The sequence below is a fragment of the Polaribacter sejongensis genome (assembly GCF_038024065.1).
GTDB lineage: Bacteria > Bacteroidota > Bacteroidia > Flavobacteriales > Flavobacteriaceae > Polaribacter > Polaribacter sejongensis.
The window spans coordinates 4,095,045-4,152,715 of the sequence record NZ_CP150667.1 but is presented as its reverse complement, the minus strand read 5'-3'; the positions used below and the strand labels follow the sequence as shown (position 1 = coordinate 4,152,715).

The 57,671-nt window shown below is 31.9% G+C and carries 33 protein-coding genes (2 of these 33 cut by a window edge); 1 reads left to right on the top strand and 32 read right to left on the bottom strand.

Going from position 1 to position 57,671, the window contains the following annotated elements; all coding sequences use genetic code 11:
• The 10 genes from WHD08_RS17005 to WHD08_RS16960 form a co-directional block, all read right to left on the bottom strand.
• Positions 1–1,296, bottom strand: partial view of a SusC/RagA family TonB-linked outer membrane protein gene (locus tag WHD08_RS17005; RefSeq protein WP_165732684.1) — the start only. It extends 1,791 nt beyond the left edge of the window; only the first 1,296 of its 3,087 coding nucleotides appear in the window; it begins with the start codon at positions 1,294–1,296; its stop codon lies off the left edge, out of view.
• A 235-nt stretch (positions 1,297–1,531) separates the two neighbouring features.
• Positions 1,532–2,983, bottom strand: coding sequence for a hypothetical protein (locus tag WHD08_RS17000; RefSeq protein WP_208889940.1), 1,452 nt, complete (start codon positions 2,981–2,983; stop codon positions 1,532–1,534).
• Positions 2,984–3,064: 81 nt separating this feature from the next.
• Positions 3,065–4,978 (bottom strand): CRTAC1 family protein, encoded by a 1,914-nt coding sequence (locus WHD08_RS16995; RefSeq protein ID WP_208889941.1) that lies wholly within the window; start codon positions 4,976–4,978, stop codon positions 3,065–3,067.
• An 11-nt stretch (positions 4,979–4,989) separates the two neighbouring features.
• A complete protein-coding gene (locus WHD08_RS16990; RefSeq protein ID WP_208889942.1) occupies positions 4,990–6,642 on the bottom strand; it encodes a sulfatase in 1,653 nt (550 codons plus the stop codon).
• Between the two features lie 133 nt (positions 6,643–6,775).
• Entirely contained in the window at positions 6,776–7,891 is a 1,116-nt protein-coding gene (locus tag WHD08_RS16985) for a hypothetical protein (protein ID WP_208889943.1), read from the bottom strand.
• Between the two features lie 67 nt (positions 7,892–7,958).
• Positions 7,959–9,881 (bottom strand): FAD-dependent oxidoreductase, encoded by a 1,923-nt coding sequence (locus WHD08_RS16980; RefSeq protein ID WP_208889944.1) that lies wholly within the window; start codon positions 9,879–9,881, stop codon positions 7,959–7,961.
• Positions 9,882–10,015: 134 nt separating this feature from the next.
• Positions 10,016–11,662, bottom strand: coding sequence for a sulfatase (locus WHD08_RS16975; RefSeq protein ID WP_208889945.1), 1,647 nt, complete (start codon positions 11,660–11,662; stop codon positions 10,016–10,018).
• 20 nt (positions 11,663–11,682) lie between these two features.
• The gene (locus WHD08_RS16970) at positions 11,683–12,582 is read right to left on the bottom strand and encodes a GDSL-type esterase/lipase family protein (protein ID WP_208889946.1); all 900 of its coding nucleotides are present in this window, start codon (positions 12,580–12,582) and stop codon (positions 11,683–11,685) included.
• A 181-nt stretch (positions 12,583–12,763) separates the two neighbouring features.
• Positions 12,764–14,836 carry a glycoside hydrolase family 127 protein gene (locus WHD08_RS16965; RefSeq protein ID WP_208889947.1) on the bottom strand — a complete coding sequence of 691 codons (2,073 nt, stop codon included), beginning with the start codon at positions 14,834–14,836 and terminating at the stop codon, positions 12,764–12,766.
• 20 nt (positions 14,837–14,856) lie between these two features.
• Positions 14,857–16,425 carry a sulfatase gene (locus WHD08_RS16960; RefSeq protein WP_208889948.1) on the bottom strand — a complete coding sequence of 523 codons (1,569 nt, stop codon included), beginning with the start codon at positions 16,423–16,425 and terminating at the stop codon, positions 14,857–14,859.
• A 153-nt stretch (positions 16,426–16,578) separates the two neighbouring features.
• Between WHD08_RS16960 and WHD08_RS16955 the strand changes: the two genes are divergently transcribed.
• On the top strand, positions 16,579–18,186 hold the full coding sequence (locus WHD08_RS16955; RefSeq protein WP_208889949.1) for a helix-turn-helix transcriptional regulator: 1,608 nt from the start codon (positions 16,579–16,581) through the stop codon (positions 18,184–18,186).
• Positions 18,187–18,209: 23 nt separating this feature from the next.
• Here WHD08_RS16955 and WHD08_RS16950 read toward each other — a convergent pair whose 3' ends face one another.
• The 22 genes from WHD08_RS16950 to WHD08_RS16845 form a co-directional block, all read right to left on the bottom strand.
• A complete protein-coding gene (locus WHD08_RS16950) occupies positions 18,210–19,688 on the bottom strand; it encodes a sulfatase-like hydrolase/transferase (protein ID WP_208889950.1) in 1,479 nt (492 codons plus the stop codon).
• A gap of 71 nt (positions 19,689–19,759) precedes the next feature.
• Positions 19,760–21,631: a CRTAC1 family protein gene (locus tag WHD08_RS16945; protein WP_208889951.1), complete on the bottom strand. Its 1,872-nt coding sequence runs from the start codon at positions 21,629–21,631 to the stop codon at positions 19,760–19,762.
• 228 nt (positions 21,632–21,859) lie between these two features.
• Positions 21,860–23,851 carry a glycoside hydrolase family 127 protein gene (locus WHD08_RS16940; RefSeq protein ID WP_208889952.1) on the bottom strand — a complete coding sequence of 664 codons (1,992 nt, stop codon included), beginning with the start codon at positions 23,849–23,851 and terminating at the stop codon, positions 21,860–21,862.
• 44 nt (positions 23,852–23,895) lie between these two features.
• Positions 23,896–25,380 (bottom strand): family 16 glycosylhydrolase, encoded by a 1,485-nt coding sequence (locus WHD08_RS16935; RefSeq protein ID WP_208889953.1) that lies wholly within the window; start codon positions 25,378–25,380, stop codon positions 23,896–23,898.
• An 18-nt stretch (positions 25,381–25,398) separates the two neighbouring features.
• The gene (locus tag WHD08_RS16930; RefSeq protein ID WP_208889954.1) at positions 25,399–26,814 is read right to left on the bottom strand and encodes a sulfatase-like hydrolase/transferase; all 1,416 of its coding nucleotides are present in this window, start codon (positions 26,812–26,814) and stop codon (positions 25,399–25,401) included.
• Positions 26,815–26,851: 37 nt separating this feature from the next.
• Positions 26,852–28,345: a family 16 glycosylhydrolase gene (locus WHD08_RS16925; protein ID WP_208889955.1), complete on the bottom strand. Its 1,494-nt coding sequence runs from the start codon at positions 28,343–28,345 to the stop codon at positions 26,852–26,854.
• Positions 28,346–28,379: 34 nt separating this feature from the next.
• Positions 28,380–29,945, bottom strand: coding sequence for an MFS transporter (locus WHD08_RS16920; RefSeq protein ID WP_208889956.1), 1,566 nt, complete (start codon positions 29,943–29,945; stop codon positions 28,380–28,382).
• A 246-nt stretch (positions 29,946–30,191) separates the two neighbouring features.
• Complete coding sequence (locus WHD08_RS16915) at positions 30,192–31,922, bottom strand: RagB/SusD family nutrient uptake outer membrane protein (protein WP_165732667.1); 1,731 nt, start codon at positions 31,920–31,922, stop codon at positions 30,192–30,194.
• Positions 31,923–31,938: 16 nt separating this feature from the next.
• Positions 31,939–35,139 (bottom strand): SusC/RagA family TonB-linked outer membrane protein, encoded by a 3,201-nt coding sequence (locus WHD08_RS16910; protein ID WP_208889957.1) that lies wholly within the window; start codon positions 35,137–35,139, stop codon positions 31,939–31,941.
• Between the two features lie 256 nt (positions 35,140–35,395).
• Positions 35,396–38,362, bottom strand: a complete 2,967-nt coding sequence (locus WHD08_RS16905) for a sulfatase-like hydrolase/transferase (protein ID WP_208889958.1) — start codon at positions 38,360–38,362, stop codon at positions 35,396–35,398.
• A gap of 11 nt (positions 38,363–38,373) precedes the next feature.
• Positions 38,374–40,566 (bottom strand): T9SS type A sorting domain-containing protein, encoded by a 2,193-nt coding sequence (locus WHD08_RS16900; protein ID WP_208889959.1) that lies wholly within the window; start codon positions 40,564–40,566, stop codon positions 38,374–38,376.
• Between the two features lie 229 nt (positions 40,567–40,795).
• On the bottom strand, positions 40,796–41,662 hold the full coding sequence (locus WHD08_RS16895; RefSeq protein WP_208889960.1) for an AraC family transcriptional regulator: 867 nt from the start codon (positions 41,660–41,662) through the stop codon (positions 40,796–40,798).
• A 93-nt stretch (positions 41,663–41,755) separates the two neighbouring features.
• Positions 41,756–43,246: a sulfatase-like hydrolase/transferase gene (locus WHD08_RS16890; protein ID WP_165732662.1), complete on the bottom strand. Its 1,491-nt coding sequence runs from the start codon at positions 43,244–43,246 to the stop codon at positions 41,756–41,758.
• A gap of 99 nt (positions 43,247–43,345) precedes the next feature.
• A complete protein-coding gene (locus WHD08_RS16885; RefSeq protein ID WP_165732661.1) occupies positions 43,346–43,702 on the bottom strand; it encodes a hypothetical protein in 357 nt (118 codons plus the stop codon).
• 35 nt (positions 43,703–43,737) lie between these two features.
• On the bottom strand, positions 43,738–44,745 hold the full coding sequence (locus WHD08_RS16880; RefSeq protein WP_208889961.1) for a family 16 glycosylhydrolase: 1,008 nt from the start codon (positions 44,743–44,745) through the stop codon (positions 43,738–43,740).
• A 232-nt stretch (positions 44,746–44,977) separates the two neighbouring features.
• Positions 44,978–47,329 (bottom strand): glycoside hydrolase family 2 TIM barrel-domain containing protein, encoded by a 2,352-nt coding sequence (locus WHD08_RS16875; protein WP_208889962.1) that lies wholly within the window; start codon positions 47,327–47,329, stop codon positions 44,978–44,980.
• Between the two features lie 67 nt (positions 47,330–47,396).
• Complete coding sequence (locus tag WHD08_RS16870) at positions 47,397–48,914, bottom strand: sulfatase family protein (protein WP_208889963.1); 1,518 nt, start codon at positions 48,912–48,914, stop codon at positions 47,397–47,399.
• Between the two features lie 89 nt (positions 48,915–49,003).
• On the bottom strand, positions 49,004–50,425 hold the full coding sequence (locus WHD08_RS16865) for a sulfatase-like hydrolase/transferase (protein ID WP_208889964.1): 1,422 nt from the start codon (positions 50,423–50,425) through the stop codon (positions 49,004–49,006).
• 121 nt (positions 50,426–50,546) lie between these two features.
• Entirely contained in the window at positions 50,547–53,294 is a 2,748-nt protein-coding gene (locus WHD08_RS16860) for an outer membrane beta-barrel protein (protein WP_208889965.1), read from the bottom strand.
• Positions 53,295–53,492: 198 nt separating this feature from the next.
• Positions 53,493–54,947 carry an arylsulfatase gene (locus tag WHD08_RS16855; protein WP_208889966.1) on the bottom strand — a complete coding sequence of 485 codons (1,455 nt, stop codon included), beginning with the start codon at positions 54,945–54,947 and terminating at the stop codon, positions 53,493–53,495.
• A 357-nt stretch (positions 54,948–55,304) separates the two neighbouring features.
• Positions 55,305–56,864, bottom strand: coding sequence for a sulfatase family protein (locus WHD08_RS16850; RefSeq protein WP_208889967.1), 1,560 nt, complete (start codon positions 56,862–56,864; stop codon positions 55,305–55,307).
• A 99-nt stretch (positions 56,865–56,963) separates the two neighbouring features.
• Positions 56,964–57,671, bottom strand: partial view of a SwmB domain-containing protein gene (locus tag WHD08_RS16845; protein WP_208889968.1) — the final stretch only. The gene runs 957 nt beyond the window's last position; the window shows 708 of its 1,665 coding nt (coding positions 958–1,665); its start codon lies off the right edge, out of view; the stop codon is at positions 56,964–56,966.

Sequence of the window (57,671 nt, the reverse complement as noted above, 5' to 3'; positions counted from 1 at the left end):
TGTAGTTTTATATACATTGGTTGTTCTTAAACTCTCAATAACCCAACCTAATCTATTTACATCATCTCCACCTTGAGACAATTCATCTAAATTATCTAAATTAAGTCCGTTTTGAGTTGGTCTATACACAATAGATTGTGATAAAAGATTTCCCTGAGGAATATCTCTAGTATCTTTATTCATAGAAACACTAGACTGAATTCTTAGTTTATTTTTTTCGTAAACTGTACTTGCTCTAATATTAAAACGGTTATATGCTGAATTAATTTGTAATCCTTCTTGACTAAAAAATCCTGTAGAAACATTATACGTAATATCTTCTGTACCTCCAGAAACATTTATATTATAGTCTTGTGTTGGTACATTATTCGTAAAGATTAAATCGCTTAAATTCGTTTCATTTAAAAAGGATCTTGGCTGCTGTAAAATCTGTAAACTAACCTGGTCATCATAACTCCCGTTTACATTTCTACTCTGTACAACATCAAAATAAGTTTGTTCTACAGAATTCATTAAAGGCACAGCTGCTCTTCTATGCTGAATAGCATAACTAGCATTAACTCTAACTTGTAAAGAACCTGGTTTACCTTGTTTAGTAGTAATTAAAATTACACCAGTAGCTCCACGAACCCCATAAATTGCAGTAGAAGCAGCATCTTTTAATACGTTAATAGTTTCTACATCTGAAGGTGGAATTCCTGGATCTCCATCTTGTATTACACCATCAACAACATATAAAGGTGTATTGTCTCCAGATAATGAAGTAACACCTCTAATTAATATTTCTGATGTTCCTCCTGGTTCTGAAGAAGAAACAATGTTTACCCCAGATACTTGCCCTTGTAAAGCAGCTCCTAAATCTGAACTAACAATACTCTCTAGATCTTCTGCTTTTACTTGAACAACTGCCCCAGTAATTTCTTTCTTTTTTACTGTACCATAACCAATTACTACTATTTCTTCTAAGCTTTCTACAGAAGGGTCTAAAACAACACTCATGGTTGCATTTTTAACCTTAAGATTTTTCTGTATCATACCAATGTAACTAAACTCTAAAATATCTCCAACATTAGCTTTGATAGAGAAAAGTCCATCAAAATCTGTTGAAACCCCATTTTGAGTTCCCTTAACAATTACACTTACACCAGGAATTGGCCCCTGATCCTCTGAACTAGTTACAGTTCCAGATACCTTAATTGATTGTGCATTAGTGCTAAACTGACACAACAAGGCGAAGAGTAAAAGCAAGAAACTACCTGCTTTAGCTTTCCTCAATAATAAATTTAAAATTTTCATCTATTTAATTTTTGAACTTAATTGAACTTGATTGATTCTGTAATCTTATGGCAAAAAACAATTGCTAATTTATAGTCTTTCTTTTTTTAACATAAAATTACAGCTACAAAGTAACAGTATAATCGGAATTATGTATATGTGGCAATTATCTTATCATTACTGTATTTTATCCTTAATGTATGTTAAATTAATATAAAAAGGTAATTTTATACTAATGGTAAAATACTATTGAAAATTATATTTTTAAGGAATCTAAAACATGGTTCTCTGATTTAGAACCTCTTACTACAATATCGATTACCTTTACTGATTTATCTACCGATATTTTTTGACGAAGCTGTAGCACTTTTAATGGATTAACTTCTTCTAATATTACCTCTTCTACAATTTTACCATTACTGTTTTTAAGAATCAATACAGCTTGTCCTTCTATAAAAACACCATAAGAGCCTTCTAAACTTTTCGTTTCTTTATTAAAATGTAATTTTTTAGTAATAACGCCAGTAAGGTTTACATCTAAAACAGGTGAAGTTTCAATTTTTGCAGCTCCTTGTATTTCTTTATATGTAAAACTTTCTTTTGATTGAAGTGTATATAAAGGTGTTTTCACTTCCGTTTCTATATATCCTGTTTCTAAACCGCTACAAAAAATAGCCATATTTATTCCGTGATCATATTCTTTAGCAGCATCATAAGGTTCCATAATTTTCACAAAAGCGGTGTTTGTAATTTTGTTTACATAGCAAATCCAAGATTTGGATGATATAATATGTAAACCAGCCATAGTGTTATATTCATACTCAACTTCATAAATTCCAGGTGCTACTTCTCCTTTCCAATTATCTCCTATATTAAAGTATTTTTTAATGTGTTCCGGATTGTTTTTATCAATCTTAAAACGATTTCTGTCAATGTAATTCCAACGTTGTTGTGGTGTTGCAGAAATTTCAAATTGTTCTCCACTTGGTAATTTTAAATCTTCAGAAAAAGGAATAAAAGCACTAAAATTATGTCCGTCTTGTAGTTTAGAATCGCTCCAAGAAACATGCTGACTAGAAATCATCAACCCTTTTTTTATGGTTTCTTCTCCAACATTTTTTAAGGTATGATTGATATACACCAAACTAGAATTGGGTTCTATATACAAACTTCTAGCATATTGAATTTCCTCTTCTATTTTATCTGGATATAAAAATTTCTTTTCTTTTCCGTAATAAAAAGGAACTGGTAATTCTTGCACTCCAGATTGTACTTCTATGGTTTTCTTTCCTTCGGAGTTCTCTCCGACAGAAACCTGATAAGGAGCATCACCAATTACAACCGGTGGCGGCCAACGATTGCTTTTATTTCCATTTTTATCGATGGATGAGTTTTCGATAGGCAAAGGCACTAATCGATAACCACCAAAGTTTCTCCACTCGTTCATTTTTACCTCATCTGAAGTTCCAAAAGACTTCCCTAATAATTTTGGATTTACCCATAAAGACGGAACATCTCCTAAATTATACTCTAAAATTCTACCAGCCGCTTCTGGCACAACTACCAAACTGATGTATTTGTTTTTAGCAACATATACATTTTCCCATCCCCAATTGTTGTAATTTTTTTCTATGGATATTGTTTTTTCTTGCTGAGAAAAACTAGAGATACTTACCAGTACCAATAAGTACAGTGTTATTTTTTTCATAGTATTTTTTTTTAAAGTTTAATGATTATAAAAAAAGCCTCAAAAAATGAGGCTTCCTAAATTGAAGTTTTATGAAAAATATTATCTTGTAGGACTTTTACTTCCTACTTCATAAATTGTATTTAAGTCTTTTATAGAAACAGTAGCTTTCTCACCGTTTGTCCAAACAACTTCGGCAGCATCAATTTTATTACAAGTTCCTAAACCTACATGTAAATAGGTATTAAAAGGATGCGAAAAAGAAGAAGACGTTTCACCAACAACTCTTTTGTAGACCTTTCCACAAGATTTAATGGTTAAAACGGCACTTGTTGCTGTTGCGGTACCAGAAGGAGAATACCCAACTTTAACCGTTACAAATTTATTTGAAGAAGATTTAAAATTATTTGTAAATAAATGCCATTTTCCTCTTTCATTAGAAACTATAAGATCTAAATCGCCATCATTATCATAATCAAAAGCATCTGCTCCCATACCAGTAGATCCTAATTCTTTGGTGATAATTCCGTGATTTTCATCACGTTTAAATGATTTTCCTTCTTGATTTAAATATAAAATCTGTTTTGTTTCTTTTGATGATTCTCCATAACGCAACACAAAAATATCTGACCAACCATCATTATTAAAATCAGCAATTGCAGTACTGCTTGTTTGTTCCGTAATATTAATTCCTAAAATTTTGGTTACTTCTGTAAATTTACCATCCTTATTTTCTAACAATTTTACAGGTAAATCTTTTAGCTTGATTATTTCTGGTGAAGTTAAAACATTGTGCAAAACAGCAGAAGTTGGTGAATTTATATGTCCGCCAATTCTCCACATTCCATCACCTAAATAGCCTATATACAAGGCTTTCTTTTTGGTATCTGTTGGGTATCCTGCAGCCTCTTTTCTTGTCACTGTTAAATCTTGATGTCCGTGATTATCTTTCGTACGTTTCCAAAGTTTCTTATTTTCGCCTAAAAAAACATCAAAATTAGGAAACGCCATTTGCAGGTTTTCTATTTTTAAATCTCCTTCAACTTTAATATTAGTATAATCAAACTTTGTTCTTCTTGCAAAAAAATAAAAACGTTTGTTTAAAGCATCATAATCGCTTTCTGCATCAAAAGGATGTTTAGAACGAGTTAGAAATAAATCGAAATCACCATCATTATCATAATCTATTTGCGAAACACTGTTTACTAAATTTGTATTAGCTAAACTTCCCAAAACCTCTTTGGTTACTTCTACAAAACCATCAACTAAACCTTTAACCAACACCAATTCTCGTCCTCCGTGAAAAAGTATGTCTGTAATACCATCATTATTATAATCTAATAAAGTAGTGCGCATCCCCATTCTGTCTGCGTTGGCTATGTAACTGTTAAATTTAAAGGTTGATTTAGCATCATTTGTATATAAAATATTTCCTTTCTTTAAGGCCTTCAACGTAGGAAAAGCAGAAGTTACTAAATCTAATTTCCCATCTTTTTTAAGATCTACAAATTTTGCAGCTCTTCCTCTTCCTTTTTCAAAATGTTTAAACTCCCCACCTTCTTCTATACTTCTATCTTTATTGACATGATAATATCTTGGTTTTCTCGGATTTTTGCCATCTCCTCCACCAGGTTGCACAATAATATCTACGCGTCCGTCAAAATCATAATCACTAATAGCTATTCCATGCGTATCCCCAAAAATAAAAGGATCTCCTAATTCAAAAACACCTTTATTATTCCAATATATTTCTACTCTTCTAGAATGTTCTGTCAATAATAAATCTAAAAACCCATCTTGGTCTAAGTCTGCAATTACTGCATTGTCAAACTTTCTTCTATTTCTATCTTCTAAAGGAATAATCCCACTCTTTTCAGAAAAAGTAAGTGCATTATTTTCTTTTGAAGTTGAAGACACTGTATTATTTACAGTAGATTTTGACTGTGTAACACATCCAACTGCAAAAACACTTAAAGCTAGTATTAATACTTGAAATATCTTTTTTTTATTGATCATTTACGTTTCCTTTAATTTTTTGCTAAATTACCTTTCCAACCTTTGTTAAACTGTACTAATAATTGCTTTATCAATTCTGGATTTTCATCCGCAACATTTTTAGTTTCTGTAGGGTCTTTAACATGGTCATATAATTCTACAAACAAAGGCTCACTTTCTGGTTTTGTATAATCTTTCCAAACAATCAATCTATAATTTGCTGTTCTCATTCCATAACCCATTAAGTTATTTTCAAACATTTGTCTGTCCCACTTAGAACCTACTTGCTTTTTAATTTTTGCTTCTTGTTCTTCAATTAAAGGACCAAAATAGGTTTCACGCATTCCTTTAGACAACGGATTTGCAGCCCATTCTCTTAAAGCTGGATTTGGAAATTGACTAAAAACAGCCGTTTTCCATTCTTGTTTTGGATCTGATAATAAAGGCACAAAACTTTGTCCTTCTAAATGTTCTGGCAATTCTAAACCTGCCAATTCTGATAATGTAGGATACATATCTACCAACTCTACCAAGGCATCAGTACTAGAACCTCTTACTTCTTTTTTCATATCTGGAGTCCAAATAATTAAAGGCACTCTTGTACCAATTTCATAATTGGTTGCTTTACCCCAAATACCCATTTCACCTAAATGCCAACCATGATCAGACCAAACAATAATAATGGTATTATCTCTTAAACCAGCTTCATCTAAAGCGTTAATCATTTTACCAATTTGAGCATCTACATAACTAACACACGCTAAATATGCATGCTTTAGAACTCTTGCTTGTTCATCACTAATAGGCCCTTTTTTAGGGATTCCGTATCTAGCACGCAACTCAAACGAAGGGTGTAATCCCATTGCTGCACCACCTTCTGGCGCATTTTTTTGATCCGTTAATTTAATATCTTCAGGGTTGTATAAATCCCAATACTTTTTAGGAGCTAACCAATCTAAATGTGGCTTTTTCATTCCCATTCCTAAGAAAAAAGGCTTGTCAGGATTTTTCTCCAACATATCTTTCATCGTTACAATTGCCAATTCTGCATTGTAACCATCCTCGTAAAAAGTATCTGGCACATCTGCATTTTCATAAGCAGGTCCTTTTCCTAAACCATTTCTTGGCGCATCTTTACCATACTTAGCAATCATATCTGCCTGGTTCTTTTTAAACATGGCCTGACTTTCTGGATTTGCGAAACCACCCGGAGTATTGCTTTTTTTAATGGTCATTTTATCATAAGCAGGTTCTCTACTCCAAGACATTCCTAAATCTGCAAATGCTGTTTTATGATAAATTTTACCAGTATACGTAGTTTCGTATCCGTTATTTTTAAAATGCTGCGGAATGGTAATAATATCTGGATTTGCATCTCTAAAATACGTGAAATTTTCGATTACCTTAATCGTTTCTGGTCTTGCTCCAGTCATTAAACTTGCTCTAGAAGGACTACAAATTGCTTGCTGACAATATGCTTTATTAAACATTAAGCCATCTCCTGCCAATGCATCTAAGTTTGGCGTAATTGAAATTTCTGATCCGTAAACACCCAATTCTGGACGTAAATCATCAATAGCTAAAAAAAGAATATTTGGTTTCTTTTTAATTTCGGTTTTTTCTTCGGCCTTAGACTTGCAACCAAATGCAATAGCTAGCACTAAAAATAGTTGAATGAATCTCATTATATAATTTTTTGATGTATCAATTAATAATATAGCGCAAATTACAGCGCTATTTTCATATGAAATTGCTGAATTGTATCTTTTAACATATCAAAATTACCATACTTATAAAAAATAAAGAGATAAATGAGGATTACAACAAAGATTTATTACTTCTCTTGAAACTATTTAAAATTTCGTTTTGTTCTGCTGATAAATTTTGATTCTTCAAAAACCAATACCCTCTTCTAGCTTTGATAAAATCTGCTTTCAATAAAGGAAAAACGTTTTCTACCACTTTTTTAGAATTCGGATTTTTAGATTGCATTAAATCCAGCATAAAGGAAACCTCTTGATAGGTTTTTAACTTAGAAAATTCATTACTTAAAATATCTAAATAAGAATTATCTGTCTTATAACTTATTGATTTTAAAGATCTAATTGCCGCTAATTTATGAGCCGTTTCTCCCTTTACAAACACCTCTTTGGTGGCAGAAAAATAAATGCTTGAAGGAGACTTTTCTAAATAATCAAAAGTTGATTTTAATAAAGACTTTTCTTCTAAAACTCTTTCGGTTATCCTATTGATAAAAGGTGTTTTGTAATTTTTTCTTCGTTCTAAATCACCTAAAGCAATATTAAAATAAGCCTGATTTTCATCACCTAAAAAAACCTTTAATTGTTGCTCAGAAACGGACTTTCCTGTAATCTCTTTAATTTTCTGAACAATTTCTCCGTTTGCCCAATGCCATAAAGTATAACATGTTAAAGCGGCTCCAGGAACGGTATCTTCTTCATCTAACTCAAGAGCTGTTGCTCCAGAAATAGCATCAGATTCATCATCAACAACCGTTAATATTTCATCAATATAAACATCTTTAAAAGGAGATGCTATATTTGCTAGAATGCTATGTAATTTCGGATAATCTTCCGGATCAAATATAGCATCTTCATATTTTTCTAGTGTTGCTCCATTTTCTAATTTATAACGTTGGTATTCACCTAAATTATTCCAAAATATTCTTACGGGAATAACTTTGCAAACTTGCTCTAAACAAATTACAGATTGTACATCCATATAATATTCTGTGGGAAGTCCGTTTTCATCAACATTCTGATTCAGAATAATAGTTAAAGACTCCTTTTCCCCAGGATGATTTACAACGATTTTATGCTGAATGGGTTTAGTTGAATTTAAAGGAACCTCAGCGCCACTAATCAAAAAAAGTGGAAGCAATATCCATAAATATGTTTTTACAAAGTTTATCATCAAATACTAAAAAAAGTTAGTGTTTTTAGACCTCACAGGTTTTAAAAACCTGTGAGGTCTTTAATTATTATGCATAACAACGCAATTCGAACAACTTCACGTTTTCTGCACCATAAGTTTCTGTCATTTTTACTCTAATAGCGGTCGTTTTTACGCTGCTAAACTTCATTTTAATCAAACGTGTTCGATTGTCCGTAATAGCACCTAATGCTACCCATCCCCCGTTAACTCTTGCTTCAAAACTTAAAGCTTTCAACATTTCTTTAGGAACTGTATTTCCATATAAATCGTCGTTTTTACTGTCTTTACGCATCATAATATTGCGTTTTACATTGGTATCACACTTAATTTCTATAGATGATAATGTAATTGGAGATTCCCATTCAGCCTGAATTTCAGCTGAAAGTCCATCTGATTGCCAGTGATTAATTTCTCCGTAAATATCTCTCGAAATTCCGTTTGTTAAATTTTTAGCATCACCAGAAGAAGTAGATGAACCAAAAATGGTACTTGCTTTTTTAGCCAAATCTTTTGGGTCGTTTGCATTTCTCTTCGGAATAAAAACATCATCTCTCATTAATTGCTCTTGTAATTCATTAATATGCTTTTGACCAACTTCTCTTGGCAAAACATCATATTTATTACAAATTGTAGCTGCGGTACCAACCGCCTGACCCTGCAAAGCACAGGTAGCCATAATTCTACTAGAAGAAAGTGCAATATGCGTCTGACTTACATTTCTACCAGCAAACATTAAATTAGACACATTTTTAGAATACAAACTTCTAAATGGAAATTGATATACTTCTTTAAAATGATAATGAAAATAACTTGGTGGCTCGGAAATATTCTCAATTCCACCAGGATTGTGCTCATCTAAAGACCAACCTCCAAAAGCAACCGCATCTTCAAAATGTTTGTGCTCTGTCATGTCTTTTTCAGACAAAATATGATCTCCTACAAAACGACGAGATTCTCTTCTTCCGGGTAAAGAACCTACCCAATCTAAGGCTAAATTTTCCGCTTCCGGAAATTTTCCTGAATTTTTAATATAATCCCAAACCCCATGTAAATAGCCCATTAATTTATGTCTATTCACTTCTGCTTCCGCAATAATATCATCTTCACTCCCAACTTCTATCCACCAAATTCCTTCATGAAAACCTGCAAATTTCCTCCTTTCACTTGCACCTTCATGCGTGTATTTAATAGCATAAGAAGGAGGAGAATATTTCATCGGTTTCCCCATATCTTTAGAAGACATTAATAAAGTTGCCCCCATTTGCCAACCATCTGGCTCGTCTGGTGCATATTTTTCATTAAACTCTGCCTTTCCTTCTCTACCTGTTCTATATTCCGCGCCAGAAGTTGCAGCTAACAATCCATCACCAGAACAATCTATAAAAATAGGAGCATTTATAGTAAACATTATTTCTGTAGTTGCTTGCCAACACATTGCAGATTTTATTTGATCTCCATCCATCACTGCATCTACCGCTTGGGTATTTAACATCAACGTTAAGTTGGGTTCTCTCACTACAAAATCATATAAAACATGATCGAAAACAGGAAAAGCCTCTTGCTCATTATCAAAACGATTGTGTAATAAAATTTCTTCAATGATGCCTGTTTCTCGTTCTGCTTTTCCTTTTATATTGTTTACTCCGTTTAAATGCACGCGCATTTCACTTGAAGCATTTCCTCCTAAAACAGGTCTGTCTTGAATTAATACTGTTTTATCGCCATTTCTTGCAGATGCAACAGCTGCGCAAATTCCTGCTGCTCCTCCACCAATTACGGCAACATCATATCCATCTGTTTTTTTTCTTGAATTCACACCTGATTTACCGGTTCCTAAATGATACCATTTATCATTTTCTCTATCATACACCATATCATTTGTACTTGCACATGATGTTGCTATCATAGGTATGGCTCCAACTGCTATTGCTGCTGTTGCTCCTTTTTTAAAAAAATCTCTTCTTCTCATTATAATGATGTTTTATATGTTATTTCTTACAAATATATTTTTAACTTTTCAACAGAAATCTGTGAAATCCGCGGGACATTTTTTACACGATTATTAAATCTCCCAAAGATTTCGCTGATTAGCGCAGATATTTTTTATATGGCTTTCTTTGGAGTATTTCCTTCCCAACCTTTATTAAATTGTATCATAAGCTCATCTACTAATTCGGAGTTTTCATTCGCGATATTCTTCGTTTCTAATGGATCTTTTTGATGATCATACAACTCAATAAAAACGGGTGCTTTTTGTTTATTTTCTCTGTCTTTCCATACGATAAATCGGTATTGAGCTGTTCTCATTGCATAGCCCATTAAGTTGTTTTCAAACAAATCTCTGTCCCATTTATCTTTTTGTTGAAGTTTTATTTTCTCTTCAACTTCCTTTAACAATGGACCAAAATAGGTTTCTCTCATAGCTTGTCGTATTGGAAAAGCGCCCCATTCTCTTAAAGCTGATGATGGAAACTGACTAAAAGCAGCTGTTTTCCATGGTGTTTCAGGATTAGACAATAAAGGTTTAAAACTTGTGCCTTCCACATGTTTTGGAATTTCTAAACCTGCTAGTTCTGCTAACGTAGGGTACATATCTACCAGTTCTACCAAGGCATCTGTTGTTTTTCCTTGACTTCCTTTTGGCATGTCTGGAGTCCAAATTAATAATGGAACTCTTGTAGCAATCTCATAATTCGTTGCTTTTCCCCAAATGCCCATATCTCCTAAATGCCAACCGTGATCACTCCAAACAATTATAATTGTGTTTTCTCTTAGACCTTCTTTTTCTAAAGCCGTAATCATTTTACCAATTTGAGCATCCACATAACTTACACACGCTAAATATGCATGTTTTAAGGTAATTGCTAACTCTTTATCAATAGGGCCTTTTTTAGGAATTCCACTTCTAACTCTTAGCTCAAAAGAAGGATGTAAACCCATGGTTGCTCCGTTTTTTGGACTTTCCACTTGGGTTGATAGTTCAATGTTGTCTCTGTCGTATAAATCCCAATATTTCTTTGGTGCTACCCAGTTTAAATGTGGCTTGTTAAATCCTAATCCTAAGAAAAAAGGCTTGTCACTTTTAGCATTCATTTCTTTCATTGTTGCAATTGCCAATTCAGTATTATAACCATCAGAATAGACATTATCAGAAACATCCGCAGATTCATAAGCAACACCAGAAGCTAAACCATACTTGGCTACAGCACCATATTTAGCAACCATTTCTTTTTTTGTTTTTACACGATCTTCATTGTTCTTTTTTAATGCAAATCCTACTGGTTTTTTAACACCTTTCATACTATCTAAAGCGGGTAATCTACTCCATGATTTTTCGTCGTCTAAATCGCCATGATGAAAAATTTTACCGGTATACACAGTTTCATATCCGTTATTTTTAAAATGTTGTGGAAGTGTAACCACATCTGGATTTACTTCTCTAAATTTGATATAATTATGAAAAACCCCACTTGTTTCTGGACGAATCCCTGTTAACAAGCTTGCTCTTGATGGTCCGCAAATGGCTTGCTGACAATACGCGTTTTCAAACAACAATCCTTGTGTTGCTAGTTTATCTAAATTAGGACTTACAGCAATATCAGATCCGTAACACCCTAATTCTGGACGTAAATCATCAATACCTATAAAGAGGATATTAGGTCTTTTCTTAATTTTTTCTTGTTGATTTTCAACTTTCGATTTACAACCAAAAGCAAGTGTTAAAATCAAAATTAATTGAACTATTTTCATGTGCTAAAAAATTACTTTTATTATTTATTTGTTAACTCTAAAATCTTTTTTCTCATTATTGGATTCCAGATTTCATATCCCAATTTATTTAAATGCATCCCATCCTGAATAAAAATATCCGTTTTCAATGTTCCATCTGCATGCAACATCAGAGTGGCTAAATCAATAAAATAAACATTTTTTTCTTTTTTACTAAAATCCAAAAGCTCTTTATTGGCAATCGCTTTGTTCTTGCGGATATCTTTCCCTATAAAATCATCTACCATTACAGGTTTCATAGAAAGTAGTAAAATAGGTGTTTTAGGAAAATCAGCTTTAATCTTCTCTACCAGTTTCTTAAACACAACTACAGCTTCTTCTGGCGCTTTTCCTTGCTCAATATCAATATCACAATAAATGGCGATAATTGAAGGATTGTATTTTTTTATAAGTGCGTTGTAATGAAATATAATTTCATGCATATTCATACCTCCAATTCCTCTATTAATAACAGAAAAATTTGGAAATGAAATAGATGTTTTCCAACCAGCAATACTAGAACTTCCAACAAATAAAATTGAATTTTCTGGAAATGAATTCTTATCATCAAAATTCTGAAAATTAGCAACTGCTTTTTCAATTCTATCGTTCCTTTTTATGCTGATAGTATTACTAGTTTTTCTAAATTTATCTTGATTCTTATGAAACAAAGACATCGCCTTTTTATACTTTTCTGGATGTAAATTATAATCTAATTTATGATCCTTCCAATATGTTCTAGATTCTTTATAAAAAGAATTTCTAACGGCATCAGTTACCACCTCTTTTTTCAAGGAATTCTGAAGAAAATCTACAAACTGTGTATCGTTAAATTTGGTTTTCTCTTGGGAAACAGTAGCATTACCAAGACACAAAAGCAGTATTAAAATTAGTCTAGACATTTTATATTTTTTTTGGTTATCAATGAATTTTTGTTAATTCTCAGCTCTAATATTGTTAATTAATGTTGTTTTTTTATCCTGAATGGTTTCAAAAACCTTGTAGGCATAAAATTTGAAAATAAATTAGTTTATTTACTAAACTTACAAGGTTAAAATAAGACCTTGCAGGAGCAGAATAATATTAATCTATCGCCAAAGGCAACCAAACACTCATTTCTGAAACACCTCTATTCGACCAGGCAAAATAAGGAACGAATTGTACATTATAATTCTCAAATTTTGGATTTGATAATGTTCTGTACATTCCTTCTTTTTTATCTTTTCTAATTTTAATATTTCCTGAAATAGTAGCAACTCCATTTAATAATTCCGGTTTATAAGTTGCTGTTAATTTTGATTTTATTGGTAAATACACATCTAAAATATCAGTTCCTTTTGGTAAATCTGGCGTTTCTACGCAATACACAACTGGACCTCTTTTTATAGCTGCTTGATTTCTTACTTCTTCTATTAATGGATTCCCTTCTAACAATTTAATATCCATAGGAAGATTTAAAGTAATAACATCTCCTTTTTTCCACTGTCTATTTAAATTTGCAAAAGTTCCTGGTTTCCCTGCTGTATTTTGAGTTTTTCCATTTACAGAAATTTTAAAACTAGTTGCCCAATCAGGGATTCTTAATAGTACATCAAAAGCATCATTTTTACATTCATCAATTGTAATTTTTATGTTTCCATCCCAAGGATATTGAGTTTCTTGTCTTAATTTTATGACAGATCCATCTTGTAATTTTGTGTCTAATTTATTTGCTCCATATAAGTTTGTAGCAATTCCGTTTTCTGACAAACTATAAGCCCAAGCAGAAGATTTAGCAATGGTTCTTACTAAGTTTGGTGGACAACAAAAACAAGGAATATATTCAACTCTATCGGGATAATCTGTACCACCCATTTTATGATTCGCAGTTCTTCTTAGCGGATTTGTATAGAAATACGAATCTCCTTTTAAGCTGATACCAGAAAGCGCACTATTGTACAAAACCAATTCCATAACATCTGCATGCTTCGACTCTCCTTTTATATTCAACATTCTATAATTAAACATGGCGTTACACAAGTTTGCACAGGTTTCATTATAAGCATGTGCATTGTGCATTTCATAATCTATAGTAAATGCTTCATGTACAAAATCTCTATTCGATGAACCTCCATCATGTTTTTGACCGCAAGCTCCAGTAACAAACATTTTTTTATCTACAATATTCCCCCAAATTCTATCTAAGGCATCAATTAAAGCTTTTTCTCCAGTTTCTGCATACACATCTGCTGCTCCTGCATAATAATACAAGGCTAATACAGCATGACCAACAGCTTCATCTTCTTCTCTTAACGGAGTTCTCTCTTGTGTCATATCACCAATATTGTTATATCTAACTGATGGATGCGTTTTTACTTTCGACTTCCCTCTCATATTGATGAAAATTTCTGCCAACTCTAAATATTTTTTATCTTTTGTGGTTCTATACAACTCTACCAATCCCATAATTTGGACTTGATTAAACCCCATACGTGCTAATTCTGCAGATTGAGGTTGAAAAACATCGTATAAATTATTTGCGTTTTTAATTGCGATATCTAAAAAATTAGTTTTCCCCGTAACTCTATAATAAATACAAGCAGCAATATATAAATGACCACTATTGTACATTTCATGATACTTTCTTTCGGAAAATGGTTTTCTATTTTTATTGGTGGTTATCTGTGTTTGTAAATACCCATTTTCTAGTTGTGCTTTTCCTATAATTTCAATTAAATCATCTAACTCCTCAATAATTTTAGGATCCTTATTAATTGCATATATGTAAGTTGCAGCTTCCATCCATTTATAAAAATCGCCATCATGCCAGAAAAAACCTTTATGCTTGCCTTCTTTTAATCCTGCCGCAATTTTAAAATTATTTAAAGCATGTCCCACATCACCTTTTAAAACCTCTCCCATATAAGGAACCATTACTTCTTCTGCGACTTTAAACTTATCGGCCCAAAAACCATCTGTCCATTCACAATCGCCAATATTTAAACTTTTTAATTTAACATACGGACTGTTGGTATAATTAATAATTCCTTTACTGTTATCTAAATCTAAAACATTTGTTTTACTGGTGCTAATTGCTAACTGTTTCGGAGCCTCTTTAGATTCCTTACACGCTATAATCAGCAATAAAGAAAATAAGATAATAGGTAGTATTTTCATTTTATTTAATTTGAATATTATTATTTTAGAAGCAATTCTTTCAATTGTACTTTTAAATTTTGTTTTATCTTTTTGTATTTTTTATCCATTGCCAAATTGGTCCATTCATACCCATCTTTTGTATGATCGTACAATTCTTCTTTACCATTTACATATAAAATATATCTGTATTTTTCTGATCTTACTGAATAACTTTGCTCTTTAGGATCACTACTTTTCGGATTTCCTCTTACCACCGTTAAAGCTATATTTGGTCCTTTCCATTGTGGATTTTTAGGATTTTCTAAAAATGGCTTTAAACTAAACCCACTTAACGGTTTTCCTAATTCATTTTTAGTATTGCTTGCTTTTATATTGGCAAAGTCTGCAATTGTTGGATACAAATCAATTAATGATACTGGGTGATTTACACGTTGCCCCTTACTTCCTTTACTACTAGGATCTCTAATAATCATTGGTATTCTTGTACTTTCTTCCCAAAGGTTATTCTTATATAAAAAATCTTTTTCACCGATATTATACCCATGATCACTTACTAGAATTACCACCGTATTTTTATCAAAACGACTTTCTTTTAAACTTTTTAAAACCTTCCCTATTTGATCATCAGTAAAACTTACACAAGCCAAATATGCTTGTAAATATTTACGTAAACCATCATCTATATCATTGTAAGAAGCTTTTAATTCCTGATAATGCTGCGTCCAAGGCATCGCCCATTTAAAAGTTGAGCGGTAATAAGTATCATCGTTATCATTCTTTTTTATCACCGGAATCTTTAATGTTTCTAAAGGATACATATCAAAATACTTTTGTGGAGCCACCAAAGGAGTGTGAGGTCTCACAAAACCTACAGCCATAAAAAATGGTTTATCCGCATCAGATTTGTCTAATCCTTTTAATTTCTCAACTGCCCAATTCGCACTTAATTCATCGTTCATTAAATCTCGATCATCATCATTTATATATTTAAATGCCTTTCTATTTTTTGCATCATACCAACCATTATATCCTGGTGTTTTATCTGTTGCTTTTACATTTGGCACCTTTGCTAAAGACATAAATAATCCATCATTTTTATCTGTAGAATATTCTTTTGGCATTAATGGATGTTGAACTACCTTTTTACCATTAAAAGCATAAGGTCCAAAATCATTTTCTATTCCATATTCATTCCATTCAGATTCTACTCTGTGATGCATTAATTTACCGGTTGCATATGTTTTATATCCATTATCTCCCATAAATTGGCCGATGGATTTACTATTACTTAAAACGTTGTTGGTTGTCCAATCATCAAACCAAAAATTATGTGAAACATGCGGATAAATTCCTGTTAAAAAACTTGCTCTTGATGGCGCACAAATAGGTGTATTGGTGTGTGCATTTGTAAATACAGTTCCTTCTTCTGCTAATGCATCCATATTTGGAGTTTTCACTTGTGGATGTCCCCCTAAAAATCCAGTATAATCTTTTAAATCATCTACTACAATTAGAAGAATATTTGGATTTTTACTTTGAGCATAACCATTTAATAAGAAGCTTACTAAAAAAACAGTACAAAACATTCTTAAAAATCTGTAATTCATCGTGAGTTTATTTTTAACCAAAACTATGGAATCATATTAAAAATCACTCTAAAAAACCAATTACAAAAACTTAACATTCACTATTCTTTTTATTTAAACAACTTAATAAAAATAATTGTTTATATTTGAAAATAACACCATATAATACTGTATATGAAAACATTAAATAACTTACAAAAAAATTTTTACCTTATAATTATACTTAACATTAGTGTTTTACAGTGTTTACAAGGACAGCAATTAAAAACTCATTTTAAAGAGCATATAATTCCTTTAAATATGCCTTTTGATTCTATTTCTATTTTTTTAACTAAAACAAAAAAACAAGCGCTCATAAAAAAAGACAGCACTTTGTTAATTAACACCCTTATTACTCAAAGTAGGTTTAATAGATTTAAATTAAATTACCTAGAAGCGTTTAGTTTTGCTGGTGAAGCCCTTTTTATATCCGAAGAATATAAGAACCAACTTTTAATAGCAAAAGCCAATGAAGAATTAGGTGTTTTAACCTATTTATATAAACAAAACGAAGAATCTGAAAGCTATTTCATTAAAGCCCATGAACTATATAGAAAACTATATAAGCATCACAAAATTGACGTATCAGAAATTTACAAATCATATTATAATTTAGTTTTACATTATCAACGTATTACAGACAAAGAAAACCTACAATCTTATATTGATAGTTGTATTGTTCTTTCAAAAAAAACGAAACTACCTCCTATCTATTCTATTTTTCTTGACGAAAAAAAAGCAAGCATTAGTGAGTGGAATAATGCTCCAGATGAAGCGTTAAAACTACTAAAAAATGCAGCACAGCAATTAGAAAACAGTGCACCAAATTCTGGATTAAAAAACAAGGACAGGAAGTTTTTGCTAATTATTTATGGCAGAATAGCAATCATCTATCATAAAAAGAAAGACCTTAATAAAGCCAAATTTTATTTTGAAAAATTCGCTAAAATAAAGGGAGATTTAGGAGAAACAACCTTCTATAAATCGTTTTTATACTCACGCTATGCGGAAGTTTTAAAAGAACTAAATTTATTTTCACTAGCCTATGAATATGAAAAAAAATCTAATGATATCAGCAACGCTTTACTAAACCCTAGAAACGAAAAAAACAAAGGTTTTTTAACCATTAAAAACTATTACAAAGAAGAACTTATAAAAAAAAGAGAGCAATTAAATATTAAAAACTTAGAATTGGCTAAGGAGAAAGAAGCCCTTCTTAATTTTAGAATTACGCTGTTTATCATCCTATTTTTAGTAATTATTTTAACCTTAATTTTTAGACAAAGAATTAAAAATTTAAAGTTTGAAAAAAAGCAGCAAAACTCTAAAGAATTATTAGACGTTAAGAATAAGGAACTCACCACAAACACGCTTCAATTAATAGAAAAAGAACAAGTAATAAAACAGTTAAGCGATTTTATTAAAGAAGCAAATCCGGGAAACAAATCAAAAATAATTTTAAAAACGATCGAAAGAAGCTCTACCAGTTTATGGGATTCTTTTAATAGAAGATTTAATCAACTTAACAAGGGTTTTTATGATCGTTTACAAGAAAAAGTACCCGATTTAAGTAGAGCAGACAGAAAGCTTTGTGCACTGATAAAACTTAACTTTTCAGGCAAAGAAATGGCACACCTTTTAGGAATTTCTTTAGGTAGCGTGCACGTTGCAAGACACAGATTGCGTAAAAAAATGAAACTGGAAAGACATCAAAATCTCACCAGTTTCATTACTTCTATATAAATACAATCTCGTATTTATTTAGTCTATTTTTTAGTAGGAAGATCCGTTAACATATCTACCTCAAAAGTTTCGTTGTATTGTGGCATTCTACCATCTTTCCATAATTCTTCATCTTTTGCAGAATAATACCATAAAGGTTGCGCAAAACCTTCTGTCCATTTTTGAGTTTCTGCGACCATTTTTTTAAGACGTTCTGGATATCTACCTGCCATATTTTTCTTTTCATGAATATCTTCTGTAATATTTGTCAATCTCCAAGGTTCATTACCCATACGTGTAATTTTCCAATCTCCTAATCTTGCTCCCACATCACTAAAACCATGACGATATCTTAAACAGTAAATCATATCTTCTTTATGCGCATCTGTTTTATTTATCACCGATTCCATAATGTCTTTACCTGCTATTTTTTTGTCATTCGGAATTTTAGCATTCGCTAATTTGGCAAACGTAGGATATAAATCTAAAGAAGAAACAGGAAAATCAAATTGCTGACCTTTCGCTATTTTATTCGGATAATGAAAAAACATTGGTACTCTATAACCGCCTTCCCAAGCATCTCCTTTACTACCTTTCAATGGATAGTTATTAGCTCCGTGATCAAAATTACCACCATTATCACTCAAAAATACAATTAACGTATTATCATATTGATTGGTTTCTTTTAACGCTTTTACAATTTTTCCAACACCTCTATCTACCGCATATACCATTGCAGCGTACGTTCTTCTATCCTTGTCTTTAATACTACTAAAAACCTTTAAATCTTCCTCTTTCGCCTCTAAAGGAACATGTGGTGCATTGTACGCTAAATAGATAAAGAAAGGCTCTTTTTTAGTAGAAGCTAATTTAATATCTTTAATTGCTTCTCTAGACAATGCATCTGTAACATATTCGGTTTCTTTAACTTCTTTACCGTTATGCTCTAAAGGAAGAATATAATCGCGAATTTCCTTATTTCCTGCTTTTACTTGTTTCTGATAATCTTTCTGATATTTTGCAGGAAAATAATTATGCCCTCCACCAAGAAAACCATAAAAATTATCGAAACCTCTTTCATTCGGATGAAATTTTGGAGCACTTCCTAAATGCCATTTCCCCAAAGCACTTGTATAATAACCCGCATCTTGTAATACTTTAGACATATAGGTTTCTTGTGTAGGAATCCCCATATTGTCGGCATCATTCATACTAGAATTGCTATGAAGATTAAAAGCTGTACCCATTTGTTGCGGGTAACGACCTGTTAATATAGAAGCCCTACTTGGTCCGCAAAAAGGATGCGCTACATACGCCGAAGTAAATATGGTTCCGTCTTTGGCTAACTTATCTAATTCTGGTGTAATAATATCTGTAGATCCATTAAAACCAACATCATTATACCCAAGATCATCACACAAGACGAATAAAATATTTGGACGCTCTTCTTGCGCTGTACATCCCATTATGGTTATAAATGTTCCGAAAAACAATAGTTTTAGTTGATTTGAAATTTGTTTCATAATACTTTAATTTTAAAATGATATTTAACGAATTCTTATTTATTTTAACTTTTTAGATCGTAATAAGAAAATTACTTTTTCCCTATAACAATCTCCTTGCTGCTTGCTTTTACTGTTTGTTCTAAAACCTCACCATTAGAATAGGTCACTTTTACTTTCACAGATTTACTACAATCCCCTAATCCAAAATGGACAAAAGTGTTGTGGTTTAAAGAATATTGAGAAGCCGAAGTACCTACTCTTTGTATTTGATTATTTCCGCAAGAAGAAATAGTTACCAAAGCACCTAATGGAGAAATATTTCCTTTTTTAGAATTTTTCACTTCCACAGTTAATGACTTGTTTCCATCTGCCATTTCGTTTTTAAACAAATGCCATTTCGCTCTTTCATCACCAATTACAACATCTACACTTCCGTCTTTATTGTAGTCAATACTTTCTACTGTCATTCCTATTCCACCTAAATCTTTGGTAATAATATTATGACCTTCTTTAGCCTTAAACCCAGATTTACCATTGTTTAAATACAAGATCGATTGGTTTTCATAGACCAACTTCCCTCTTCTAATAACCAAAAGATCATCGAAACCATTGTTATCATAATCTGCAACGGTAACAGCCATGGTGTGTTCTTCTAAAAATACGTTTGCTTTTTTAGTAACATCTACAAACTTAGACCCTTTGTTTTCTAATAAAATATCATTTAATCCTGCTGGATGTTTAGATTCTGTATAGTTTTTTACATTATGAACAACGCCTGTTGCTGGTGCCCAAAGATATCCTGCAATTCTCCATTTCTGGTTTCCAACATATCCAATATACCATCCTTTTTTAGCACTAAAATCTGCATTATCAGGGAAACCTAAAGCATCACTCATTACCAAATTAATATCTTTTCCAGAATGTGTTTCTCCATCAAAAACATAATCGTAAGATGCTTCTCCAATATAATAGGTATCATTATTTGGCCATTGAGATTGAAAGTTTTCCAATTTTAAAACTTCACCTGAAACAAAATCATCTATTTCTAATTCTCCTCTTTTAGAGAAAAAACCTAAGTCTTGCGTTTCTTTATTATAGAATGTTTCTCCTTTAGTAAACTCTAATCCTCTGGTGAAAAACAAATCCATATCACCATCATTATCGTAATCTATTTCTGCAACTGCAGTTACTTCATCAATATCATAAGGCAATACTTTTTTTGTAACATCTGTAAAAGTTAAATCTCCATTTCCTTGATATACGATCACATTTTTATCACCATATAAAATAATATCAATAATGTTATCATTATTAATATCTGTAATCAAAGTTTTTTGTCCGTTTACTTTACTTGCTGGCAAAGTTGAATGTAAAATTAATTCTCCAGCACCATTGTTTTCATATACATAATTTTCACTTGCTCCTTTTTTAGCGCCATCAGGAAACGCAAAATTTAACAAATCTAAATCGCCATCATTATCTAAATCAACAAATTTTACAGTTCTTCCACGCATTAATGCTAAGGGCACTTCAAAATCTGTCATCGGAATAAACTCTCTTCCATTTACTTTGTACATTTTAGAGTTTCTAGCATTACTACCAGAACCTCCACCACGTGACATAATAATTTCTAAGTTTCCATCATTATCAAAATCGCCCACAGAAACTCCGTGTAAATCTCCCATAATAATATCAAAAGGTTTTGCAAACTTCCCTTTATTATTCCATTGTACTTGAATTGCATAACCATGGTCATTTATCAACAAATCTGGATATCCATCTTTGTCTAAATCGGCCACCACTGGAGAATCCCATTTTCTTAAATTCTTTTCTTGCCTCGGAAATTCTTTAGAAACTTCTTTAAAAGAACCGTTTTGTGCATTTGAAGAATTTACGCCAATAAAAGAGGCAATTGCACCAAGTATCAATAAGTTTTTAATGTTGAATTTTCTTCTATTCATAATTGTATATTTCGTGTGATGTTTAAATCTAATTATATTTTATTTTCTGGCTTCAAGAACCGAAATAAAATGTAGAAATAGTTCCTTTATTGTACCTTATCATATTCCTATTTTACCATAGTTTATTACAAAAAAAGAAACAGCTTACTCTTTTCAGTTTCCTGAATTGAATAAGCTGTTTTATCAATAAAAAATTTATTAATAAGGGACTTAAGCCCCTTGTGTTATTTAATTATTCCAAACAACCGGCATAAACACGGTCATTTCTGCTTGCCCTCTATTACTCCAAGCGTAATAAGGCACTAATTGCGTTTTAAAAGACTTAAAGACCGGTTTTGTAACAGTTTGATACATGTCATCCGATTTACCTTCTCTTAGTAAAAGTTCTGTTTCTATTACCGTAACTCCTCCTAAAAATTCTGGTTTATGTACAGCATTTAAAGGAGCGTCTCCTTTTAAATACACATCTAAAATAGCTGCTCCTTCTGGTAAATCTGGGGTTTCAATGGTATATACAATTGGACCTCTTTTTACTGCTAATTGATTTCTAACTTCTTCAATTCTATTATGTCCTTCAATAAAAGTTGGTTCCATTGGCATGTCTAAAACAATCACATCACCTGCTTTCCAAGTTCTATTGATGTTTGCAAAATTCCCTGGGTTAATTTCAACTCCTGCATCTTCTCCATTTACTTTTAAAGTACTACCAACTGCCCATTTTGGTATTCTAACTTGAATATCAAAAGCTTCACTTTTACATTCATCAACAGTTATTTTTACCAAACCTTTCCAAGGATACTCTGTATCTTGAGATAATTTTAATGCAGAACCATCTAACATTTTTGTGTCTAAATTATTTCCACCGAATAAAACAACAGAAACACCATTTTCTGATAAATTATATGCCCATCCAGATGTTTTACAAATTGTTCTTACCAAGTTTGGAGGACAACAGAAACACTCTAAATAAGGTTGTCTTACAGGACTTTCAGTTACGTCGTCATGCGAATCGTAATTTCTAGAATTGTTGACCATTCTTAAAGGGTTTGAATAGAAATAATCTTTCCCTTCAATACTAATTCCTGATAAACCAGAGTTATATAATACTAATTCTATAATATCAGCATATCTAGATTCGCCATTAATCCCCATCATTCTATGACTAAACATGGCGTTACATAAGTTTGCGCACGTTTCGTTATATGCTGTCATATTTGGCATCATATACGCATCTATGAAACCTTCTTCAATCATATCTAAACTCGTTGATGCACCATAATGCGCTTGCCCAACAGCTCCGGTTACATACATTTTTTTGCCTGTAACATTTTCCCATAATTTATCTAAAGAAGTCAATAAAGCTTTTTCACCAGTTTCGGCATACACATCTGCTGCTCCTGCATAATAATACAAAGCTAAAACAGCATGACCAACCGCTTCTTCAGATTCTCTAAAAGGCGTTCTTTCTTGCACCATATCTCCAATCGGGTAACCAACTGTAGTAGAATCGTGCTCTATTTCGTAAGTTCCTCTTCGGTTGATAAACTTCTCTGCTAATTTTAAATACCTTTTATCTCTAGTAGTTCTGTACAATTCTACCAAGCCCATAATTTGAGTTTGATTGAATCCAAAACGTTGATAATGCTTAGTGTCTGGCATAAAATAAGCATGTAATAAATCTGCCATTTTAACCGCGATATCCAAGAAATTACGTTGACCTGTTAATCTAAAATGAACAGAACCCGCAATAAATAAATGTCCGAAATTGTACATTTCATGGTACTTTCTATTTTCAAAACGATCTACACCTTCTGTTATTTGAACATGCGTATGTATATACCCATCTTCTTCTTGAGCTTGCCCAATAATATCGATATATTCATCTAATTCCTTTAATAAAGATTCATCTTTAGTTTGCGCATAGATATACATTTTAGCTTCCATGAATTTAAAGAAATCTCCATCATGCCAGTAAAAACCTTTATGCTCTCCTTCTTTTAAACCTGCTGCGATTTTAAAGTTATTTAATCCATGACCAATATCTCCACATAAAAGATCTCCCATGTAAGGTAACATCTTATTTTCTGCCGTTTTTACTTTGTCTGACCAAAAGCCAGCATTCCATTTACAGTCACCAAAATTGATGCTCTTTAACTTTACAAACGGACTTTCTGAAGTGTTTGTAATAGCGTTTTTATGAAGGTTTGAAGTAGTACTCATGTAATATATTTTTTGAAGTAAGTTTTCTTACTGTTGATTTTTAATTATTTTTTCTTGATAACAATATTGTCTATCAAAAGTTTTGCAGCTCTTGTCTTCGGCAAATCTTCTTTTCTAATTTCAATAGCAATGGCATCTTTTTCTCCGGATGCAACTGTTCTAGAAATAGTGCTTTCTACCGTAATCCATTCACGTCTTGGAAGTTTTCTAAGATCTCCAAAAGTTACTTCTAATTCTGGATCTTGTAAAACCAAGTGAATTTTATCTGCAATAACACCTTGATCTAACCAAACTTTTGCCGAAATTGTAAACTCACCAGCTTCTAATTCCAATGAACCTTCAGGAGCCATAGCAACTGCTTTTTTCACTTCTAAACTTTCAGTTTTACTAAATCCTGCAAACTCTAAACTATTTACACCTTTGTAATAATCGCCATAAGCAATTGATAAATATTTTTCTGAACCACCATCTATTGTCCAAAATTTCTGATACTCATCTGGGACAGAACTTTCTGGTAATAAAGTTAAAGGTCTTCCGTTTTCTTCAAACAAAATTGGTCCTTCAAAACCATAAAAAGCTGCGTCTTCCGCTAATAAATTATCAGATGGTTTTTGCCAAACTCTCATGTATTCTATTTCGAAATCTACTGGTAATTCTTCTTTATGAGGCAAGCCTAACCAAAAGAAAATCTCTGAATCTAACCAAATTTCCATTGGGTTGTTTAAAACAAAAGAAGTTCCTAATTCATCTTGTGTAAAATGACGAATCATTTTTCCATCAATAAATAATTTTAAATAATCTTCACCCCATTCTGCTCCGTACACATGAAAATCATCCGCTGTGCGGAAACCTAAATCCAATTCGTGATTAAAAATCTTAGTAGGACGTTGAGCTGGTGGACTCCAATCATGCGCTGTTGCTAAATAAGAATCTTCTCTAATATTTCCTTTTTTGTTTTTAGGATTTCCCATTAACTCATAAATATCCAATTCTTGCTCATGTCCAATTGCCCAAAATGCACCTGTAATAGCTGCGTTACCAACCTTAGATTTCACCTCCATATAACCGTATAAAAAACGTTTATTGGTTAAAACACCTGCTGTAGTAACTGGCATTGGTGTTCCATCTTTATAAATACCATATTGAGATGACCCCATGTTACCATCTGCGTAGCTTTCTTTAATAAATGGATAATCTGGTTCCCAAGCAGTTCTTAACTTCAATTTATCATTTTCTACAATAACGTTTTTAGCAACAAATTGAGAAGGAGCTCGTCCTTTCCAAATATAATATTTATCATTTAAACCTTCTACAAACCACTTTACCGTATCTATTTCTGTTCCTTTAAACTCATCGCTTAACGCTTCATTTAAAACCCAACCTCCTTCATTTTGTTGGTCAGAAAATGGCATTGGAGAGGTTATTTCTGTTTTAACTTTTACTGCTGATTTATTTTGCGCACAACTAACATTTGCAAGCACTAACAAACCGAATAAAGCGATAAATGTATACTTCTTAAATTGTATCATTCTATTATATTTTTGTATTTAGTTTTTATTATATTTTTTCATTTCCTCTTTTACCAACTCCGGAGTTCTATAACGATCCATTCTATCAATGTCATATTTTTCAAAAGTTTGTTTTAACATCCACATCGGACGCTCTAGGGTCAATTCCCATTCAAATAACTTTTTAAACATGCTTTTTAAACGTTCTGGTTCTGCTGAAGCTAAATCTCTTTGCTCTGTTAAATCTTTAGAAACATCATATAATTCTGCTGGTCTATCTGCAAAACGGATTAATTTCCAATCATTATGTCTATAAACAGCACGCGTTTCTTTTTTCCAAAATAAATCTTCGTGTGGTCTTGCACTGTCAGATCCACTAATAAAAGGCATTAAATCTACACCATCTACCGCATCTAAATCTGCAACATCACCACCTCCAGCAGCATAAAATGTTGGTAATAAATCAAACGTACTTACTGGGTAATTATACACCTGATTTGATTTTAATTTTTTAGGCCATTTTATTAAAAAAGGAACTCTTAATCCTCCTTCTAAATGATTCGATTTTGTTCCACTTAAAGGCAGGTTTAAAGAGGCATTTTTATCTGTTGGGCCTCCATTATCATTAGAAAAAACAATAATTGTATTATCATCTAAACCTAGTTCTTTTAACTTATCTAAAACCTTACCTGAAGCACGATCTAATGCCAATGTCATTGCTGCCACTTGTTGACGCTTTCCTTTTAAATTAGGAAACTTTGCCATATCTTCTGGAGTAGCTTCCATAGGCGTGTGCACTGCGTTAAAGGCTAAATAGATAAAAAATGGTTTGTCTTTATTTCTTTCGATAAAAGAAATTGCTTCGTCGGCAAAAACATCTGTAGCATATCCTTTTGGTTCTTCAAAATGACCAAAATTTCTTTCCATTTTATTGTCATGATGAATGCCTTTAAAATTTTTGATTGGAAAAAAACTTCTTGCACCACCTCTAAAACCATAAAACTCATCAAATCCTCTTTTTAAAGGATGAAAACGATCTGCATTACCTAAATGCCATTTTCCGTAGGCAGCACTTGTATATCCTAATTCTTTTAAATAATCTGCGATTGTTTTTTGGTCTAAAGGCAATCCCATATCATCTCCTAAAAACTTTGAGTTTTCACTCATATAACCAGGGACATTTATTTCTCCATACCCAAATTTTTGTTGATATTTCCCTGTAATTAATCCTGCTCTAGAAGGTCCACAAGTAGCATCTGTTACATAACCCTGCGTAAACTTTACGCCTTCTTTAGAAAGCTTATCTAAATTAGGTGTTATCATTACGTCACTTCCTTGAAAACCAAAATCGGCATACCCTGCATCATCAGAAAACAAGAAAATAATGTTTGGCTTTTTTTGAGCACAACTAGCCATTGCCATTGCCATACAAATAAATAGAATACTTTTTTTCATCTTAAATTGAATTCGTTGAATCTAAAAATATAGATTCTTAATTAGCTTTTTTAATTTCAATATCGTCTATGTATAATTTAGCTGCTTTTGTTGCAGGTAAATCTTCTTTTCTAATTTCTATAATCATTCCATCATTAACTGCGGATGCTGCTTGTCTTGAAACTTTCTTTTCTACCGTAACCCATTGTTTTCTCTCTAGTTTTTTTAAACCAGAAAAAGTTAGTTCCATTTTTGGATTCATTAAAGTAACATGGATAGAATCTGTAATTCTACCTTGATCTAACCAAACCTTCATTGATAAATTATAATCTCCTACAGGAAGTTTTAAAGAACCTTCTGGTGTTTTTGCTATTACTTTTTCTACATTCAATGAATCATTTTTACCATATCCAAAAAACTGTAATGCTTCTACACCACTTGCATAATGTCCTTCTGTAATTTTTAAATATCTTTCTGCCCCTTCACTAAAAAGCCAAAAATTTTGATATTCATTTGCAGTTGCATCTTCTGGAACCATCTTTAATGGCTTTGGATTTTCTTCAAATAAAATAGGACCTTCAAAACCATAAAAAGCTCTGTCTTTTGCCAATAAATTATCTGATTCTTTTTGCCAAACTCTTACATATTCAGCTTCAAAAGTTGCTGGTAATTCTTCTTTATGAGGAACACCCAACCATTTAAAAATTTCTGAATCTACCCAAATTTCCATCGGATTATTCAATACCCAATCTGTACCTAATTCATCTTGAGTAAACCCATGAATAAATTTACCATCTCTATAAATATTCAAATAATCTTCTCCCCATTCTACGCCATATACATGAAACCCTTCTGATGTTACATAATTTAGTTTTTCATCAAAACCAAAAGCTTTTGTTGGTCTGGTAGACGGTGGACTCCAATCATGAATTGCAGTTCTATTCATATGCTTATCTATAGAACCTTCTTTAGCTATTTTTGGTACTGCCAATTGCTCGTACATATCTAATTCTTGCTCAAAACCAATAGCCCAAAATGCCGCTGTCATTGCTGCATGTGGCGCTTTCGATTTTATTTCCATATACCCATTTAAAAATCTCTTTTTACTAACAATTGCTGCTGTTGTAACTGGTAAAGGTTTTCCTTCGTGAATTCCATACGTATCTTTATTTGCGCCATCAGCATAAGTTTCTTTAGCAAAGTTATAATCTGGTTCCCATTGTGTTTTTAAGATTAAATTCCCGTTTTCTACAACTACGTTATGTGGTGCGTATTGAGACGGAGCTCTACCTTTCCAAATATAATAATCGCCATTTTGTCCTTCTACAAACCACTTTGTAGTATCAATTTCAGTGCCTTCAAATTCATCACTTATTTCTTCGTTTAAAATCCATCCGCCTTTATTTTCTTGATCAGAAAAAGGTAAAAATCTTTGAGTTACAACTGTAGTTTCTTTTGTTTCTGTTGATTTTTTAGGTGATTCACATCCAACACTTAGAAAAGTGAATGTCCCTAAAAGAAAAGCTGATAAATATATTTTTTGATATTTCATGTATAATTTTGTTTTTAGTTAACCTACTTTTTTATTATTTCCTTTGAAGCTTCGCTTGAATTTCTTCAATCGTTAACCCTTTTGTTTCAGGTAAGAATTTATACAATACTAATAACCCGACAAAAACGATTGCTCCGTAAAACATGAAGATGGTACTGGCTCCCATATTAGCAAGTTGCCATGGAAATAAAAATTGTGTTAAGGCACTAATTGTACTAGATAAAAGTGCAAAAAACGGAATTGCAATTCCTCTTACTGATATTGGAAAAATCTCTGAAAGTAACACCCACATAATTGGACCAACAGAAAAATGGAAAGCTGCAATAAAACTTAAAATACCTAATAAAATTAAAGTAGCATTTAACACTGCAGATTTCTGTAAAAACTCACTAGAATTATCTCTTGCAGAAACGTCTCCCATTACACTTTTTACGGCTTCTTTAAACGCGATATCTGTAGGATATGTTTCCCCAACTAGAGATGATAACTTATTAATATTAGGAATATGAGCCATTTCTGAAATAGCTTTGTTTGTAACCTCATATTTTGCCGAACCAAAACCATACGCACAAATACCTAAACTTAAAATTACCCAAACCAAGCCCCAAATCATCATTGGACGTCTTCCTAATTTATCAATTAAAACCAATGACAAAACAGTAAAAACAATACTTACCAATCCAATCCAAATTGCTTGTTGAAAAGCTGCTTGTTCCCCTAAACCTAATTGCTCCATTACTGTTGGCGCATACGTTAAAACAGCATTAATACCTGTAGATTGCTGTACAATTGCCATTGTAAAAGCTATAATGGTAACAATAGTCATTTTTTCACTAAAAATCTCCTTCATTTGAGATCCAACAGATCTATCTTGATTACTTTCTGCCACACTTACTTTCATTTCTGTAATGTGAGCGTCTATTTCAATTTCAGGAATTACCTTAGACAAAGTACGTTTCGCTTCATCTTCTTTACCTTGGTAAATTAACCACGCAGGACTTCTTGGAACCATATACAATAATCCAAACCATATTAAAGCTGGTAAAATCTCTATTCCTAACATCCATCTCCAAGTATATTCTTTAAGTCCTAAAGTTGTAACCCATTCTGCATCTGAAGTAGTTGCTTGCAGTAACCAATAGTTAATAAAATAAGCAGCTGTTAAACCTACAACTATGTTAATCTGTGTCATAGAAACGAGCTTACCTCTTCCTTCTGCTGGAGCAATTTCGCCAATATACATTGCTGCTAAAGTAATTGAGCTAAATGCCAAACCACCTAATAAACGAGCTAAAAACAACGTAATAAAAGTAGGTGCAAATGCAGAACCTAAAGCAGATATTAAATACATTGCTGCAATAACTTTTAAGGTCGCTTTTCGTCCGTATTTATTACTAGACCAAGCTGCTAATGGCAATGCAATTAAAACTCCAATTCCAGGTCCAAAACCTAAAGACCCTACTTGCCATTCATTTAAATTAAACTCTGCTGTGATAAATTTAAAGGCTCCTGATATTAGGGCCGCATCAAGTCCAAATACAAAACCTCCTAAGGCTACAATTGTAGAATATAAAAAGGCATTTTTTTTAAAATTGCTCATATTAGTTAATTCGTTTAGTTAATTATTCCCTGAATAGTAAGATACTATAAACAGTAATATTGCTAGCAAACAAAGTAAGTATAATTTAGAAAGAAGCTGTTAATTAAATTTACCAACTCTTAACCCTATTTTACCTTACGGGTTTCTATTTATAAAAAAATTGTTTATAATAAAAATGCTGAAGAGTTATCTTCAGCATTTTCTCAAATCAAATTCAAATTATTCTAGCTTACACTAAAATAAGTTTTAATACCCGTCATTTTGAAGCAATGCAGGTGCTTTTTGTATTTCTTGATTAGGAATTGGTAAATAATATTGCTTATCAAACCAAGGTCTAGTAACAACACTATATTCTGTATGCGTTAAAACTCCACTAACCTCCTTTTTCCATTTTAATCCTTTAATATCGAAACCTAAATTATCAGGATTCATCCATCTTCTTTCATCCCAAAAATTATGACCTTCAAAAGCTAGTTCTATACGTCTTTCTCTTTTGATAGCTTCCTTTAGTGCATCTCCCGTTACTGTAATTTCAGGCTGTAATGCTCGTGTAGAAACTTTGTTTAAGTAAATTTTCGCTTCTGAATCATTGTTTAATTCTGCTTGTGCTTCTGCATAATTTAAGTACACTTCTGCCAAACGGTATAATATATAAGGACGACCTGCAGATACATCTGTTGTTGTCACAAGACTCTCATCTTGAAATTTCCTAATATTGTATCCCGTTTTTGAAGAATGACGGACATTCCCTAATCCTTCTGAAGAATCCAATCCATGAGGAAAGGCTGGTACTCTATTAGGTGCAACCCCTATAGAATCTGACAATGAATAATCTACAGTTCTACCTCTAAACGTAGCTCCTTGATAATTTAAGTCTGCATAATATCTCATTTCTCTATTTGCATTTGGATCTGCAGCATCAAAAGAAACACCACTTGTAGTAGAACCATCTGCCATATTAAACTCTAAAGCAAAATTGTGTGTTGGAGACGATAAACCCCATCCTCCATAACCACTTGGCGATTGTGTTTGATCTGGTAATGAGTTTACATCTAAACCAAAATCATATAAAGTTTCTCCGTAAGGTCTAGCAAAAAGAATGTCTTGGTTTGCAGATAAAAACAATTTTTGATACGCTTCTGCATCTGGAGTCGCAATTAAATCTCTACCACCAACTAAGTCAATTACAGCTTTGGCTGCATCGGCTGCATCCTGCCATTTTGTTGCTTTTGCATAGTCGTAAAACGGACCGTTAGGCAATGTAGCAGGATCGTGTAACTTACTAGCTGCAAATAATAAAGTACGAGACTTTACTGCTAATGCTGCTAATTTTGTAGCTCTACCAAATTCTGACGCCGGTCTTGTTACAGGTAAAACAGCTGCTGCTTCATCTAATTCCTTAACAATAAAAGCAACACATTCTTCATAAGAATTTCTTGGCAGATTAAATTCTGAACCTAAGCCAAAAGCCGTATCAAAAATAGGTAAGCTACCAAACATCTTAATCATCTTCGCATAAAGATTCGCTCTTAAAAATTGCATTTCAGCTTTTAAAATATTTACCTGATCTGCATCTGTTTTCATTGCTTCACTTTCATCTACATTGTCTAAAAATTGATTAATTTCATTGATAAACAAAAAATAGTCTCTCCATTTATTATTAAAATCTCCTGGATTTAGAGCAGTCCATCCATTTCCTCTAATTCTAAGTCTATCTAAATCATTAAAATTAAATTTAGCTTCAAAAGACCCCACTTCAACATTAAACCTTCTCGCCCACCAAATAGATTTATTTAAACCCCAACTTTCAGTACTATTATAAGCAGAATACACTACCTTTTCTAACTGTGCCGGATCACTAAAAATTAAATCATTAGGGTATGAACCTAAAGAATCTGTATCTAAAACATCTTCACAACTCGTCATTGAGAAAAACCCGATTGCTGCAAATAAGTATATTAATTTTATTTTTTTCATTATTTCTATTTTTATATTAAAAAGTAAAATTTAAACCAACTGTGTACATCGTTAAAGAAGGATATGTAGATCCTCTAAAGTTATTATACCCAGCAGCTTCTGGATCTAAACCTAACTTTTCAATATCTGAAAACATTGTTAACAGGTTAAAACCTCTTGCAAAGACTCTAATGTCTGCAAACTTTGCTTTTTCTTTTGTTATTGTATATGCTAATTCCACTTCTTTTAATCTTAAAAAAGAAGCATCATGTAACCACAAATCTGCACCAATAAAATTATCTGGTTGTCCGTTTTGAATACTACTGTATTCATCATTTAAACCAAAAGCTCTTGGGTATCTTGCATCTCTATTGTCTGGCGTCCATCTGTCATTAAAAACATGACTAGGTTTACCTCCGTCTTGGTCGAAAAACACCAATGCTTTTGCTTTTGCCTGTCCTTGTAATAAAAAACTTAAACTAAAATCTTTATAATTTACCCCACCCGTAATACCGTATTGTATTTCTGGTACGTTAGAACTACTTATTCTAATAAAATCTCCATCATCTATTTTACCATCTTCATTGGTATCTAAATAAATTGGTTCACCTTCTACCGTTCCTGCTTTTTTAACAGCAGTTGCATCTACTTGTGCCTGATCTCTAAAAATTCCTGCTGTTGGCGCTACGACATAAGAACCAATTGGCATCCCTTCTTGTCTTAAAGCAGCTGGAGTGTTTACTGGTTGTGGTAAATAAATTACTTCATTTTTAGCTTGCGTTAAATTAAAACCTAGGTTATAACCTACTTCTCCTATTTTATCTGCCCAACCTAAAGTAACCTCTACACCATAACTATCTACTTGTCCTAAATTTTCATCTGGTAATTGTACTCCTGTAAATTCTGGAACTTCACCACCATTGTCTACTAAAATATCTTTTCTGTTTTGATAAAAATAATTTACTTCTCCAGACAATCTGCTGTCAAACATTTGAAATGTTACGGCAAAGTTTTTCATAATAGCAGTTTCCCAAGTTACATTAGGGTTTGGCGCAACACCAGTTCTATAACCATTTGCAACTACTCCATTTTCTCCAAAAGCATAATAATTTGGTCTTACATTGGTATTATTATTACTAAAATCTCCTCCATAAGAATATTGAGATAAGTATTGGAACCCCCCTATTCTATCATTTCCCATTACGGCATAACTACTTCTTAAATTAAGAGCGTTTAACCAAGAAACATTTTCTAAAAATTTTTCTTTTCCTATAGCCCAAGAACCTCCAACACTATAAAAAGTACCAAATCTATTGTCTGAACTAAATCTACTAGAACCATCTCTACGTAAAGTTGCGTCTATAAAATATTTTTTATCATAATCATAAGACAAAGAACCTAGATAACTTAAAGAAGCATCTTCACTTGCAGATCCGTTTGTAAGTTGATTGCTCGGATCTCCTGCAAATAAATAAGGAAGGTCTGTTGATGGTAGATTACCACTCTGTCCAAAAAAACTATTGGTTTCTGATGTCTGTTGCTCATATCCTATAAAACCATTTAAAGAGTGTACATCATTTATAGTAGTACTATATCTAATAGTAGCATTGAATAACGTTTCTTCAAATTTCCAAAAAGTATCTCTTAATATATTTTGTTGTCCGTCTTGAGAAAAACCTGTTTCTGGGTTATAGTCTCCACTAGTTTGGTCTAGTTTATAGATTGTCCATGGAGTATAAAATGACTTCTGATCGTAATTCATTTTTCTAACCCCTACATAACTATTAAAACTTAAGCCTTTAGTTATTTTATCTAATTTCCAATCGATGGCAAAACGACCTCTTAAATCGTTATTATTTTGTTTTGTAAAACCAGATTGATTGCTAGACATAACTAATGGATTTGCTCCATTTTCTCCTCCCCAAGCAGGTAAACCGTTTGGATACACACCTACTTCTGTAGGTAAGTTTGCATATATGTGCTTGTAAATAAAACCTGCATTTACACCAGGTTGGTTGTTTTCTGAAAAACGACCTGATACATCTACACTTAATTTGATATCGTCTGTTAATTTAATATCTAAATTAGAACGCAATTGACTCTGATTAAAATCTAAATCTCCAGAAGCAAACATCCCTTCTCTACTCATTAAATCTCCACTTACAAAATATTTTACATTTTCACTTCCACCTGAAATAGAAATAGAATTTCTAGTTTCTGGAGCTGTTTTTGCAAATGTTAAATCTGCCCAGTTTGTATTTGGGTAATTTAGCAGATCATTCCCTGCTGCATATTTATCTATATCTGCTTGTGAATTAGGTAATGCTAATCCTTTTCTTTCTGCAATTTCATTTTCATAAATTGCATATTGTTCTGAAGACATTAAGTCTGGAAATGCTGAAAATGAAGAAACACTATAAGAGGTAGATAATTTTACTTTTGGCTTACCAGACGTTCCTCTTTTTGTAGTTACTATAATTACACCATTTGCTGCTCTATTACCATAAATAGCTGCTGCTCCATCTTTTAAAACACTTAAATTAGCAATGTCTTGTGGTGCTAATTGATTAAATGTACCAATACCAGTTTGTACACCATCAATTAAAATTAAAGGTGCGTTGTTGTTTAATGTAGATTGTCCTCTAATCAATAAAGAAACATCTCCATCTGAACCAGGATAACCACCTCTATCTGATATAATTACACCCGTTACTTTACCCGAAAGAGATTTAGCAACCTCTCTATTAGAAGTATTTTCTATATCTGCAGCTTTTAAAGTACTTACAGAACCTGTTAATTCTCCTCGTTTTTTAGAGGTATAACCAACAATAACTACTTCATCTAAATTTGCCACATCTGCAACTAAAGTTATATCTAAAGTAGCCTTACCATTTGCAGGTACTTCTTGTGTTTTATAACCTATGTAAGAAAATATTAAAATAGCATTTGCATCCTCTACTGATAAAGAATAATTACCATCAAAATCGGTTACAGTACCTTTAGAACTTCCTTTTACCTGAACACTCACTCCTGGTATTGGTCCGCTTTCGTCTGAAACTGTTCCAGTAATGTTTTGCTGAAACGTTACGTCATTTACATTGTTTTCACTAATTTCAAATGAACTTGCGTTGGCAAACATTGGAAAGGTGATTAAACAAATTTGTAATAGCCCGATTACCCTAAATTGTTGTATTAAGGATAGATAAGAACCATTATCAAAAAATAGTTTTTTTCTCATAATTATTTGGTTTTTTGAATTATTATAAATTATGAATTTGATAAAAAATCAATTCATTATTCAAATTTCCAAAAAATAAACCACCTTATTTTTATGAATCTTACCTCTTGTTGACACTAATTTACCTTAATTATATGTTAAATTAACCACATAAAAACTTGTTTTATTTTTACAACTACAAGTTGATACAAGGTTTATTTACAAAAAAACTCGCAATAAATATTGCGAGTCCTTAGTTGAAAAAAAAATCTCTTAATTATAATTTAATGATCTTTTTAATGAGAAGGTTTTCGTCTGTTTTAATTTTTATAATATAGATTCCAGACGATAAATTAGAAACATCTATTCTTGGGTTATTTGCATTGGTTTCTTTTACTTTTTTAACCGACTTACCAGACGCTGTAAAAATCTCGACTTCTAATTCACTTAAAGTTCCGCTATAATTTACGTTTAAAAAATTGCCAGAAGGATTTGGAAAAATACTTAATTTTTTTAAAAGTTGATCTGTCGTACTTAAAGTACCTGCTGTACCAATATTACCTGAAGTATTGCTAGAGGTTTTATCAAAACTCCACAAGTTGTATGCTGTATCTTCAGAAAACGACCAGTTATTAACATTATTAATACTTGCTCTTAATTGCGATGACGTACCCGATAAAGCACCTGTATAAACTCCGAAATCATGTTTTTTACCTACAGTATTAGCATTTACTCCATTGGTTAAAGCTGTTGGTAATTCACAAGCAGAGTTTCCGCCTCCGTTACCCCATCCTAGAGCAGTATTTATTCCTGTTATCCATACAGTTGAATTTGCATCCGCTGGAAGCGCAAATGGATCTGCTTGAAAAATTAAGATACCTTCTCCATTTACAGAAAAATCGAAATCTCCATCACTTGCTTCCGCAACTTTCCCTGTATAATCATGAGTAGTTGTACCTACCACCTCTTCTGCATTATTTACTACATGTTTAACCAGGCCATCATCATCTAAAATAAAAAGATCTCCTGTATTAAAAGCTGCACCTGCAGCCCAAGTCCAAATATCATCTACGCTATAATCTCCTGTAAATTCATTTGAAGCATTGTTCCAAGTTCTATTAGAAATAGATAGCTTGGTTGTTGCGCTAATGTCTTTTAAAAGCATAAATGCCAATTTCCCTTTACCAGATTTCCAACCTACAATTGCAATATCTCCTGCAGTTAAAGTTGTAGACGCAATAACATCAAAAATATTAATTTCTGCAGTTGCATTCTTTATACTACCAAAAGTTGTTGCTGTTAATGTAATAATAACCGTTTCACTTATTTCTTCTAATCCATCTTCTGCAGCATCAATAATTATTTGAGCAGCGTTTGTTCCATTAGAAATAGTAGTTGTTCCAGATAATGATGTGTAGTCTGTACCGTCAGTTGCAACGCCACTTACAGTATACGTAATGTCTATATTTTCGGTAGCATTTACCCCTTCTGGTAAACTAATTGTAAAAACACCATTTACTCCTCCTTCTATAGCATCTGTAGTTTTAGCTATTGTAATTTCACTCAATTCTCCTTCTAGTTTTAATAATGGAGTTTCAAAAAGTCTGTCATAACCAGGTAAAGTTCCGTCTTCCCAAAGAAAACTATGTACATGACCGTCTCCTACTCCATCTCCATCTACGTCTTCATTATCATTATCATACCAGGCAGGTTTTACATCTTTAAAATCAACCACTTTTGCAATTGCATTGTCTAAAATAGTTTGCACAATTTCATCTCCATTTGGCTCGCTATTTCTAACGTTAGTTTCTTCTCCCGGATCTGTAGAAATGTCAAATAAATTCCACTGACCACCATTTGCTGTTTTTACAATTTTCCATTTGTCATAAGCAATTCCGCCATTATGGAACCCATTTTGTGGTCTCATCAACAATATACCATCATCTGGTCTTGCATCTTGTCCTGCAATTAACTTATCCATAAAATCTACCCCATCAATAGTTTTTTCTGTAGGTACAGTTGCTCCTGCTAAACCAACTAAAGTTGGATACAAATCTAAAGAGCTAATTTGATGATTATACGTAGCACCACCTGTAATTTTATCTGGCCAATGCACAAACATTGGTACTTTATGTCCACCTTCTTTTACACTTCCTTTTCCTGCATCTAAGGGCCAGTTTACAGCACCTTTACTGTGTGTATAACCACCATTATCACTTAAAAATATAATAACCGTATTGTTAAATTTAGTCATGTCTTTTTTAAGTTCTGTAACAAGTTTTCCTATATTGGTATCCATATTGGTTACCATTGTAGCATAGGTAATACGAGCTTGCACAAACTTTTCTATCAATTCTGCTTTCTTAACAGGATCAGATTCCTTATTTACAGGGTTAGATTCTGTAATGTATGGACTATTTCTAATTAAGCTTTCAAAATTAGGATTGTCTAATTTAAACTGAGATTCTTCTGCGGCCGGAGCTTGTAAAGGAGTGTGTGGTGCATTGTAAGATAAATACATAAAATACGGTTCTGTAGAACCACTCACACTATTTTGATACTGAATTGCTTCATCTGTAAGCAAATCTGTTAAGTAATCTTCATTTTCAGCATCACTAAATTCACTTTCTGCAACATAACCTCTATCTCTCCAAATTGGATCTTGATATTCGTTTGTAACAGGATTGCTACCTCCTAATCTGTTATAAAAACCATCTTCATAAACACTTTCGAAGTAATTTTTTCCACCTCCTAAGAAACCAAAGAAATAATCAAATCCTCTATCTAAAGGCTGATAAGCTCCATCTTTAAAACCTAAATGCCATTTACCAAAAGCAGCTGTGTTGTAATTAGCAGTTTTAAGTACTGTAGAAAAATAAGTTTCATTAGTGGGCACACCTAAAGTAGATGTAATATCATTAGGTAAATTATATTGTGCGCCAATTCTGTGAGGCATCATACCTGTTAAGATGGCAACCCTACTTGGTCCACAAAATGGATGGGCAACGTGTGCATTTTTTAAAACAACTCCGTTATTTGCCAAAGCATCTATATTGGGTGTTGGAATCACTCCTCTGTCTTCAGGAAAACTTCCATCTCTGTTAAAACCTACATCTCCATAGCCTAAATCATCCGCTAAAATTACTATGATGTTTGGTTTTGTTCCTTGCGTTTGCGCATAGTTACTCCCCGAAATTAGGATTGTAAAAAAGAATATATAATATTTAAAGTAATTGTTTTTCATAGTTTCAGTTTCTATTTAATAATGATTCTTTTAGTTTGTTTCGTATTTTCTGATATAATTGATAGAATGTAGGTTCCTGATGATAGGTTAGAAACACTTAACTTAGAGTTAAGAACATTACTTTCCTTTACTTTTTTTACTGATTTCCCTAAGGCCGCAAAAATCTCTATTTCTAAAGTCTGTTGTGCCTCTCCAAAATTAATAGAAAGTTCCTCATTTGCTGGGTTAGGAAAAATAGTAAATTGACCTTTAGATTGCGTTGATACAAGCAAAGTACCAGCAATACCAATATCTCCTGCAGTATCATTAATCGTTTTATTGAATGACCACAAATTGTAGGTTGTATCTTCAGAGAAAATCCAATTACTTGCATTATTAATACTTGCTCTTAATTGCGTAGGTGTGCCAGATAAAGCACCTTTATAAACGCCAAAATCGTGTTTCTCTCCAACACTATTTGCATTTATGCCGTTTGTTAAGGCAAATGGTAATTCGCTATAGGAATTCCCTCCACCAACTCCCCAACCTTGAGAAGTATTTATACCCGCTATCCACGCTGTCGAATTTCCGTTTGTTGGTAATGCAAAAGGATCTGCCTGAAAAATCAAGATTCCTTCTCCGTTTACCGAGATATCAAAATCGCCATCACTTGTTTGATCTACTTTCCCTGTATAATCATGAGCAGTTGTACCTACGACAACTTCAGTATTACCAACAACTTGTTTAATTTGTCCGTCTGAATCTAACATCAAAATATCTCCAGTTTTATACTCACTTCCTGCAGTCCAAGTCCAAATATCATCAACCGTAAAATCTCCTATAAATCCATTAGAAGCATTGCTCCAAGACCTATTAGAAATTGATAATTTTGTTGTTGCACTAATATCTTTTAAAAGCATAAACGCAAGCTTTCCGCTTACAGATTTCCAACCTACTATTGCAATGTCTCCAGCCGTTAACGTTGTAGATGCAACAAAATCTGATATAGAAATACTCACTACAGTTGTATCTACTGTTTTAGAACTAGAAGACTGTAAAGTAATGGTAACTGTTTCTGGATCTTCTTCAATTCCGTCTTCAACAGCGTCAATAATTATTTCAGATGAATTCGTTCCGCTTGCTATAGTAACTGTTCTTGGTATTGTAGTATAATCTGTTCCTTCCGTTGCACTTCCATCCACTGAATAGGTAACATTAATATCTTCTGTAGCAATCTCGCCGTTTGGTAATGCTACTTTAAAACTTCCATCAGTAGTTCCTTCAATAGCATCAGTAGTTCCAATAATAGATATTTTACCTGTTTGTTTTTGCCAAACTCTAATATATTCTATTTGATATTCTGCTGGAGTCTGCAAATCTGAAGCATCTGGCAAACCTAACCAAGGGAAAGTTTCAGAATCAAACCAAATCCAAGAAGGAACATCTGTTACCCATCTATCTGGTTCTGCTCCGTTTTTTGTTAAAACAGATTTTAAAATTGTACCATCTGGATGTAAAACACCATCAATGTAAACTTTTATATATTCTGCAGTCCACTCAAAACCATATACATGAAAATCATCTGCTGTATTATTTGCTGCTTGTATATTTCTTGTATGTGTTGTACCTATTTTACCAAGTTCTTTTTGTTCTTTAAAAATTTCATTATTTGGGTCCCAACTGATAATATTAAGCTTTAACCTTTTTTTCCAAGCGTCGTTGGTTTTATGACCTCCAAACATTTCGAACATGTCTAATTCAGCTGCTCCACCTGGTTTTCCTGGTCCTGGACCTGTAGTCCAAAAAGCACTTGTTATTTCTGCATTTGCTGCTTTAGATTTAATTTCCATATATCCATATTGAAATTGTTTTTTACTAATTACAGCCGCAGTAGTTATTGGTTTAGACACTCCATTATACACACCTAATTGATTGCCACTATTATCTTTTGTAAATGGATAATCTGGTTCCCATTTTGTAAGAATTTTCAACTTTCCGTCTTCTAAAATTGCATTATCTGTAGAAAACTGAGCAGGAACTCTACCTATAAAATTAGATTGATATTTTCCATTTCTACCCTGAATTAACCATTGATCTTCATTTATAGTAGCTGCTTCAAATTCGTCTGAAATATCAGTGTTTAAAATCCAATCTCCTGTATTTTGAGGATCAGAGAATGGCAATGTTTGTCCATTTATAGTAAAACCCCATAATGATATCATCATGAAAGCAACACTATATTTAAAAGTTGTCGGAAAATGCAGTTTTGTTAAATACATGTATATTTTAGTTTAACGCCAAAAATACATGATAAATTAGCATAGAATTAAGCTAATATTAACCACAAATGGTAGCTTATTATCATAAGCTACCATTTTGTGATTGATAAAAAATATACTCTTTATAAAATAAAGGAAAACTGTTATTGTACTTAAATAAAAAAGAAATAAGAGACTAGATATCTTCTCTAAACTTCTTTGGAGTAGAACCCATTATCTGTTTAAATTGTTTATTAAAATTAGTAATTGAATTAAAACCAACAATATAACAGATTTCTGAAACTGGTAAATTTTCTTGCACCAAGATTCTAGAAGCATTTCGAATACGAATTTCATTTAAAAACTGGGTAAATGATTTATTCGTCATTTTTTTAAAAAACCTACAAAAAGAATTTGTTGTCATGCAAGCAACATTAGAAATATCGTCTAAACTAATACTAGAAGCATAGTTATCTGATATAAATTTTAAAACCGTATCTATACGCTCAGAACTTTCAGTGGTTGTTGTCTGCCTCATGTCTGAGGATGATAAAACTGTTTTATCTTTTTTATCAACCAAAGATAATTTATGTAAAATACTTAAAATTTTAATGTGCTTTTCTGTTGATGACAATCTTGGAAGTGACATAATATCGTTATGTAAAAACTTACTCACATTTTCTCCAAAAGACAAACCAAACTTACATTCTTCTAATATTTTTTTTACGTTGTAAAAATCTGGCATTTGAAGAATCTCATTTCCTAAAAAATCGTCTGTAAATTTAGTTACAATAGTCTTTACCTCTTTGGTACTTTCTTCTTCGTAATAAGAAGGATCATTCCTCCACAAATGTGGCAGATAAGACCCAACCAAAACTAAATCTCCTGCAAAAAAAGGAGCAACACTATCACCTACAAAACGAATTCCGTTACTTTTAGAAATATACAGTAATTCGAATTCTTTATGATAATGCCACGCAGCATCTAAACAAGGAACATCTCTTGTATAAATGTCTAGTTTTTTATTTACAGGGGTATCAGATTTTTTTAATACGAGTTTCATTGTTAACAAATATAATAAAATATTTTTTGAAATTGAATTCCTATTTTTAACTCACTAATTCAATAAACATTGATAAAAAAACAAAATAAACCTTTAATCTAATTTAAAAGTTTCATCAAACTTTGGCATATTATCTTTTTTCCATTCAACACCCGTTTTTACATTGTGCCACCAAAATGGTTGAATATGTAATTTACTCCAATCTTCTGCATCTTTTACTAAATCTTGTAAGATTTCTGGATGTTGATTTTTTACATCATTTTTCTCTTCAATATCATTTGTAATATTGAACAATTTCCATTTTTGATTGTATGCTTTTACAGCTTTCCAATCATTTTTTCGAACACCAACATCACTAAAACCATTTCTGTGACGCATCACAAAAATATTATCATCTTTATAAGAATCTTTATTCATTAAAAAATTATCCCAAATATTTTTACCATCTAGTTTTTTTCCTGTAGGAATTTCTGCTCCTGCTAATTTTGCTAAAGTTGGATAAAAATCTAAAGCAGAAACTGGGGCATTAAACGTATTCCCCGCAGGCACAACATTTGGCCAATTGAAAAACATAGGAACTCTATAACCGCCTTCATAAGCACTTCCTTTTCCTTCTTTTAAAGGAAAATTTGTTGCTCCAGAAGTCGTTTTTCCTCCGTTATCACTTAAAAAGATAATTAAAGTATTTTCTAACTGATTAGAATCTTTTAATGATTGTAAAATTCTTTTAACTCCACGATCTACAGCATACACCATAGCAGCATAGGTTCTTCTTTTTTTATCTTTTATATGAGAAAACAACTTAAGATCTTCTTCTTTTGCTTCTAAAGGTGTATGAGGTGCATTGTATGCAAGATATAAGAAAAAAGGATCTTCGTTTTTACCAGCATCTGTAATAAAACGAACCGCTTCTCTAGAAAAGGCATCTGTTAAATATTCTGTTTCTTTTATTTGTTTACCATTGTGCTCTAATGGATGTAAATAATCCCAAATTAATTTATTTCCATTAGCTTCTTGTTGTGCATACGCTTTTCTATATTGCTCTGGAAAATAATTATGTCCTCCTCCTAAAAAACCAAAGAAATCATCAAAACCTCTTACATTTGGATGAAATTCTGGATTAGAACCTAAATGCCATTTACCAATTGCACCAGTATTATAACCTGCTTCATCTAACACTTTACTAATAAAAGTTTCTTCTAAAGAGATTCCTTTCTTAATAGTTTCTCCACTATTTGGAGGTAGGTTAAATTGAGCTCCAATTTCATGTGGATATCTACCCGTCATTAATGCTGCTCTACTTGGTCCACAAAAAGGATGTGCTACATAAGCAGAAGTAAAAATAGTTCCGTTATTTGCCAAGGCATCTAAATTGGGTGTTGGTATGTCTTTAGATCCATTAAAACCGACATCTGAATATCCCAAATCATCACATAAAATAAATAAAATGTTTGGTCTTGCAGGAGTTTCAATAGTTGAAGTTGTTTTTGCTACTGTTTTAGAATTGCTCTTATCTTTAGTGGAAGTACAACTAATTGTTGCTAATAAAAAAAAGGCAGAAATAATAGTTACTATTTTTTTCATTTGATGGTATTATTAATAATAAAATTGATGCTGTAAACTAAGAAAAGGTTGCCTTCTATCATTAATTAGAAAGCAACCTTTTTTTTGTTCTAAAAAAAGTTATTTAACCTCTTTTAATTCTTCTCTCATTCTCTTAAAAAACGGAGCCAATTCTTTGTAATTTTTTCCTGTTAACTTAATAACACCATTGTTAAATTCTTTACTAGCTTCACCGTTTTTAGCTTTCTTTTCTTCTTTGGTTATTGTACCTGCTTTTGCCTCTTTTTGAGACTCTCCATAAGCTACAACCATTGTTGTTCTTAATTCTGTAAGCTCTTTTTGTTGAGCTTCGTTTAAATTATATTCTTTCGCTGCTGCTTCTACAAAGTATTTATTTTGTCTTTCTTGAAATTTATTTTGCCCATAAGTAGCAGAAAATGATACTACTAATAATAATATTAAAATGATTTTTTTCATGATATTGATTTAAGGTTAATGGTTAATTACTGCTATTATTTTTTTTGCCAAATTCTTACATACTCAATTTCGAAGTCTACAACTCCGTCCTCTTTTTCTCCCTCTGGACTATTTAATTCTAAGTCTTCTTTACTATCTGGAACTCCGTGCCAAGGAAACGTTTCTTGATCTAACCAAATAGAAATTGCTCCGTCCATAACCCAACCGTTAGGATAGCCTTTTTCTTTAGCATACGCATCTACTTGTTCTTTTGTTGCGCCGGTTTTGTATACTCCATCTACATATAATTTTAGTCCGTTTTCATTCCATTCAATTCCATATACATGAAAATCATCTGCTACTCTAAAACCATAATCTAAATGCTCTGTATACACACTTTTACCTTTCCCTTCTTTAGACCAATCGTGTATAGACCACCAAAGCTCTCTGTCTTTTCCATTTGCTTCTTTAACAGGTTGTCTATGATCTCCAAATTGTTCAAAAATATCTAATTCAGTTTTATTTCCTATCGCCCAAAAAGCACTTGTAATTTCTGCATCTGCAGCTTTACTTTTTATTTCCATATAGCCATATTTAAAGAATTTACGACCAATAAAACAAGCTGTTGTTAAGTTTTCGAATTTAGCAACTTCACCTTCTTTTTTACCCCAAGGTTTTTGCACATCATCAGAAAAAGGAAAATCTGGCTCCCAACGAGTTTCTAAAATTAGTTTGCCATCTTCTAAACGGTAATTTCTTCCTGAAAATTGAGATGGAGCTCGCCCTTTCCAAACTTTTTTGTTTGGCAAATCTGGATGCTTGTAAAAAGGTTTCCCGTCTTTAAACTTCCCAACAATGTACCATTTATCCTCGTCTATTGTATCATCTTCAAATTCATCAGAAGCATCCGTATTTAAAACCCAATTACCTGTATTTGTTAGGTCTGAAAAAGGAAAAATTTTAGTATCTGATTTAACAGAGGCATCTTTTGTAACATTCTTTTGATTACCACAAGCTAGCAGTAAAAGAGGGATACTAAGGAATAATATTCTTTTTATAATCATTTTATTCTTTTTAAAAAATTAAGCTTTAAAACTTAATCTTACAAAGAAAAATAAAATTAACGTACACCCTTTATTTAAAATTACCCTCTTATGATTATAATTTATCCGTTAATTAAAGTTTAGTTAATCTTTAAGTGATGAATTAAAAAAATAAAACAAAAAAGGCATCCTTTAAATTATAAAGAACACCTTTTCCGTTTTTGGTAAATTGACTTAAAAAAGAATACTTTCCTTAAAAGCTATAATTGTTAGATTTTAAATCTTTTGCTTCCGCAGAAACAGTTCCGTTTAAAGAATTTCCTACTCTTATTAATGCAGTTGCAATACCTGCTTCTGCTTTAATAGCATCTGGATTCATAATTTCTAAATCACCTGTTAAAGTAACGTTTATCTCTTCTGAATAATCTGTGTTAATTGTTCCGTTTTCATCAACGGCAGCAATATAACAAAACACCACATCGTTAACTCCTGCTTGTGGTTGCTTTCCGCTTTCATCAATCCAAATTTTTAATTTAGTTGGCTCTTTAGCAGTTGTAATACTATCTTCAGATACTTTTTTTCCGTTAATAAAACCTACCGCTTTTAAAGTTCCCGCTTCAAAAGAAGATACTTTAAATGTAAATGGAGGGTGATTTAATTTGTCTGTATTTTTATTCTGATCTGGTTTTTGTATCGCAATTAATTTATCATTCAAAAATAATTGAACCTCATCTGCATTAGCAAATACTCTCACATCTAAAGGCGATTTTTCATTCCAAAAAGTAGCTAATTTTAAAATATGTGCAGCATCTGTACCTTGTTGACTCTGATAAAAATAATATCCGAATTTTGGCAATCTAAAAAGATCCATTACACCAGAATATTCAATATCTGGATGATATCCTCTGTTATAATCATACATTACCCAATAACTATCTGAAAATGCTACCGTGTGTAAATTGTCATTATGCGATTCTTGTAAATTGAAAGCCATGTTTAACAATCTTTCCTCTCCATTAGCTCTAGATTGACGACTACTTAGTTCGGCTCTCATAGAGTTTGGTAAATTATCTTGATTTAAACCTGCATTTTTAGAATGATATTCCCAATCTCCATACTCAGAAACAGAGTATGGCTGCCCCTCTTTTAAAGGATGTGGATGTAAAATTCTATGTTGGCGTGCTTGAAAATAAATATCATATACATCATCCATCCATCCACAAGAATACACATTCTCTCCAGGATATTCTGCATGCGTAATTCTATTTAATTCTGTCATAAAAGGAACTGTCATTTCTTTAGTTTCATTTAAAGAAACTTCCCAAGCCAAAACAGAAGGTCTGTTTCTATCTCTTCTAATTAATTCTGATGCAGATCTGTAGCAATACTCTCTAAAAGCATCGGTATCATTATAATATTGCCATCCCATAATGGCATCTACCACTACAATACCCAATTCGTCACAAGCATCTAAAAAAGCTGGAGATTGCGGGTAATGTGATAATCTGATATAATCGAAACCACCATCTTTAATCTTTTTAGCATCTCTATATTGTGCATTATCAGACAAAGCATATCCTATAAACGGATAATCTTGATGACGATTTACCCCTCTTAAAAATGTTTTAACACCATTAATTTCTAATTGATTTTCTTTATCAAACGTAAAAACTCTAATTCCGAAATTTGTTATTTCTGCATCAATTTCATTCTCATCAATAAAAATCTTCGTTTCTAATTGATATAAATTAGGATCTTTGGGCGACCATAATTTGGCATCGTTTAATGTAAATATTTGTTGCACTTCTACATCATTTTCTGCTCCTATGCTTTTTACAGTTAATTGTTCTTTTACCAAAGTCCCATTGTAAAAGATACTTTGAACAATTTTAACTTCTTTTGCTTCTTTTTCTTCATTGATTACATGCGTTTTTATAGCAACTTCAGAAACCGCTTTAGAAACTTTTGGATAGGTTATAAAAACGCCACCTCCAGCAACTTTATTCGCCAAAACAGGATCTGAAATATATACTTTATCAGAAAAATGCAACCAAGCGTTTCTATACAAACCACCATACATATTAAAATCTAACCTTTTTAATGGTTTTGGTCCTGTAATATCGTTGTCTGTATTGTCTAATCTTACAGCAATTACGTTATCATTTCCTTTTTCTACATAGTTTGTAATATCTACTTTTACAGGTAAATAACCTCCATGATGTTCTGAAACTAAAGTTCCGTTTATCCAAATTTTAGAAAAATTCATGGCTGCTTCCAATTCTAAAAACACTTTCTTTTTAGATGGATTTACAGGAACGTTAAAACTTTTTCTGTACCATGCAATTCCTTGCCATTGGTCATTTACAACTTGTGGTTCTATGTTTGTTGTGTGTGGTAAGCTTACCGACTCCCAAGAAGTTGCATCGAAATTTGGTTGACTAAAAGCTGCATCTGAATCGGTGGTTTTAGCTAATTTGGTAAACTGCCAACCTTTATTAAAATTAACTTTTGCTTCATAATTAGCTTCTTCTTGACAAGAAGTTAAACTGATGGCAATGATCAGTAAAAATGAATATTTTAATGTGTTTATAAAATTGATCTTCATAGGTTTTGTTTTAATTTAAACGCAAAGTTCGCGAAGGTTTTTCAGTAAGAAAGTATACTTCTTTGTCTTATTTTTTTAATGATTTTTTATACAACTGGCTATACTTTTTATAACCAACTTCTACTCCATTTTGCATATCTTGATACGCTTTTGGGTGTTCTTTTCGAAACCATTTTACAAAAGGTTGTCCAGGAACATCAACCGGATTGTAAGTGTCACTTACCAACGTCATTTCTTTATCAAACTGAACAGTTTCTGCTCTTAATTCTTCTAATACGTCTTTATATTTTTCGTTTGTAGCTAAATTATGTAGTTGAAATGGATCTTCTTTTAAATTGTACAATTCTTCGTTTGGTTTTGTAGGCTCAAAAAATGGTTTTTGGTTTTCATTCAATTTTCCTTCTTTGTACAATTTTCTCATTATATGTACTGCCGGTCTATAAAACTCTAAATACGCTTGTTCTGCATCATAAGGAACTTCTGGTTTGTCATTTCTAATATAAGACCAATCTCCAGAAGTTACAGCTCTTGATTTTTCTTCAATTTCATCCCATAAATCTCTTGCTCCATATACATATTTTCTATCAAAATTATTATTGAAAATTGGTTTCCCTGTCATGTAGTTTGGGACATCGATTCCTGCAAAATCTACAATTGAAGCCGTTATATCTGTTGCAGAAACTACATCTTTTCTTACTTCTCCTCCTTTAAATTGTTTTGGGTAATAGATAATAAAAGGAATTCTTAATCCTGGATCTTGTAAATATCCTTTTCCTCTAATATTACAACGACCATTATCACCTATAAAAATAACAACAGTATTGTCTGCCATTCCCTTATCTTCCAATTCTTTAAAAATCATTCCCACTTCATTGTCCATGTACTCAATTTGGTCTAAATACTTAGCCCAATCTAAACGAATTGCAGCATCATCTGCCATATAAGGTGGTAATGTTAAGGTTTTTGGATCTACTGGATGTTCCGATTTTTCTCTTACTTCATCCCACCAATCTCCTCTGTGTGTAACTACCAACTGAATTTGCGCAAAAAAGGGTTGGTCTTCCTTTTCGAAAGTATCATACTTATCAAACAAACCAAATTCTGTTTTTCCATCCCAATTACCAATTGGATCGTGTTTAAAGTTTACATCAATTTTTCTACCTTTTTTCATTACAGCATGATTACCCAAAATAGTAGTGTATCCTGCATCTTTTAATAATTTTGTGAATGGCTTAAACTGACTATCTAAAGGAACATCCCTGTTACTTCTGTGATTGTGCGAATTTGTCTTTACTTGATGTGTACCAATCATCATCGCAGACCTACTTGGTGAGCAAATTGGGTTGGTTACAAAAGCATTATCAAAACGAATTCCTTGATTTGCCATTTTGTTTAAATGAGGCGTTTTTACATTTGGCATTCCGTACGTTTCTAAATCGGTACTCATGTCTTCTGCCATGATCCAAATAATATTTGGTCGCTCTTTTTTCACTTCAACTTGAGCAACTTTTTCTGTATTCTTTTTACATGCTGATATTGTAAGAATAATACAAGTAGTTAGTGTGATTAATTTAATTGATTTCATATATTTTATTATTTGCGTAATTGTTTAAAAGTTTAACTGTGTAATTGACTAGACTCGGTTAAACAATTACACGTTTACACATTTTTACGTTATTTAAATACTCCTCCAGAATATGGGAAATGTAGATTTTTTACACTTTCTCTTTTTAGAATTTCATTTGCTTTTTCCACCAATTCTGGGTGTTGTTTAGAAACATCATTCTTTTCATATAAATCTACGGATAAATCATATAATTCTGTGTGGTAATTATCGCCCATTCTTACTGCTTTCCAATTTCCAAAACGTGTAGCTTGTCTAAACCCTTTTACACTTCTTCCTACTTGAATTTCAAAATACAGAAAATCATGTTTTTGTTGATTTCCTTGATCTAATAATTCTGGTAAAATAGAAATTCCGTCTGTTTTATTAGGTGATGTTGTTTCTGCAACTTCTGCAAATGTTGGCATGATATCATAAAAAGTTGCTGGATGATTTGTTGTTGTTCCTTCTGCTATTTTATTTTTCCAATAAGCAAACATTGGCACTCTTACTCCGCCTTCATACACATCTCTTTTATATCCTTTTAAATCTCCAGAACTATTAAAGAATTTATAATCATGATGATTTTCACCTGTTGGACCATTATCACTAGAAAAAACAATTAAGGTATTTTCTAATTCACCACTTGCTTTTAATTTATTGAACAATCTTTTAACTTGTGCATCTAACATTGTAATTCTAGCTGCATGTCTTCTTTCTATTTCTGGCCACTCTTCTATTCTATCTGCATACAAATCTGTTTCACTTAAAAACAACTCATGTGCATGCGGTGTTCTATAAGACATGTATAAGAAAAAAGGTTTCTCATTCGATTTTTTATCTAAATAATCTAACGCAAAATTTGTTCTAAACTCATCTAAACATTTGTGTTTATTATAATTGTAAAAAATAGAATCTTGATTGTTGTTTACCCAATGTACGCGTTCATCAATCTCTCTTCCATTAACATCTTTTCCCCATTGTTCTTGCACGGCATAATCAAAACCACGTCCTTTTGCCCAGGTAGAAGTATCTTCTGGCACACCTAAATGCCACTTACCAATCATTGCTGTTTGATACCCTGTATTTTGCAACATTTCTCCGATTGTTTTTTCTGATTTCTTTAAAGCAACTCGATCCCACTTTCCATTTACATCTCCTTTATTTCCTCGAATATTTACGTGTCCTGTATGCAAACCAGTCATTAAAACAGCTCTAGAGGGAGAACAAACAGAAGTACCCGCATAAAAATCTGTAAAACGTTTTCCTACAGAAGCCAAAGAATCTAAAAAAGGGGTTCTAATTTCTTTTTGTCCGAAAGAACCTAACTCTCCATACCCCAAATCATCTGTTAAAAGAAAAATAATATTCGGTTTCTTTCCTTTATAACTTTCTTTAAAATTGGCCGTATCCTCTTTTTTTTCTAAATTATTACAACTTGTAAATACACATAAGCATACCAGCAAAACGGTTACATATTTTAATAACTTCATAAATATTCTTTTCGTGTTAAATATTACTTTATGATTTCTATGTAAAATTGAACAAAAAAAGAAACACATTTGTTTTTGCAGATGCAGAAAATGTATTTTAGCGTAAATTAAGTACTATAAACTAGGTTTTTAGACTCTTATTTATCTTCTTTTTACCACTATTTATCTTAAAAGTATAACTTAACACCACGTAACGTCCTAGGCTTTGCAAATTGGTTTCTTCAAAATAATTTAAAGTACTTCTTCTATAAACATCTATATTTTTATCTAAAAGATCTATTAAAACCAATTTAATAATATTGTTTTTAGGTGTTAAAGCGTATGATATTGCAGCATTCCAAATAGGTATTTCTTGTTGTATTAAAAACTTATTATCTGTATACACCAAATAATCGAATTGTGTGTTTACGTTTAATCTTTTAGAAAAATCGAAATCTACCATACCAAAATATTTTTGGGTGGTAAATTTTCTATCTAAATTATTCTCTATAGAAAAACTAGTATTATTAACAACGTACGTTGCACCTGCTTTTAAATCTACTTTTCTTTTACTATTATTTTGAAGGATTAAACTTGTTAAATAATCTTTAGAAACCACATTATTTAATTCATAATTCACAATTGAATTTGCAGCATTATTAGAAAATTTATTTTTAAGACTCAACCTTACTCCTAAACTATTTATTTTTTTAGTAATGTTTAACAAGGCATTAAAACGAATCTTTTCACCACTATTTTGATAACTAATTGTTCTAATATATTCATCATCTATAGTTACATTTCTAATAATTGCATCCGTAGAATTTGAATACTGAATTTTACCATTAAAATTAAATGACGAATTAAAATCATACACATTTGCTGTGGCAGATATGGAGTTTGTTTTTTCGTTTTTTAAATCTGGGTTTCCTGTATTAATTGCATACGGATTTATATCATTATAAAACGGATTTGCTTGATTTGCTCTCGGTGCTTTTATATATTTTCGATATGTAAATCTAAATTTCTGACCTCTTTTGGGTTTGTATTGAAAAAATAAAGATGGGTTTAGATAAAATTTTTCTCTGATAAATTGAATTTCATCAACTTCTCCAAAACTTCGATGTAATGTTTGTAGCTCTAAACCTGTAGATATATTTAAATCAGATTTATTATAGCTATGAGAAAATTTTGTTTTAAAACTATTTTCAGAATATTTGTAATAATATTCTATAGCGTCTTCTATTGTAGTGGTTTTTATTGTTTTTCTATTTTGATTGGTATTTTCTGTTCCTGTTAAAATTTCTGAAGATGCTTCTGTATTAAAATAATGATTTCCTCCTAAAGGTTCTGTATATTTTACTTTCACTAAAATATCTGCAGAACTCAAATCTTCATCTCTTAAAATTTCAAAATTAGTGGTAGACGGATTCGTTTTATTAAGGTTTGTTTCAATAAATGTATTCTGATTATTGTTTTTAGTATAATTGTTAATTACAGCTTTAAAACTTGTGCTGTAACTTCTTCCCTTTTTGGGTAATTTACGGTAAAAATCTACATTTAGATTTCCATATTTTTTAAGATTTGAGTTTGATGATGTATTGGTATTTGTTGTCACCAACTCATCCATTGTGTCAAAAAATAAACCTTCTCTAATTAAATCAGAATTTATCTTGTCTGAAAAAAACTTTCCTTTAATACGTAAACTACTTGTTTTATTTGCTTTATTCTCATAATTAAAGTTCAAATTATGATTATCTGAAATATTCAAATACTTGTTTTTAGAACTATAGTTAAAGTTATTGGTATTAGAAAAGAACACTCTTTTTGTATCTGAAACACCATTATTTTCAGAAAGGTTATAAAAATAATCTACGTTAAAAGATTCCTTTTTTCGAAGTTCTTTTCCGTAATTAATACCTGTAACTACCGTTTTTAAAAAGCCACTTAAACTTTTTTGAGGATTTATAAAATCGTCTTCAGAATCATCACTAGAATCATCTGCAATACCATCTGCATTTTCTAAAAACCCTTGAATATTAGAACCCGTAACATTAATATTATTAAACTTACCAATTACAGACAATTGCGATTTAGAATTAAATTGATTGTAATTTAGATTGCTAAAATATCGGTTATCTAAACCTAAACCCGCTGCAACCTTACCAAAACCTCTATTTTTTTTCGACTTTTTTAATGTAAAATTAATAACAACTTCTTTATTACCATCATTAATACCTGTTAACTCTGCTTCATCACTATTTTTGTCGATTATCTCAATTTTGGCAATTGCATCCGCAGAAATATTTTTTAAAAAGATGGATGGATCTCCTCCAAAAAATTCTTTTCCATCAACAAAAATCTTAGTAACCGTAGTTCCTTGCGCAATAATTTTGCCTTCTTCCATTTCAATACCTGGAAGCTTATTTAATAAACCATCAATATTGTCATCAAAATTAACTTTAAAAGAATCTGCATTAAAACTAACCGTATCTTTTTTAATTTGAATAGGCACAACCGCGGTAATAACAACCTCATCTAAAAGTCCAACATCTTCTTTTAAAACAATTGTTTTTAAATCTATCAACTGTTTTTTGTAAATCATTTTTTTAGAAAATGTTTTAAAACCCAATAAATTTAATTGAAGAATAACGGTATCTTTTGGTATGTCTTTTAAAAAGAAAGTTCCTTTTAAATCTGTAGTTGTATAACTTAAAAAAGAAGCATCTTTAGGGCTTATTAATGCTACAGAAACCATTTCTAAAGGAGTATTGGTTTCATCAGTAATAACACCTTTTATTCCTGAAGATTGTGTGTAACTATTTACTGAAAAACAAAATAGGAACATAAAAGGTGCTCCTATTTTAAATAAAATTTTGAGTAAAAACATATTTTCAGATATTTTTTATAATGCCTTTAGTAAATACAAATTCCTTTTAGTTAACTAGCCTTAAAAATAAGCAAGTAATTATAAAAAGTTTGTTTTCTTGAAGACTAATTTTGTTATTATATGTCAAAAACAGTTTTAAAATTCAAAAATAATTTCCACTACTTTTTCTTTTGATTTACGTCTTAAAAAAATCCTTTCCTATTTAAAAGGAAAAAGAACGGACTCGGTACTAGAATCTTCCATTAATTGTTTTAATTCTGACACAATTTCTGGGTGTAAACTAGCAACATCTATAGTTTCAGAAACATCTTTAGATAAATCATATAATTCAAAAACGCCTTGTTTCTTTTTGTTAATATCATTCCAAACGCCTTTCCAGTTTCCTTTTCTTATAGCCTTTCTACCACCTCTTATATTGAATTCCCAATATAAATGCGCGTGTTGTTCTTGTGCTTTTTTATCTAATAATGTTGGCAAAAAAGAAATACCGTCAATTTCTTTCGGATTTTTAGTATTCGTAATCTCTGTAATTGTAGGTAAAACATCCCAAAAAGTAGAAATATGATCTGTTACACTTCCTGCTACAATTTTATGTGGCCAAACCACTATAAATGGTGCTCTAATTCCGCCTTCATACAAATCTCTTTTATAACCTCTAAACTTACTATTACTGTCAAAAAAATCGGGATTCGTTCCTCCTTCAGGAGATGGACCATTATCACTAGCAAACATTATAATAGTGTTATTTGTAAGCCCTAATTCTTCTATTTTTGCTATAATTTCACCAACATAGGCATCTATTCTTGTTACCATAGAAGCATAGGTTGCTTTTGGTTTATCACAAGGTGAATATTCATAAGCTACTATATTTGACCCATAATCTGAAGTATATTTATTGTCTGCGGTATAAGCTGTTTCTTTAAATTTACCATCATACATTTTAAAAATAGAATCGTTTGGAGAAATAAGTTCTACATGTGGCAATACTAAAGGAACATAAGCAAAGAACGGTTTATCTTTATTATCTTCTAAAAATTGAAGTCTATGATCTCTAATTTTATCCGGAGAATACGTAACTTTATGTGTCCAATCATTCCCCTCTAAAGAATCTATTTTTTGATTGTGATTTAAATAAGGAGGATAATAACGATGCGCTAACTTTTGATCATTATAACCGTAAAACTCATCAAAACCTTGATTGTTTGGATCTCCTTCTCCAAAACCTAATCCCCATTTACCAAACATACCAGTTACATACCCTGCTTCTTTTAAAATTTCTGCAATGGTTACCGAGTTTTTTGGCAAAGGAACTTGACCTTCTTCATCTTCTACCAACTGTCTATTTCCCCTAATTGGCGTATGGCCTGTATGTTGACCTGTCATTAAAGTTGAACGAGAAGGTGCACAAACAGCAGAACCGCTATAATGTTGCGTAAACTTCATACCTCTCTCAGCTAAAAGGTCTAGGTTTGGAGTGTAAATTTTTGTTTGACCATAAGTTCCTAAATCTCCAATACCCATATCATCTGCTAAAATATAAATGATATTTGGTTGCTTCTGTTTAACCAAAACTTTCTTACTCTCTTTTTCTTGTGCACAAGAAATTGCAATTATAAAAACAAAGGCACCCCATAAAATTAATTTAATCTTCATAATTTAAAACGTTTAATTGGTATTTTTTCATTTATAGACATTATTCTCCGATAAAAGACATAAGACCGCTTCACTTTTAGAATTAAGACTTGACTCTAACTCCGTGACAAAGAGATGTAACTTAAATTAAAATTAGTCTGCCTTTTCTCAATAATTTTACTTTAAAAAAGCAAGGATATCATCAAAAAAAAAACACTTAAACCCCTTGATTTAAAAGGTTTATAAAAATAAAACAATCGGACACTAATCATTTATAGATTAAAAAAGAAAAGACATTTAACAACTCTAGGAGATATTAAATGTCTTTCTAATTGTTATTAATAAAAACTATTACAAAAGTTTAAGACAACTTTTCAGTTATCTAAATTGTACTTCTTTAACTCCATTTGTAAAATCGACACCTCTTAACTTTACAAAAATGGCTTTCATTTCTGCTAATTTTTCTGGATTAGATTCAGCTAAATTATTTTGTTGCCCTTTGTCTTCTTTTACATTATAAAGTTGCTCATAAGGAAAGTTACCAACTTCAATACTTACTTTTTCTCTAAAGTTTTTTCCTTTATAATCTGGTATATATACCCAATCTCCACGTCTTAAAGCTGTTTTTCCTGTAGCTTCAATTACCAAATTATCTCTTCCTGTATCACTTTTACCTAACAAGGTGTTTAATATATCTTTACTATCTGTAGTAGTTTCTGCAGTACCTGTTAAGTTTGCAAGAGAAGCTAATAAATCCATCTGACAAACAATAGCATCTGAAACTGCAGGTTGTATTTTCCCTTTCCAATACGTAATAAAAGGAACTCTTGTACCTGCTTCAAAAATACTATATTTACCTCCTCTGAATCCTCCTTTAGGGTCGTGTTTCCCTAATTTTTCTACGGCATCATCATAATAACCATCATTTAAAACTGGGCCATTATCACTAGAAAAAACAACTAATGTATTTTCTAAAACACCTTCTTCTTTTAAAGTATTCATAAATTCTCCAATTACCCAATCTGCTTCTAAAATAACATCTCCTCTTGGTCCCATTCCAGATGTACCTAAAAATCTTGGATGTGGCGTTCTTGGCACATGTGGCTGTTGCATTGCATAATATAAAAAGAAAGGTTTGTCTTTATGTGTTTTAATATAATTCTGTGCCTTTGCTAAAAAATGATCTGCCATGTCTGTATCTGTCCATTTTGCAGCATCACCACCTTTCATAAACCCTATTCTTGGAATTCCGTTTACAATACTATTGTTATGACCATGATGCCATTTCATCGTTGTCTTTTCTGGATTAGAGATTGCCGTTGGTTCTCCTTCAAAATTCTCTTTATAACTTACTTCGATAGGATCATTTTTATCTAAACCAACAACGTTTCCGTCTTTTATATAAACGGTAGGAACTCTATCCTGCGTAGCAGCCATAATATATGAACTTTCAAAACCAACTTCGTTTGGACCTGGAGAAACTCTTTCGTTCCAATTTACAACTCCGGTTCCTAAACCTAAATGCCATTTACCAACAATGGCAGTTTGATACCCTTGTTTCTTTAACATTTTTGGTAAGGTTTGTTGCTCTGTAGTAATTAACAAAGGTGCTGTTCCTGGTAAAATTTTAGCATCTTTATTTCGCCAAGGATACACGCCTGTTAACAAAGCATACCTACTTGGTGTACACGTTGCCGAAGAAGCATACCCATTTGTAAATTTAATTCCGCCAGACGCTAATGCGTCTATATTTGGTGTTTGTAATTCTGTAGCTCCGTAAGCACTGATATCTCCATAGCCTAAATCATCTAAATAGATAACTACAATATTTGGTTTCTGTTCAGTCTTTTTTACTTCTTTTTTCTCTGGTTGATTTTTACACCCAATTGCAAAAACGAAAGTAAAAACTAATAAAAAATTTAATTTAACGATTCTCATTATCTTGTTTTTATATATAATCCTTTGTAAATAAAAGTTCTTCATTGGAAAAAAATACTCCCATCTCAAATTGAAATGGGAATATCATTCTATTTTAAATTATCTAGGTTCGATAATTAATAAATCAAAATTATCTAACCATAGTTTTTGAACGATAGCATCATCTTGACCTGTATTTTCGATATTAAGATCGAATCTACCAGAATTAATACCTCCTAAAGTTATTTCTGGTAACGTAAGTTTTACCCATTTCCCTTTTTCTGTTGCTGAAATATCAAAATTAAAAGTTGCATCAGAATCTGCATTAAAAGAAAACTGAATAGAACTCATAACAGTAGAATTTTCGATATAAACCCAAACAGAAGGAATATATGTACCTGCAGTTACAGGGCTTAAAGTTGTAAAACCAGCTCCTTGTAATCTTGCAATTGCAGGAATTCCGCTAGCTGTAGTTTCGAACTTCATAGAACTATTACCTTGATAAGACATAGCATCATCTCTCCAATAATATAATGGGCCACCTTCATTATTTTTGTTATGTTGTGCAAAATACCCTTCTGTATTTGCTTTTTTAAATTGATTACCAGAACCACCCCATTCTTGTTCATAGCCCGTATAACCTGGTATATTCATAGCTCCTTCAAAATACATAACAACTTTTTTGTTCTCGAAGCTTTCTAAAACTCTAGAATCTACAGATTGTATATCGCCCGAAGTATAAGCAACAGTAACCACATCACTATTATAAATTGGTGCTGCTAATGTTATATCTATTTGCGTTGCATCTTCACTATTAATTGCAACTGA

Bases quoted from the DNA above. Each gene is read 5' to 3' on its own strand.
- WHD08_RS16955 (WP_208889949.1), top strand. From the start codon at position 16,579: ATGAAAACATTAAATAACTTACAAAAAAATTTTTACCTTATAATTATA.
- WHD08_RS16880 (WP_208889961.1), bottom strand. From the start codon at position 44,745: ATGATTATAAAAAGAATATTATTCCTTAGTATCCCTCTTTTACTGCTA.
- WHD08_RS16870 (WP_208889963.1), bottom strand. From the start codon at position 48,914: ATGAAATCAATTAAATTAATCACACTAACTACTTGTATTATTCTTACA.
- WHD08_RS17000 (WP_208889940.1), bottom strand. From the start codon at position 2,983: ATGAAAAAAATAACACTGTACTTATTGGTACTGGTAAGTATCTCTAGT.
- WHD08_RS16925 (WP_208889955.1), bottom strand. From the start codon at position 28,345: ATGAAATATCAAAAAATATATTTATCAGCTTTTCTTTTAGGGACATTC.
- WHD08_RS16885 (WP_165732661.1), bottom strand. From the start codon at position 43,702: ATGAAAAAAATCATTTTAATATTATTATTAGTAGTATCATTTTCTGCT.
- WHD08_RS16970 (WP_208889946.1), bottom strand. From the start codon at position 12,582: ATGTCTAGACTAATTTTAATACTGCTTTTGTGTCTTGGTAATGCTACT.
- WHD08_RS16850 (WP_208889967.1), bottom strand. From the start codon at position 56,864: ATGAGAATCGTTAAATTAAATTTTTTATTAGTTTTTACTTTCGTTTTT.
- WHD08_RS16935 (WP_208889953.1), bottom strand. From the start codon at position 25,380: ATGATACAATTTAAGAAGTATACATTTATCGCTTTATTCGGTTTGTTA.
- WHD08_RS16960 (WP_208889948.1), bottom strand. From the start codon at position 16,425: ATGAATTACAGATTTTTAAGAATGTTTTGTACTGTTTTTTTAGTAAGC.
- WHD08_RS16910 (WP_208889957.1), bottom strand. From the start codon at position 35,139: ATGAGAAAAAAACTATTTTTTGATAATGGTTCTTATCTATCCTTAATA.
- WHD08_RS16985 (WP_208889943.1), bottom strand. From the start codon at position 7,891: ATGATAAACTTTGTAAAAACATATTTATGGATATTGCTTCCACTTTTT.
- WHD08_RS16900 (WP_208889959.1), bottom strand. From the start codon at position 40,566: ATGATGATATCATTATGGGGTTTTACTATAAATGGACAAACATTGCCA.
- WHD08_RS16860 (WP_208889965.1), bottom strand. From the start codon at position 53,294: ATGTTTTTACTCAAAATTTTATTTAAAATAGGAGCACCTTTTATGTTC.
- WHD08_RS16915 (WP_165732667.1), bottom strand. From the start codon at position 31,922: ATGAAAAAAATAAAATTAATATACTTATTTGCAGCAATCGGGTTTTTC.
- WHD08_RS16895 (WP_208889960.1), bottom strand. From the start codon at position 41,662: ATGAAACTCGTATTAAAAAAATCTGATACCCCTGTAAATAAAAAACTA.
- WHD08_RS16890 (WP_165732662.1), bottom strand. From the start codon at position 43,246: ATGAAAAAAATAGTAACTATTATTTCTGCCTTTTTTTTATTAGCAACA.
- WHD08_RS16975 (WP_208889945.1), bottom strand. From the start codon at position 11,662: ATGAAAATAGTTCAATTAATTTTGATTTTAACACTTGCTTTTGGTTGT.
- WHD08_RS16865 (WP_208889964.1), bottom strand. From the start codon at position 50,425: ATGAAGTTATTAAAATATGTAACCGTTTTGCTGGTATGCTTATGTGTA.
- WHD08_RS16855 (WP_208889966.1), bottom strand. From the start codon at position 54,947: ATGAAGATTAAATTAATTTTATGGGGTGCCTTTGTTTTTATAATTGCA.
- WHD08_RS16990 (WP_208889942.1), bottom strand. From the start codon at position 6,642: ATGAGATTCATTCAACTATTTTTAGTGCTAGCTATTGCATTTGGTTGC.
- WHD08_RS16995 (WP_208889941.1), bottom strand. From the start codon at position 4,978: ATGATCAATAAAAAAAAGATATTTCAAGTATTAATACTAGCTTTAAGT.
- WHD08_RS16920 (WP_208889956.1), bottom strand. From the start codon at position 29,945: ATGAGCAATTTTAAAAAAAATGCCTTTTTATATTCTACAATTGTAGCC.
- WHD08_RS16950 (WP_208889950.1), bottom strand. From the start codon at position 19,688: ATGAAACAAATTTCAAATCAACTAAAACTATTGTTTTTCGGAACATTT.
- WHD08_RS16905 (WP_208889958.1), bottom strand. From the start codon at position 38,362: ATGAAAAACAATTACTTTAAATATTATATATTCTTTTTTACAATCCTA.
- WHD08_RS16940 (WP_208889952.1), bottom strand. From the start codon at position 23,851: ATGAGTACTACTTCAAACCTTCATAAAAACGCTATTACAAACACTTCA.
- WHD08_RS16930 (WP_208889954.1), bottom strand. From the start codon at position 26,814: ATGAAAAAAAGTATTCTATTTATTTGTATGGCAATGGCAATGGCTAGT.
- WHD08_RS16980 (WP_208889944.1), bottom strand. From the start codon at position 9,881: ATGAGAAGAAGAGATTTTTTTAAAAAAGGAGCAACAGCAGCAATAGCA.
- WHD08_RS16945 (WP_208889951.1), bottom strand. From the start codon at position 21,631: ATGAATAGAAGAAAATTCAACATTAAAAACTTATTGATACTTGGTGCA.
- WHD08_RS16965 (WP_208889947.1), bottom strand. From the start codon at position 14,836: ATGAAAATACTACCTATTATCTTATTTTCTTTATTGCTGATTATAGCG.
- WHD08_RS16875 (WP_208889962.1), bottom strand. From the start codon at position 47,329: ATGAAGATCAATTTTATAAACACATTAAAATATTCATTTTTACTGATC.